Origin of the sequence: Bradyrhizobium sp. BR13661, assembly GCF_029892425.1 — a bacterium.
In the GTDB taxonomy this organism is placed as follows: Bacteria; Pseudomonadota; Alphaproteobacteria; order Rhizobiales; family Xanthobacteraceae; genus Bradyrhizobium.
Map to the genome: position 1 here is coordinate 110250 of NZ_JARXWB010000007.1, position 57671 is coordinate 167920.

Annotated in this window: 48 protein-coding genes and 1 pseudogene (2 of these 49 cut by a window edge); 21 read left to right on the forward strand and 28 right to left on the reverse strand. The window is 64.5% G+C overall.

The genetic code is table 11. The features are described 5' to 3' along the window. The 6 genes from accC to M2427_RS14025 form a co-directional block, all read right to left on the reverse strand. On the reverse strand, positions 1-351 hold the start of the coding sequence (gene accC / locus M2427_RS14000; RefSeq protein WP_280706932.1) for an acetyl-CoA carboxylase biotin carboxylase subunit. Its footprint begins 1008 nt before the window's first position; 351 of the gene's 1359 nt are visible here — the first part of the coding sequence; the start codon lies at positions 349-351; the stop codon falls past the left edge of the window. A gap of 78 nt (positions 352-429) precedes the next feature. After that, positions 430-921 (reverse strand): acetyl-CoA carboxylase biotin carboxyl carrier protein, encoded by a 492-nt coding sequence (gene accB, locus M2427_RS14005; RefSeq protein WP_280706933.1) that lies wholly within the window; start codon positions 919-921, stop codon positions 430-432. Positions 922-958: 37 nt separating this feature from the next. Further along, positions 959-1426, reverse strand: a complete 468-nt coding sequence (aroQ, locus tag M2427_RS14010) for a type II 3-dehydroquinate dehydratase (RefSeq protein ID WP_280706934.1) — start codon at positions 1424-1426, stop codon at positions 959-961. A 255-nt stretch (positions 1427-1681) separates the two neighbouring features. Next, positions 1682-2515, reverse strand: a complete 834-nt coding sequence (locus M2427_RS14015) for a DUF1236 domain-containing protein (protein ID WP_280706935.1) — start codon at positions 2513-2515, stop codon at positions 1682-1684. 209 nt (positions 2516-2724) lie between these two features. After that, positions 2725-3492, reverse strand: coding sequence for a DsbA family protein (locus tag M2427_RS14020; RefSeq protein ID WP_280706936.1), 768 nt, complete (start codon positions 3490-3492; stop codon positions 2725-2727). A gap of 88 nt (positions 3493-3580) precedes the next feature. Further along, the gene (locus tag M2427_RS14025) at positions 3581-4984 is read right to left on the reverse strand and encodes a M48 family metalloprotease (protein ID WP_280706937.1); all 1404 of its coding nucleotides are present in this window, start codon (positions 4982-4984) and stop codon (positions 3581-3583) included. A gap of 166 nt (positions 4985-5150) precedes the next feature. Here M2427_RS14025 and M2427_RS14030 point away from each other — a divergent pair, with 166 nt between their 5' ends. From M2427_RS14030 to M2427_RS14040, 3 genes are all read left to right on the forward strand, one after another. Continuing rightward, positions 5151-6338 (forward strand): aminotransferase class I/II-fold pyridoxal phosphate-dependent enzyme, encoded by a 1188-nt coding sequence (locus tag M2427_RS14030; protein ID WP_280706938.1) that lies wholly within the window; start codon positions 5151-5153, stop codon positions 6336-6338. Between the two features lie 87 nt (positions 6339-6425). Then, positions 6426-6983: a biotin transporter BioY gene (locus M2427_RS14035; RefSeq protein ID WP_280707164.1), complete on the forward strand. Its 558-nt coding sequence runs from the start codon at positions 6426-6428 to the stop codon at positions 6981-6983. Positions 6984-7070: 87 nt separating this feature from the next. Further along, on the forward strand, positions 7071-8405 hold the full coding sequence (locus M2427_RS14040) for a dicarboxylate/amino acid:cation symporter (protein ID WP_280706939.1): 1335 nt from the start codon (positions 7071-7073) through the stop codon (positions 8403-8405). Between the two features lie 26 nt (positions 8406-8431). On the opposite strand, the pseudogene M2427_RS14045 reads toward M2427_RS14040, so the two are convergent. Then, positions 8432-8671, reverse strand: a pseudogene (locus M2427_RS14045) (3-beta hydroxysteroid dehydrogenase); the annotation flags it as partial. 106 nt (positions 8672-8777) lie between these two features. On the opposite strand from M2427_RS14045, the gene M2427_RS14050 reads away from it, so the two are divergent. After that, on the forward strand, positions 8778-10841 hold the full coding sequence (locus M2427_RS14050; RefSeq protein ID WP_280706940.1) for a tetratricopeptide repeat protein: 2064 nt from the start codon (positions 8778-8780) through the stop codon (positions 10839-10841). Here M2427_RS14050 and M2427_RS14055 read toward each other — a convergent pair. From M2427_RS14055 to M2427_RS14065, 3 genes are read right to left on the reverse strand one after another with little or no spacing between them, the layout of a single operon-like run. After that, positions 10838-12070, reverse strand: a complete 1233-nt coding sequence (locus tag M2427_RS14055; protein ID WP_280706941.1) for an FAD-dependent oxidoreductase — start codon at positions 12068-12070, stop codon at positions 10838-10840. The two genes, M2427_RS14050 and M2427_RS14055, sit on opposite strands and share 4 nt — an antisense overlap. 14 nt (positions 12071-12084) lie before the next feature. After that, a complete protein-coding gene (locus M2427_RS14060) occupies positions 12085-13311 on the reverse strand; it encodes an MFS transporter (protein ID WP_280706942.1) in 1227 nt (408 codons plus the stop codon). Positions 13312-13357: 46 nt separating this feature from the next. Then, a complete protein-coding gene (locus tag M2427_RS14065) occupies positions 13358-14854 on the reverse strand; it encodes an amidase family protein (protein ID WP_280706943.1) in 1497 nt (498 codons plus the stop codon). A gap of 208 nt (positions 14855-15062) precedes the next feature. Between M2427_RS14065 and M2427_RS14070 the strand changes: the two genes are divergently transcribed. Then, the gene (locus tag M2427_RS14070) at positions 15063-15743 is read left to right on the forward strand and encodes an XRE family transcriptional regulator (RefSeq protein WP_280706944.1); all 681 of its coding nucleotides are present in this window, start codon (positions 15063-15065) and stop codon (positions 15741-15743) included. Positions 15744-15811: 68 nt separating this feature from the next. Here M2427_RS14070 and M2427_RS14075 read toward each other — a convergent pair whose 3' ends face one another. Next, positions 15812-18961 carry a ribonuclease E/G gene (locus M2427_RS14075; RefSeq protein ID WP_280706945.1) on the reverse strand — a complete coding sequence of 1050 codons (3150 nt, stop codon included), beginning with the start codon at positions 18959-18961 and terminating at the stop codon, positions 15812-15814. 702 nt (positions 18962-19663) lie between these two features. On the opposite strand from M2427_RS14075, the gene M2427_RS14080 reads away from it, so the two are divergent. The 7 genes from M2427_RS14080 (at position 19664) to M2427_RS14110 (ending at position 29044) form a co-directional block, all read left to right on the forward strand. Then, positions 19664-20962: an N-acetylmuramoyl-L-alanine amidase gene (locus M2427_RS14080; protein ID WP_280706946.1), complete on the forward strand. Its 1299-nt coding sequence runs from the start codon at positions 19664-19666 to the stop codon at positions 20960-20962. Between the two features lie 219 nt (positions 20963-21181). Next, positions 21182-23689, forward strand: a complete 2508-nt coding sequence (locus M2427_RS14085; RefSeq protein WP_280706948.1) for a penicillin-binding protein 1A — start codon at positions 21182-21184, stop codon at positions 23687-23689. Between the two features lie 113 nt (positions 23690-23802). Then, a protein-coding gene (gene prfB, locus M2427_RS14090; protein WP_280706949.1) for a peptide chain release factor 2 occupies positions 23803-24934 on the forward strand; the annotation gives its coding sequence in 2 pieces (ribosomal slippage) (positions 23803-23871 and positions 23873-24934; 1131 coding nt in all). Between the two features lie 2 nt (positions 24935-24936). After that, complete coding sequence (locus M2427_RS14095; RefSeq protein ID WP_280706950.1) at positions 24937-25818, forward strand: NAD(P)-dependent oxidoreductase; 882 nt, start codon at positions 24937-24939, stop codon at positions 25816-25818. Positions 25819-25833: 15 nt separating this feature from the next. Further along, entirely contained in the window at positions 25834-26709 is an 876-nt protein-coding gene (locus M2427_RS14100; protein WP_280706951.1) for a DMT family transporter, read from the forward strand. 80 nt (positions 26710-26789) lie between these two features. Beyond that, on the forward strand, positions 26790-27701 hold the full coding sequence (locus M2427_RS14105) for a DMT family transporter (RefSeq protein ID WP_280706952.1): 912 nt from the start codon (positions 26790-26792) through the stop codon (positions 27699-27701). Positions 27702-27808: 107 nt separating this feature from the next. Then, positions 27809-29044 carry an ABC transporter substrate-binding protein gene (locus M2427_RS14110; protein ID WP_280706954.1) on the forward strand — a complete coding sequence of 412 codons (1236 nt, stop codon included), beginning with the start codon at positions 27809-27811 and terminating at the stop codon, positions 29042-29044. Here the strand turns inward: M2427_RS14110 and M2427_RS14115 are convergent, their stop codons facing one another. Genes M2427_RS14115 through M2427_RS14130 form a run of 4 tightly spaced genes read right to left on the reverse strand, consistent with a single transcriptional unit; the run spans position 29045 to position 34352 of the window. Continuing rightward, a complete protein-coding gene (locus M2427_RS14115; RefSeq protein WP_280706955.1) occupies positions 29045-30301 on the reverse strand; it encodes an O-antigen ligase family protein in 1257 nt (418 codons plus the stop codon). Between the two features lie 2 nt (positions 30302-30303). Beyond that, entirely contained in the window at positions 30304-31683 is a 1380-nt protein-coding gene (locus M2427_RS14120) for a glycosyltransferase family 1 protein (RefSeq protein ID WP_280706956.1), read from the reverse strand. After that, a complete protein-coding gene (locus M2427_RS14125; protein ID WP_280706957.1) occupies positions 31680-32420 on the reverse strand; it encodes an ABC transporter ATP-binding protein in 741 nt (246 codons plus the stop codon). Before M2427_RS14125 ends, M2427_RS14120 begins: the two co-directional genes overlap by 4 nt. 3 nt (positions 32421-32423) lie before the next feature. Next, on the reverse strand, positions 32424-34352 hold the full coding sequence (locus M2427_RS14130) for a glycosyltransferase (RefSeq protein ID WP_280706958.1): 1929 nt from the start codon (positions 34350-34352) through the stop codon (positions 32424-32426). Positions 34353-34642: 290 nt separating this feature from the next. Between M2427_RS14130 and M2427_RS14135 the strand changes: the two genes are divergently transcribed. Together M2427_RS14135 and M2427_RS14140 are read left to right on the forward strand one after the other, a co-directional pair. After that, complete coding sequence (locus tag M2427_RS14135) at positions 34643-35527, forward strand: DUF6502 family protein (RefSeq protein ID WP_280707165.1); 885 nt, start codon at positions 34643-34645, stop codon at positions 35525-35527. Further along, on the forward strand, positions 35524-36735 hold the full coding sequence (locus M2427_RS14140; RefSeq protein ID WP_280706959.1) for a DUF5666 domain-containing protein: 1212 nt from the start codon (positions 35524-35526) through the stop codon (positions 36733-36735). The genes M2427_RS14135 and M2427_RS14140 overlap by 4 nt, the downstream gene beginning before the upstream one ends. A 15-nt stretch (positions 36736-36750) precedes the next feature. Here M2427_RS14140 and M2427_RS14145 read toward each other — a convergent pair whose 3' ends face one another. Genes M2427_RS14145 through M2427_RS14170 form a run of 6 tightly spaced genes read right to left on the reverse strand, consistent with a single transcriptional unit; the run spans position 36751 to position 41650 of the window. After that, positions 36751-37473 carry an amino acid ABC transporter ATP-binding protein gene (locus M2427_RS14145; RefSeq protein WP_280706960.1) on the reverse strand — a complete coding sequence of 241 codons (723 nt, stop codon included), beginning with the start codon at positions 37471-37473 and terminating at the stop codon, positions 36751-36753. 8 nt (positions 37474-37481) lie between these two features. Beyond that, on the reverse strand, positions 37482-38186 hold the full coding sequence (locus tag M2427_RS14150) for an amino acid ABC transporter permease (RefSeq protein WP_280706961.1): 705 nt from the start codon (positions 38184-38186) through the stop codon (positions 37482-37484). Next, on the reverse strand, positions 38186-38884 hold the full coding sequence (locus tag M2427_RS14155) for an amino acid ABC transporter permease (RefSeq protein WP_280706962.1): 699 nt from the start codon (positions 38882-38884) through the stop codon (positions 38186-38188). Before M2427_RS14155 ends, M2427_RS14150 begins: the two co-directional genes overlap by 1 nt. Before the next feature lie 48 nt (positions 38885-38932). Continuing rightward, the gene (locus tag M2427_RS14160) at positions 38933-39754 is read right to left on the reverse strand and encodes an ABC transporter substrate-binding protein (RefSeq protein ID WP_280706964.1); all 822 of its coding nucleotides are present in this window, start codon (positions 39752-39754) and stop codon (positions 38933-38935) included. Positions 39755-39776: 22 nt separating this feature from the next. After that, the gene (locus M2427_RS14165; RefSeq protein ID WP_280706965.1) at positions 39777-40994 is read right to left on the reverse strand and encodes an aspartate transaminase; all 1218 of its coding nucleotides are present in this window, start codon (positions 40992-40994) and stop codon (positions 39777-39779) included. After that, on the reverse strand, positions 40991-41650 hold the full coding sequence (locus M2427_RS14170) for an RraA family protein (protein WP_280706966.1): 660 nt from the start codon (positions 41648-41650) through the stop codon (positions 40991-40993). The genes M2427_RS14165 and M2427_RS14170 overlap by 4 nt, the downstream gene beginning before the upstream one ends. Before the next feature lie 129 nt (positions 41651-41779). On the opposite strand from M2427_RS14170, the gene M2427_RS14175 reads away from it, so the two are divergent. Then, a complete protein-coding gene (locus M2427_RS14175; protein ID WP_280706968.1) occupies positions 41780-42706 on the forward strand; it encodes a LysR family transcriptional regulator in 927 nt (308 codons plus the stop codon). On the opposite strand, the gene M2427_RS14180 is transcribed toward M2427_RS14175, so the two are convergent. Continuing rightward, positions 42703-44064 (reverse strand): M23 family metallopeptidase, encoded by a 1362-nt coding sequence (locus tag M2427_RS14180; protein WP_280706969.1) that lies wholly within the window; start codon positions 44062-44064, stop codon positions 42703-42705. The genes M2427_RS14175 and M2427_RS14180 overlap by 4 nt on opposite strands. A gap of 111 nt (positions 44065-44175) precedes the next feature. Next, complete coding sequence (locus M2427_RS14185) at positions 44176-44880, reverse strand: peroxiredoxin (RefSeq protein WP_280706970.1); 705 nt, start codon at positions 44878-44880, stop codon at positions 44176-44178. 204 nt (positions 44881-45084) lie between these two features. On the opposite strand from M2427_RS14185, the gene M2427_RS14190 reads away from it, so the two are divergent. Beyond that, positions 45085-48873, forward strand: a complete 3789-nt coding sequence (locus M2427_RS14190; RefSeq protein WP_280707166.1) for a DUF3971 domain-containing protein — start codon at positions 45085-45087, stop codon at positions 48871-48873. A gap of 6 nt (positions 48874-48879) precedes the next feature. Here M2427_RS14190 and M2427_RS14195 read toward each other — a convergent pair whose 3' ends face one another. From M2427_RS14195 to tyrS, 4 genes are all read right to left on the reverse strand, one after another. Beyond that, on the reverse strand, positions 48880-50574 hold the full coding sequence (locus M2427_RS14195; RefSeq protein WP_280706971.1) for a methyl-accepting chemotaxis protein: 1695 nt from the start codon (positions 50572-50574) through the stop codon (positions 48880-48882). 358 nt (positions 50575-50932) lie between these two features. Beyond that, positions 50933-51370: a DoxX family protein gene (locus M2427_RS14200; protein WP_280706972.1), complete on the reverse strand. Its 438-nt coding sequence runs from the start codon at positions 51368-51370 to the stop codon at positions 50933-50935. Between the two features lie 220 nt (positions 51371-51590). Beyond that, complete coding sequence (locus M2427_RS14205; RefSeq protein ID WP_280706973.1) at positions 51591-52850, reverse strand: MFS transporter; 1260 nt, start codon at positions 52848-52850, stop codon at positions 51591-51593. A 56-nt stretch (positions 52851-52906) separates the two neighbouring features. After that, on the reverse strand, positions 52907-54160 hold the full coding sequence (gene tyrS / locus M2427_RS14210; protein WP_280706974.1) for a tyrosine--tRNA ligase: 1254 nt from the start codon (positions 54158-54160) through the stop codon (positions 52907-52909). 165 nt (positions 54161-54325) lie between these two features. Here tyrS and M2427_RS14215 point away from each other — a divergent pair, with 165 nt between their 5' ends. The 3 genes from M2427_RS14215 to M2427_RS14225 all read left to right on the forward strand — a co-directional run bounded on the left by M2427_RS14215 (position 54326) and on the right by M2427_RS14225 (position 56539). After that, positions 54326-55429, forward strand: coding sequence for an anhydro-N-acetylmuramic acid kinase (locus M2427_RS14215; protein ID WP_280706975.1), 1104 nt, complete (start codon positions 54326-54328; stop codon positions 55427-55429). Between the two features lie 98 nt (positions 55430-55527). Further along, positions 55528-56205, forward strand: coding sequence for a glutathione S-transferase family protein (locus M2427_RS14220; protein ID WP_280706977.1), 678 nt, complete (start codon positions 55528-55530; stop codon positions 56203-56205). 10 nt (positions 56206-56215) lie between these two features. Then, positions 56216-56539, forward strand: coding sequence for a multidrug efflux SMR transporter (locus M2427_RS14225; protein ID WP_280706979.1), 324 nt, complete (start codon positions 56216-56218; stop codon positions 56537-56539). A gap of 10 nt (positions 56540-56549) precedes the next feature. Here M2427_RS14225 and M2427_RS14230 read toward each other — a convergent pair whose 3' ends face one another. Beyond that, positions 56550-57197: an alpha/beta hydrolase gene (locus tag M2427_RS14230; protein ID WP_014495555.1), complete on the reverse strand. Its 648-nt coding sequence runs from the start codon at positions 57195-57197 to the stop codon at positions 56550-56552. Here M2427_RS14230 and M2427_RS14235 point away from each other — a divergent pair. Both M2427_RS14235 and M2427_RS14240 read left to right on the forward strand, forming a co-directional pair. Beyond that, positions 57196-57366 carry a hypothetical protein gene (locus tag M2427_RS14235; protein ID WP_280706980.1) on the forward strand — a complete coding sequence of 57 codons (171 nt, stop codon included), beginning with the start codon at positions 57196-57198 and terminating at the stop codon, positions 57364-57366. The two genes, M2427_RS14230 and M2427_RS14235, sit on opposite strands and share 2 nt — an antisense overlap. A gap of 180 nt (positions 57367-57546) precedes the next feature. Then, positions 57547-57671: the 5' portion of a cysteine desulfurase family protein gene (locus tag M2427_RS14240; RefSeq protein WP_280706981.1), read on the forward strand. It continues 1015 nt past the right edge of the window; 125 of the gene's 1140 nt are visible here — the first part of the coding sequence; the start codon lies at positions 57547-57549; the stop codon falls past the right edge of the window.

Here is a 57671-nt window from a genome sequence, read left to right on the forward strand (position 1 = left end):
GATCTTGTCGCCCATCAGGCGGATATGCTCGGCCTTGGGGCCGATGAATTGCAGGTTGTGCTCGCCGAGGATCTCGGCGAAGCGCGCATTCTCCGACAGGAAGCCGTAACCGGGATGCACGGCATCCGCGCCGGTGATCTCGCAGGCCGCGAGCAGCGCCGGAATGTTGAGATAGCTGTCCTTCGACGGCGGCGGGCCGATGCAGACGCTCTCGTCCGACAGACGCACATGCATGGCGTCGGCATCGGCGGTGGAGTGCACGGCGACGGTCGCGATCCCGAGCTCCTTGCAGGCGCGCAGGATGCGAAGGGCGATCTCGCCGCGATTGGCTATGAGGATCTTGTCGAACATGGTGCCTCGGGGGCGAATGGGGAATAGCGAATGGCAAATGAACGAGTAGCTATTCGCTACGCGCTATTCGCCACTCCCTCACTCAATGATGACCAGCGCTTCGCCGAACTCGACCGGCTGGCCGTCCTCGACCAGGATCTGCGTCACGGTGCCTGCTCGGGTCGAGGGAATCTGGTTCATCGTTTTCATCGCCTCGATGATCAGCAGGGTCTGGCCGACCGACACCTTCGCGCCGACCTCGACGAACGGCTTGGCGCCGGGCTCCGGCGCCCAATAGGCGGTGCCGACCATCGGCGAGGTCACGGCGCCCGGATGCTTCGACATGTCTGTCCCGGAAGCGGCAGGGGCCGCGGCCGGTGCCGCGACCTGCGCGGGAGCCGCATGCGCCGCCGGAACGGGCATGGTCGCGGCGACGCTGATGTTGCGGGCGACGCGCAGGCGCAGGCCCGCGCGCTCGATCTCGATCTCGGTGAGGCTGGTCTCGTCGAGCAGCAGGGCGAGCTCACGGACGAGCGCGGAATCGTCGCTGGAAAACTTTGCGGCTGCTTTGTCGTCTGGCTGGCGCGCCATGTTCTTTGATCCGAATGTTCTGGGTGAAGAGGGAGCGTCAGGCTTTGGGCTTGATGCCGAGCTTGGCCGCAAGGCCTTGGATGGCGAGGCGGTAGCCCTCGATGCCGAAGCCGCAGAGCGAGGCGAAGGCCGCGCGCGCGGTGTAGGAATGGTGACGGAAACTCTCGCGGGCGTGGATGTTGGTCACGTGCACTTCGACGGTGGGAATCTGCACCGCGAGCAGCGCGTCGTGGAGCGCGATCGAGGTGTGCGAATAGCCGCCGGCGTTGACGATGATGCCCTTCATCTTGCGCCCATGCGCCTCGTGGATGAAGTCGATCAGCTCGCCTTCGCGGTTGGACTGCCGGCAATCGGCCTTGAGGCCGAAGGTTGCCGCCGTCTCCCGGCACAGCGCCTCGACGTCGGCCAGCGTGGCATGGCCGTACTTCTCGGGCTCGCGCGTCCCCAACATGTTGAGGTTCGGCCCGTTGAGAACGAGGATCGTGTCGGTAGCTGGTTCGGCCATTCCCGTCCTGGCAAGGTGTTTCGGCGTGGCGGGGGTTATAGGTAACAAAGCGCGTGAGGGGAAGCCTTGAAGGGCCTGCCGGACCGGTTCAGGCACCTCACCCAGTATGCAAAAACCTGTGTGGAAGCTACGGAAATTGCTTGTTAACCAGTTGTAATCATGGCTGTCGGCCTGGGCCGGCTGGGGAGGCCAGCCCAAAGGCCAAAAGCCCCTGCCGATCTCTCGGCAAGGGCTCATTCGGATCTCACGAGGCGGTTAGCCTTCGATGATGTAGACGATCTCGCGCGTCTGCGGACGGACGATGATGTACTGGCCGTGCACGAAGATCACGTCATAGCCACGCCATTCCGGGTAGATTTCGACAATCCGCTGCGGGAGCGGGTGGAAGTGGACGCTCGCCGGGATGGTTGCGCCGACCGAGACGTTGAAGTTGACGTTGGTCGTCTCCTCGATCTTCTCGGACTTGATCGCGGACACGATCTGGGTCCGCTTCTCCGCCGGCGGGGCGGCGGTCGCCGACGTCGCGGCATTGCCGGTCGTGGTTTGCGACTTGCTGTCGGTCGCAGCCGGAGGGTTCTCGGCATTGTTGCTCTTGGCCGCAGTGCCGGCCTTGTTGTCCTCGGCCTTCATGTCCTTGCTGTTGGACTTGGTCGAGCTGTCCGAGCTCATGCTCTTCGACTTGTCCTGGGTTGACTTGTCCTGGGTCGATTTGTCCTGCGCGCTCTGGGCGTGCTCACCCTTCGCTGTGCTGGCCTTCTCGTCAGCCGCGTTCTTGTTCATCGCTCCGGACTTTTCCATGCCGCCGGATTTCTCGGCCGTGCCTGACTTCTCCATCGCGCCGGACGATTTCTCTTCGCCTGATTTCAGAGTGCTGGAGCCGCTGGCCTGACCCACCGTGCCCTTCTCGGGCGCCGCTTCCTTGCCCATCGCGCCACCGCGTTCAGCGGCGCCGCCCGATGGCTGCGCGTGCTGCATCGGCTGCGCACCGGCGCCGCCGCTGTCGTTCTTCATGGTGCCTTGTGCGTTCGCCAGACCGGCGCCGGCGACGAGCGCGAGCGCGGCAACCGAGATCATAAAGCGGTTCGACATTGAATCTCTCCTCACGTGTTTATTCTGCGTCATTGCCCGCGCCGACAACGAGAGGAGGTGTCACTTGTTCCGGAACATCTGCTGTTCCCCGGCATTTGTTTCTTAAACGCGGGATGAACGGTCGCGCCGGATTCACGCCAATTTTCAGTCAACGAAAAAGGCCGGCTTTTCAGCCGGCCTCCTGGCATGCGTGAATTGTAAACGCGGGATCAGCAGGTCGCTTTGCCGCAGCGGGCGACGCCGATCTTTTCCTTGAGGCTGTCGAGGCCGACGGCGCCGACCACGATCTGCTTGCCGATCACGTAGCTCGGCGTGCCGTTCATGCCCATCGCCTCAGCCAGCTTGAAGTTCTCCTCGATGGTGGTGCGCACCTCGGAGCTCGCGATGTCCTTCTCGATCTTCGCGGTGTCGAGGCCGGCGTCCTTGGCGGCCTGCATCGCGTGGGCCTTGTCCGCCGGGCCACGGCCACCGAGCAGCTTCTGGTGGAAGTCGAGATATTTCTTGCCGGAGGGATCCTGCATGCGCACGGCGACCGCGACCTGCGCGGCCTCGACCGAGCCCTGGCTCAGCACCGGAAACTCCTTCAGCACGACCTTCAGCTTGGGATCGGACTTCATCAGGTCGAGCATGTCGGTCATCGCGCGCTTGCAGTAGCCGCAATTGTAATCGAAGAACTCGACGAAGGTGACGTCGCCGTCCTTGTTGCCGAGCACGACCTGGCGCGGCGAATTGAAGATCGCATCCGAGTTCTGCGCGATGCTGGCCTCGTGCTTCTCGGTTTCGGCAGCCGCCTGGCGCTTGGTGAGCTCGGTCATGGCCTCCTCGAGGACCTCAGGATGGCTGACCAGGTAGTTCTTGATGATCGCCTCGATGTCGGTGCGCTGGGCATCCGAGAAGCTTTCGGCCGAAGCCGGTCCCATTGCGCCAAACATGGCGAGCGCAAACAGCGCGGGAGCAAGCAGGCGCAGCGAAGGCATTGGCAAATCCTCTATCCAGAGCAGGTTTCGAAAAAAACGTCGCGGCGGACTAAATCGTGGTGTCGTGACGTCAAGATGGCGGTTCGGGCTAGTTGCGCGGCGGTTTCGACGCCACGATGTCGTCGGCCTTGACCCATCCGGGCGTGCCGACGGCGAAACGGGTTTTCGCGCGCGTGGCAAGCTCGCGAGCGGTCTTGTTGTCGCCGCGCAAGTAAGCGGCCTGGGCCGAAGCAAGGTCCGCCTCGGCATAGTCTCCCTTCCGGCCATAAGCCATCGCGAGCTGGGTAAAGCCGATCGGAGCTTCCGGCTCCCGTGCCACCGCGGCGCGGAGAATCTTGATGGCGTCGTCCGTGTAGGTCTTATTATCGGTTCCAACCAGAGCCTGCCCAAGTAACATCTCGATGAGGGCCGAATTGTTTGACAGCGCGACGGCCTTGCGCAGGGGGGCGATGGCGTCGGCCGGCTTGCCGCTCTCCAGCAGGGCCTGGCCGCGCACCTCGTAGAAATACGGGTTGTTCGGCTGCACCGCGATCAGGGCATCGATCTGGGTGAGGGCGCTGCGCAAATCGCCGTGCAGATAGGTGCTGATGGCGCGGGCATAGCGCGCCGGCAGGCTGTCATTGGTCTGGGGGTATCGTCGATAGACCACCTCCGGCCGCTCCATGAAGGCGGAGATCTTGGCGCGCACCATGTCATGGCGGAGCTGCAGCGCGGGGTCGTCCTTCTTGTCCCAATAGGGGCTGGTGCTGGCGAATTCCTGGAGCGCTGCGACGCGCTCGGCCGGCATCGGGTGCGACTGCAGATAGGGATCGGCGCCGCGGGCCGCGAACAGGCTTTCACTGGTGAAGCGCTTGAAGGTCTCGTACATGCCCTTCGGCGACTGCTGCGTCGCGGTCAGGAATTTCACGCCGGCGCGGTCGGCGTTCTCCTCCTGCTGGCGCTGGTAGGACAGCAGCGAACGGCGGATCATCTCCTGCGGTCCGGCAATCGCGGCCGCACCCGCATTGGCGAGGCCGTTATTGCCACTGTTGGAGCCGCGGCTGGCACCTGCGGCAAGCGCGCCGGCGCCGAGCAGCATGGCGATGATCATCTGTGTCTGGGCGCTGGCGAGCTGCTCGCGCATCTTGGCCAGATGGCCGCCGGCCAGGTGCCCGGTCTCGTGGGCAAGCACGCCGATCAGCTGGTTCGGCGTCTCCGACTGCAGGATCGCGCCCCAATTGACGAAGATGCGACGGCCATCGGCGACGAACGCGTTGAACGAGCTGTCGTTGATGATCACCATCTGGATGTTCTGCTTCTCCAGACCGGCGGCGCGCAGAATCGGGCGGGTATATTCGCGCAGCAATTGCTCGGTTTCGGAATCGCGCAGGACCGGCGGTCCACGGCCTTCCTGCGCCTGCGTCGCCGGGATCGGCAGCAGCGCGATCGCGGCCGCCGTGACGAGGGCGGTGAGGGCAGAGGCCTTCTTGCGCAATGCGATCTGGAGCAACATCAAACGGTCTGGGTCAAACGGGCTTGCAAGCGAAGCTGGATGCAGTTTCGTGATTGGTTTTGGTGATTGGCGGCGGACCGGATACGCGATATGCCCTTATGAGCCGTATAATGCGGCTAGTCTGGGGCGCAAGCGCCCTGTTTTGCCAGCGAAATAGCAGAAATCAATGCACGATGCGACACTAAGGAACCGGGTGGAGCCGTGGCTCGAACCCTCCCGCCGCAGCGATGTTCCCCCGTTCATGGTGATGGACGTGATGGCCGCGGCAGCCCGGATCGAGGCCGCCGGCGGCCATGTCATTCACATGGAGGTCGGCCAGCCCGCGGCGGGCGCGCCGAAGACCGCGATCGCAGCGGCGCAGACGGCCCTTACGACCGGCCGGATCGATTACACTTCGGCGCTCGGCATTCCCAGCTTGCGTGAACGCATCGCGCGGCATTATCGCGACGCCTATGGCTGCACCGTCAGCCCCGACAGGATCGTGGTGACCACGGGCTCCTCCGGCGGGTTCATCCTGGCCTTCCTGTCGATGTTCGAGCCGGGCGATCGCGTGGCGGTGACGGTGCCCGGCTATCCGCCGTATCGCCACATCCTCACCGCGCTCGGCTGCGAGCCGGTGCTGATCGAGACCACCAATGACACGCGCCACGCGCTGACCGGCGAGGCGCTGCTGGCCGCCCATCGCAAAGCGCCGCTGAAGGGCGTGCTGGTTGGAAGCCCCGCCAATCCGACGGGTACGATGATGTCCCGCGAGGCGCTCGCCGGCCTGATCGCCGCGGCGGAAGATGCCGGCATCCGCTTCATCTCCGACGAGATCTATCACGGGCTCGACTACGCGTTTCCGGCAGTGACGGCGGCGGAGCTGTCGCCGCACGCACTCGTGATCAACTCGTTCTCGAAGTATTTTTGCATGACGGGTTGGCGCGTCGGCTGGATGGTTGTGCCTGATGTGCTGGTGCGTCCGATCGAGCGGCTGCAGCAGAACCTCTCAATCTCGGTGCCGTCGCTGTCGCAGATCGCAGCCGAAGCTGCGTTCGACGGCACGGCCGAGATGGAGGAGATCAAGCACGGCTATCAGGAAAACCGCCGCATCCTGATCGAGGGATTGCCCAAGGCGGGGCTGGCCAAGTTCCTGCCAGCGGACGGCGCATTCTATCTCTATGCCGATGTTTCGGACTTCACCTCGGACAGTCTCGACTTTGCCAAGCAGATGCTGGAGAAGGCCCATGTTGCGGCAACACCGGGCGTCGATTTCGATCCGATCCATGGCCGCTCGTTCATACGATTCTCCTATGCGCGCTCGGCTGATGAGATGCGGGAGGCGGTTGACCGGATCGCTCACTGGCTTAAATAGCCGCCAGTTTTCGCGATACCTCCGGAGTGCATCTTGTCTGACCGAACCGTCCAATCTGCCGCCGCCCATTCCCCTCTCGCCGCAGTGATGTGGCCGACCCGGCCGGGTGAAGCCGTGGGCGCCGTGCGCGCGGTCGTGCTGATCGCGCTCGGCACCGCGCTGATGGCGCTGTCGGCCAAGGTGAGCCTGCCGCTGCCTTACGTGCCCATGACATTGCAGACCCTGGTCGTGCTGATGATTGGCGCTGGCTATGGCTGGCGCCTTGGCAGCGCAACCATGGTCGCCTACCTCGCCGAGGGCGCGATCGGGCTGCCGGTGTTTGCTGGTCCGGTCGGTGGAATCGCACCGCTGCTCGGCCCGACCGCCGGCTACCTCTACGGCTTCGTGGCGGCTGCGTTCATCACCGGCTGGCTGGCCGAGCGGGGCTGGGATCGCAACATCGCGCTGCTGTTCTTGGCGATGGCGGTCGGCCATGTCGTCATTTTCATCGCCGGTTTCGGCTGGCTGGCCTACGGCATCGGCCTTGGCTCGGACAAGGCATGGTTGGTCGGTGTCGTGCCGTTCATCGCGGCCTCGGTTGTCAAGAACGCGCTTGGGGCCGCGCTGATGCCGGCAGCGCGCCGGATGGTCGGCCGCCGCAGGTAGATTTCACCATGCGGAATGGTTCCGATTGACAGAGCCGGCCAAGTTGATCTTGGCTGGCTCTGAGTTTGAGGGGGGAGTAAAAAAACAATGACGACGACAACGATGGCCGGCGCGCCGGCCGCACCTGCTACGGCCAAGCCGTGGTATAAGGTTCTCTACGTCCAGGTGCTGATCGCGATCGTGCTCGGCGCCATCGTCGGCTGGCTGTGGCCGCAGATCGCCACCAATGACTGGATCAAGGCGCTCGGCGACGGCTTCATCAAGCTGATCAAGATGGTGATCGCCCCGATCATCTTCTGCACCGTGGTGTCGGGCATTGCCCACATCCAGGATGCCAAGAAGGTCGGCCGCATCGGCGTCAAGGCGCTGGTCTATTTCGAAGTCGTCTCCACCTTCGCGCTGATCATCGGGCTCATTATCGGCAACGTCGTGAAGCCGGGCGCAGGCTTCGGCAATGCCGCCGCCAACGCGCAGGCCGTCGCCGGTTTCGCCAAGCAGGCGGAGGCGCAGAAATCCGTCGACTTCATCCTGCACATCATTCCCGACACCGTGGTCGGCGCCTTCGCGCAGGGCGAGATCCTGCAGGTGCTACTGTTCTCGGTGCTGTTCGGTTTCGCCATCATGGGCCTCGGCGAGCGCGGCCATGTGATCCGCAGCTTCATCGACGACGCGGCGCACGCGGTGTTCGGGGTCATCTCCATCGTGATGCGTGCAGCGCCGCTCGGCGCTTTCGGCGCGATGGCCTACACCATCGGCAAGTTCGGCACCGGGGCGATCCTCAACCTCATGGGGCTGATCGCGACGTTCTATCTGACCGCCGCGCTGTTCGTCTTCGTCGTGCTCGGCATCATCGCGCGTCTGGCCGGCTTCTCGATCTTCAAGTTCCTGGCCTATATCAAGGACGAGTTGCTGATCGTGCTCGGCACTTCGTCCTCCGAGAGCGCGCTGCCGTCCCTGATGGAGAAGCTCGAACGTCTCGGCTGCTCGAAGTCGGTGGTCGGCCTCGTGGTGCCCACGGGCTATTCGTTCAACCTCGACGGCACCAACATCTACATGACGCTGGCGACACTGTTCATCGCGCAGGCGCTCGGCTACGACCTTACCTTCAGCCAGCAGCTCACGATCCTGGTCGTGGCGATGCTGACGTCCAAGGGCGCTTCCGGCATCACCGGTGCGGGTTTCATCACGCTGGCGGCGACACTCGCGGTGGTCGACCCGCGCCTCGTGCCGGGCATGGCGATCGTGCTCGGCATCGACAAGTTCATGAGCGAGTGCCGCGCGCTGACCAATCTCTGCGGCAACGGCGTGGCCTGCGTGATCGTCGCCTGGTGGGAGGGCGAGCTCGATCGCGACAAGCTCAACGCGCGGCTGAGCCAGCAGATCGATCCGACCGACATGGAGACCGCGGTCACGACGGACTGACCCGGATCTAACGGCGCGATGCGCCGTCAGACCTGGAAGTAATAGGGCTGGTCGAGATCCTCGATCAGCCCTTTTTCTTTCGGTTGCCAGCCAAGCAAGGCGCGGGTTTTCGCGCTCGACGTCGGGACGTCGACGGCCGCAAAGCGCGCGAACCAGCCGAAATGTGCCTCGGCTTCGTCGATCGATTTCGAGACCACCGGCACGCCAAGCCGTTTGCCGATCACCTCTGCAATCACCTTGAACGACACGCCTTCCTCGGCAATGGCGTGCCTTGCCACGCAGGTCGACTGACGGAATTTGCGGCCTCGCGCGTTCAACTGGCATCTCTGATGTCGAGGGACGGGCGGAATCGTGCGCAATGCGACTGTAAATATGATCATGCGGGAGGCGGCCGAGCATTTTTCGGCGGGACGGCACGATTATGCCGAACTCCTCTGCGCGAAGGTGCTGAAGGCCGAGCCGGATCATGTGCCGGCGCTGCATTTGTCTGCGATTGCCGCCTTCGTCACGGACCGCGCCGCTGACGGTGCGGCGTTGCTCGGCCGGGTCTTCAGCATCGACCCTGATCATGCGCCGGCGCTGGTCACGCTTGGCGATGCGCTCGCGGTGAAGGGTGAACAAGAGGGCGCGGTGGCCGCGTTCGAGCGCGCGCTGCGCAGACGGCCCGATGATGCCGGCCTGCACAACAAGCTTGGGGTGGCGCTGGGCGAGCTGTCTCGCTTCGCCGAGGCGGAGACCGCCTATCGCCGGGCGCTCGCGCTCGATGCACATCTGACGCGCGCCTGCTTCAACCTCGCCGTCGCGCTCGCGGAGCAGGGGAGGCCGATCGAGGCCGAAGACGCCTATCGCGCCGTGATCGCGCGCGAGCCTGCCTATCGCGGCGCCTGGCTCAATCTAGGCAACGTGCTTGCGGACCAGAACAGGTTTTGTGATGCCGCAGACGCCTATCGCAGTGCTTTGGAGCTCGCACCTGATGATGTCGGGTTGCTGTGCAATCTCGGTGCGGCGCTCTATCGCCAAGGGTTGCTGGAAGAGGCTATCGTCCAGTACCGCTGCGCCATCGCGCTCGCGCCTGATCATGTCGCGGCGCTGCGCCTGCTCGGCCTGGTGCTGCATGAAGCCCGCCATCTGAGTGAGGCCGCCGAGATCTACCGGCAGGCATTCGCGCGCGATCCTGCCGACCACGTGGTCGCGACCAATCTCGGCGCCTGCCTGTCCGATCTCGGCGAACTCGGCGCCGCCGTTGCGGCCTGCGAGCAGGCGCTGCTGCTGAAGCCCGATCACGCGCCGGCCTGGACCAATCTCGGCATCATCTTCGAGAAGCAGGAGCGCGTCGCCGATGCGGTCGCTGCGCATCGCTGTGCGGTTGCGGCCGATCCATCCTATGCCAAGGGCCACGCCAATCTCGCGGTGGCGCTGCGCAATGCCGGGGAGCTCGACGAGGCGCTCGCGGTCTCGGCCCGCGCCGTCGCACTTGATCCGGAGCAGCCGCTCGCGCAGTACAACCACGCGCATTTCCTGCTGATGAACGGCCATTTCGCCGAGGGGTTCGACGCCTACCGGTGGCGGCGCAAATGCAAGACGCTGTCGGACGGCGATCCCGTCTTCGGCGAGCCGGAATGGCAGGGCGAGCCGCTCGCCGGGCGCACCTTATTGGTTTTCGCCGAATACGGCCTCGGCGATGCCCTGCATTTCGTGCGCTATCTGCCGATGGTGACGGGGAAAGGCGGCAAGATCATCCTGCAGGTGCAGCCCGCGCTCGCCTCGCTGCTGCGGCAATTGCCAGATGTCACCGTGATCCCGCGTGGCGAGGCGCTGCCGCCATTCGATCTGCAGACGCCGCTGATGAGCCTGCCGCGCCTGTTCGGCACGACGCTGGACAATCTGCCCGCCGCCGTTCCGTATCTGCATCCGGATCCCGCGAGGCTGTCGCGCTGGCGAGCCGTGCTCGGTCGCGAGATCAGGCTGAAGGTCGGCGTGGTCTGGGCCGGCAATCCCAGGCACAAGGGCGACCGGCAGCGCTCGCTCACGGCCGAGGCGGTGTTGCCGCGCCTCATCATGCCGGGGGTGCAACTCTACAGCCTGCAAAAGGAGCCGCGCGATGAAGACGCTGCCGTCCTGACTGCACTGCGCGAGACCGTCATCGACCTCGCGCCTGCGCTGGGCGATTTCGCGGACACGGCAGCGGCTGTCGCGGCGCTCGATCTCGTCATCGCCGTCGACACCTCGGTCGCGCATCTTGCCGGTGCGCTCGGCCGTCCGGTGTGGATGCTGACGCCCTATGCGCTCGATTGGCGCTGGCTGCGCGATCGCGAGGATAGCCCGTGGTATCCGACCATGCGGCTGTTCCGTCAGCGCCGCCCCCGCGAATGGGACGATCCGTTGATGCGCCTGACCGCCGCGCTCGCGGTGCTTGCCGCGAAAACAGGGGGCTAAAACCGCTCGGGCCGGTACGGCGTCGGATCAATCGACGGCGTCTCGCCGTTCATCATCTCCGCGAGCAGGCGCCCGGTGGCGGGTCCGAGCGTGAAGCCCTGGTGGCCGTGGCCGAAGTTCATCCAAAGGCCGGGGTGGCGCGGGGCGCGGCCGAGCACGGGCACCATGTCCGGCGTGCAGGGCCGGGTGCCGAACCACGGATCCGGCTCGGCGCGCTTACCGAGGTCGATCAGCTCGCGGGCGGAGCTTTCCGCGCTGGCGAGCTGCACCGGCGTTGCCAGCGCATCCGAGCCCGTCAGCTCCGCGCCGGTGGTGATGCGGATGCCCTTGGCCATCGGCCCCATGGCGTAGCCCTGGCCCTTGTCGACCATCGGCAGATCGAGCGATGCGCCGCCAGTGTAGTGCATGTGGTAGCCGCGCTTGCGCACCAGCGGAATCCGGTAGCCGAATTTGTTCAGGAGATCCGGCGACCACGGCCCGAGCGTGACGACGGCGTTGGCTGCATCGATGCGGCCATTGTCGGTGTTCACAGACCATCCGGTCGCGGTCTGCTGCAGCGACTGCGCATCGCCGAGCACGATGGTGCCGCCCAGGCGCTCGAAGAGATCGGCATAGGCCGTCACCAGCGCGCCGGGATCCGACACTGTCCAGGTGTCGAGCCAGTGGATCGCGCCTGGAAGATCGTCGCGCAGGATCGGCTCTGCCTTGCTCAGCTCGCTGCCCGAGAGCACCCGAAAATTCACGCCGAACTCGCTGCGGTCTGCTTCCGCGTCCTTGATCGACTGATCCATCGCAGCCGCGTCGCGAAACACCGCGCGATATCCGGCGCGCCGGATCAGATTGTCGGCATGGGCCTCGCGAATGAGAATGTCGTGCTCGGGCGTCGCGTAGGCGATCAGGCGGGCCCAGGCAGCGATGGCTTCGCGGTGCCGCTTCGGTGCCGAATGCCACCAATAGCGCAGCAGGGGCTCGATGTGCTGATGCAGCGACGAAAAGCTGTAGCGCACGTCGTTGGTGCGACCGGTCGCGATCTTCAGCAGCGAGGAGAGGTCGCGCGGCATCGGATAGGGCCGCACGGCTTCGGCCTGGATCATGCCGGCGTTGCCATAGCTGGTTTCTCGGCCGGGCTCCCTGCGATCGACCAGCGTGACCATCCAGCCGCGCTGCCGCAGATGCAAGGCGGCACCGACGCCCACCATGCCGCCGCCGAGAATGATTGCGCTTTGCATCGGCAGAACTCCTGTCAGGCCGGTTTCGGCACGAGCCTGGGCTGCGCCGTATTGATGGTCGCGGCAACGACGACCGACATCGCGGTCATCGCGACCAGGAAGCCGAAGGCTGCATCGAACGATCCGGTTCCGGTCACGATGAAGCCAATGGCCGCGGGCGCGACGAAGCCCGCGCTCTGCCCGCCGAGATTGACCATGCCGACGCCGGATCCGATCTGGTCGTCGCGGAGCAATTTGGTCGGGAGCGCAATCACGGAAGCCAGCACGAAGGATTTGAAGAAGTAGACCAGCGACTGGTAGACGATCAACATCGTGATCGTCTCCGATTTGTACATGGCGTAGAGAAAGATACCGGTCAACGCGGAGCTCCCGATCAGCAGATATTTTTCGCGCTCGGCGAAGAATGTCGTCATCACCCAGCCGCCGATTGCGGTCGCGATCGTGGCCATCACGAACGGGATCGGAGCAACCACGCCGACGGTCTTGAGATCGAGCCCGCGCTGCTGCAGCAGATAGAGCGGCATCCAGGAGTCCAGGCCCTTGTTGACGCAGCTCAATCCGAACCACACCACCATCAGCTGCCACAGCAGCGGATTCTTCATGAGCTCGCGCATCGGCGCGCGGCTCTCGGCCTTCGCTGCCGCGTTCGCAGCGGTTTGGTCGGCGCTGCGCAAATGCGGGACAAAAACGAAATAGGCCACCGCAAACACAATGCCGGCAATGCCGATCGTGTTGAAGGCGTGACGCCAGCCGAGCCAGAGGATCAGCGGGGCCATGATGAGCGGTGCGGCCATGCTGCCGGCATAGTTCGAGGACACCAGCAGGGCCGCCATCTTCGGCCGGCTGTCCTTCTTGAACACTTCGGCGATGGCGCGGATGCTCGCCGCCGGAAAGCCGCCCTCGGCGATGCCGAAGACGAAGCGGATCGCGATCAGCGAGGTCAGCGACCAGGCGAGGCTGGTGAAGGCTGTGAACAGCGACCACATCACGATGGTGACAATGACCACATATTTCGAGCCGAAGCGGTCCGAGAGCCATCCGCCCGGTACCTGCATGGCCGCATAGCCCAGGAAGAACGCGCTGATGACGATGCCGAGATCGGCAGCCTGAAGATTGAAATCCTTGCCGATCTGCGCCAGCGCCAGCGAGATCGCCGCGCGGTCGATGTAGGAGATGCAATAGGCGATGTAGAGCAGGACGAAGGCGGTGATGCTGGTCTTGCGGTTCGACAATTCCGTCATGCGCGTCTCCGATGAGCCGGCGACCCGGCAAACTTGCTCGCTTGGCCTATTCCCAGGTGAGGAAGCCGGGCGCGGCCGATAGCGGTGGTGCGGCGGCAAGCCGCGCCAGGTCAGGCACCGGCCGGCACATCTGCGCGTCGTTTGCGAATGCAGCCTCGATACTCGCGGCGACCGCGAGCACGATGGCGTCACCACCGCGTGGGCCGACGATCTGGAGGCCGAACGGCAGGCCCGCTTCGTCGAGCCCGAGCGGAATGCTGATCGCGGGATGGCCGGGAAGCGTCACGGCATAGGCCAGCGCGAGCCAATGAAAATAGGATTTGGTCGGCTCGCCGTCGATCTCGGCGGGATAGAGCTCCGACCAGGGTCGCGGGCTGAGCGTGATGGTCGGGCTGATCAGCACGTCGCATCCGGCGAAGAAGCTCTGATAAGCGCGGTAGATCCGCGTCTGCGTCGTCGATGCGCGGGCTTGGTCTTCGAGCGAATAGCCGAGGCCTTCCTCGACATTGGCGCGCACGTTGGGGCCGAGCATCTCCGGCCGCTCCTTGTAGTTCTTGCCATGCGTCGCCAGGAACATGGCCGCGCGCAACACGGCGAAAGCGTCGTCGGCGCCAGTGCAGTCCGGCGTCGCCTCGCGGCTCTCGGCGAACAAATGCGCGAGCTTGCTGACGCGGTGGCGGAACACGCGGCGGATCGCCTGCTCGGTCGGTGCGAAGCCGAAATCTTCGGTGAAGGCGAGCCGCAGCTTGCCGAGATCTGCGGGACGCGGTGTGGCCCAGCGCTCGGCACGCGCCCGCACGGGTTCGCCGGGCAGGGTGTAGGCAAGCGGATCGCGGGCGTCGTCGCTCGCCATCACCGACAGCATCAATGCGGTGTCAGAGACATTGCGCGCCATCGGCCCGTCGGTCGACAGGTTCGACCAGCCGAAGATGCGCTTCTCGCTGGGCACGAGACCGTAAGACGGGCGCATGCCGACGATGCCGGAGAAGCCGGCCGGATTGCGCAAGGAGCCGCCGGTGTCGGAGCCCGAGGCGAGCGGGGCCATGCCGCAGGCGAGTGCCACGGCCGAGCCGCCGGAGGAGCCGGCCGCCGATCGCGCGGGATCGAAGGGATTACCGGTCGCGCCGAACACGGGATTGCGGGTGTTGCCGCCCGCCGCCCATTCCGGCGTGTTGGTCTTGCCGAAGATGATGGCGCCGGCCGCGCGCAGCCGCGCGACCGAGCCCTGGTCGGCGGCCGGCACGTTGTCGCGCAGCAGCGGACTGCCATAGGTCGAGCGCATCCCGGCGGTGTCCTGGGTGTCCTTGATCAGGACGGGCAGGCCGTGTAGCGCGCCACGATCCTCGCCGCGCAGGATGGCGGCCTCGGCCTGTTTTGCAGCAGTGCGGGCACCCGGCTCATCCAGCGTCACGACGGCATTGACGGCGTGATTGACGGCGGCGATGCGGGACAGGCAGGCATCGAGCACCTCGACGGGCGAGATCGCCTTGGTGGCTAGCAGGCGGCGCAGCTCAACGGCGCTGGAATCGCACAGGTCGGACACGGCCAATCCCTTTCAGAATATGAAAACGATTTAGCATATCGGAAAGTAAGGCAGGCGCACCAATATTTGTCAAATTCGGGTATTTCATGCACAAATCCTGGCATGAGTGCCCAGAGGGCCGCCAAACCGCGGTGCAGCGGGCTGTTTTGGCCGAAAGGATTAGATGGATCGACCAACAATTTTTCTGGTGCCGTGATAGGCTTGCTGCATGAGCGAGATCACGCCATCAGAAGGTGCCAATTCCCAGCTCGGCCAGTGCCTCAAGGCCGCCCGCCAGGCGCGAGGCCTGACGCTCAAGCAGGTCGCGGAGCGGACGGGCATGGCGCTATCGACCCTGTCGAAGGTCGAGAACGGCCTGATGTCGCTCACGTACGACAAGCTGCTTCAGCTCACCTCCGGCTTGAAGATGGAGATCGCGGAGCTGTTCAATCCGGCGGTGGCGGCGCCAGCAGCGGGCCGGCCGGTCACCGCGCGGCGAAGCATCAGCCGGGCCGGGCAGGGGCAGCTGATCAATACGAAGTTCTACACCTACACCTATCAATGCACCGATCTGATCGGCAAACGCATGGTGCCGATCGTCGCCGAGGTTCGCGCGCGCTCGCTGGACGAATTCGGCCCGATGCTGCGCCACGCGGGCGAAGAGTATTTTCTGGTGACGAGCGGACGTGTTGCCGTTCACACCGAGTTCTACGCGCCGGAGATCCTGAGTGAGGGCGACGGCATCTATCTCGACAGCACCATGGGCCACGCCTACCTCAACGCCGGCGAGGCGGCGTCCGCCAAGGGCGTCTGTCTCTGCACCAGCGAGGCGCCCGACCTTTACGACCAGCTGCGCGAGATCGCATCGCGTGACGTCGCGCCGCTCGGCGACGACGAACTGCCGTCGTAGCGATCGAGCGAGCCTCACAACGAAAAACGCCCGGCTCTTGACCGGGCGTTTTGCATTGGATGTTCGGCTTATTCGCCGCCGCCGAAACGGCGCGACCACCAGCCGGCGCGGCGCGGTGCGGCTGGCGTTTCGGTTGCCGCTTCCGGTGCGGGCTCGGGAGCCGGCTCGGATTGAGTTGCCGGCTCCGGCGCTGCCGCGACCGGAGTTGCCGGCTCGCTCGGACTGCTCGACAGGAAGCTCACCTTCTCGCGGACGGTCGAGCGGCGACGGGCCGCCTTCTCGTCGACGACGGGCTCATCCTCCGCCACGGCAGCCGCAGGGGCGGGCTGGACCGGCGTTTCAGCCGGTGCGTGGTGGAATTCAGGCTCGGGCCGAGACGTCGGCGGCTCAATCGGGGCGATGTACTCCGAATGCGCAATCGACGGGGCCGTCTCAGTGCCGGAGCCATCGAAATCGGCCACCGCGTCGGTCGCTTCCGACGGCGGATTACCGCCGAGCTCGTCGCTGATCGATCCGGCGAGACCGTCTTCGTTGCCGCCGCGACGGCGACGACCGCCCCTGCGACCACGCCGGCGCCGGCGCTCGCCGCTGCCCTGCTGCTCGCCACGGGCGGCCTGTTCCTCGCCTTCCTCGCCATCCTGCTCGGACTCGCTATCCTCTTCGCCTTCGCCGGCGACCATGGCTGGCTCGGGAAGCGTGGCTGGACTATCCTCGCGAAGCTCACCTTCACGCTGTCCGCCGCGACCGCGCCGACGGCGGCGGCGCTTGCGACGCTGGCTATCGCCTTCGGGTGTGGCTTCGCCTGCGGACTGCTCCTCGCTGAGACCTTCAGTCTCGTCGGTCTCGACCTCAGATTCGGTCTCAACGTCGAAACCGTCCTCGTCGTCATCGACCTCTTCGGCCTGGGGCGGCGGGCTTGCGGCGGCCTGTGCCGCCAGCAGCGCCTTGGCGGCTTCGAGCGTATGTACCTGCTCGCCGCGGTCGATGACATAGGCCTGCGGCCCGCTGACGCTGGGGTCGGCGATGACCGACAGCGTGACCTTGAAGCCGTTTTCGAGATCGCGCAGATGGCCGCGCTTGTGGTTCAGCACATAGAGTGCGACGTCAGTGCGGGTGCGGACCACGAGATTGTGGGTCGCGCCCTTCATCAGGATCTCTTCGAGGCCACGCAGCAGCTGCAGCGCCACCGAAGACACCGAGCGAACATGGCCGGTGCCGCCGCAATGCGGGCAGGGATCGGTCGAGGATTCCAGCACGCTGGCGCGGATGCGCTGGCGCGACATTTCCAGCAGGCCGAAATGCGAGATGCGGCCGACCTGGATGCGTGCGCGATCCTGACGCAGGCAATCGGACAGCTTGCGCTCGACTGCACGGTTGTTGCGCTTCTCGTCCATATCGATGAAGTCGATGACGATCAGGCCGGCGAGGTCGCGCAGGCGGAGCTGGCGGGCGACCTCTTCGGCCGCTTCCAGGTTGGTCTTGAGCGCGGTGTCCTCGATATGGTGCTCGCGGGTCGACCGTCCCGAGTTGACGTCGATCGAGACCAGCGCCTCTGTCTGGTTGATCACGATGTAGCCACCGGAGCGCAGCTGCACGGTCGGCGAGAACATTGCGTCCAATTGGCTTTCGACGCCCATGCGCGAGAACAGCGGCTGGCCGTCGCGATACTGCCTGACCGCGCTGACATTGGCGGGCATCAGCATCTTCATGAAGTCGCGCGCTTCGCGGTAGCCGGATTCACCGGCGACCTGAATCTCGTCGATCTCCTTGTTGTAGAGGTCGCGCAGCGAGCGCTTGATCAGCGAGCCTTCCTCGTAAACCAGGGTCGGGGCCTGCGACTTCAGCGTCAAATCGCGCACCGTCTCCCACATCCGGATCAGATACTCGAAGTCGCGCTTGATCTCGGGCTTGGTGCGGGCGGCACCTGCGGTGCGCAGGATGATGCCCATGCCCTCAGGCACGTCGAGATCCTGCACCACTTCCTTCAGGCGCGAACGGTCCTGGGCGCTGGTGATCTTGCGGCTGATGCCGCCGCCGCGCGCGGTGTTCGGCATCAACACGGCATAGCGGCCCGCGAGCGACAGATAGGTCGTCAGCGCCGCGCCCTTGTTGCCGCGCTCTTCCTTGACCACCTGCACCAGCATCACCTGGCGGCGCTTGATGACTTCCTGGATCTTGTACTGGCGGCGCGGACGGAAGGTGCGTTCCGGCACTTCCTCGAGCACGTCGTCACCGCCAACGGATTCGACGACCTCCTCTTCGGCTTCCTCGCCGTCCTCATCATCCTCGTCGTCGTCTTCTTCGGCAGCATCCGCGGCCTCGCCATGCGGCGCCTCGACCGTTTCGCCGGCGGCGTAAATGGCATCGGCCGGCTCGGTGAGCGAAGTCACGATTTCGGCAAACGCTTCGCCATGTGCTTCGGCGGCGGAGGCATCCTGAGGCGCTGCAACAGTCTCGGCCGCAACGACGGGTTCTGCACTGAACGTTGCGACGGGCGCTGGCGTCTCGTCGGCATGATGCTCATGGTCATGATGATCGTGCTCGTGGTCATGACCATGGTCGTCATGGTCGTGCGCGTGCTCGTCATCATGATGATCATCGTGGCTGTGCTCATCATCCTCATGATCGTCATGCCCGTGATCGGCATGATCATGGTCATGATGATCGTGGTCGTGATGCTCGTGACCTTCGTGCTCGCCGTGATGCTCGGCATCGGCGTGCAGGAACTCGCCCTCATGCGGCGCGCCTTCGGCGTACTCTTGATGGGGCTGGCCTTCGACCGGCCGGGCCGCGGGATCGCTACCTGCGTCGAGACCCTCGACGATGTCGCTGCGGACGCGCTCGCCATGGCCGCGGCGGCGGGCGTTGCGGTGGCGCGAGCGGCGGCGGCCGTGGGAGCGGTTCTCGCTCTCTTCCTCGGCTTCGCGATGCGCCTGTTCCTCGGCCTCGATCAGCGCCTGCCGGTCGGCGACAGGGATCTGGTAGTAGTCGGGATGGATTTCGCTGAAGGCGAGGAAGCCGTGGCGGTTGCCGCCATATTCAACGAAAGCGGCCTGAAGCGAGGGTTCGACCCTGGTGACCTTGGCGAGGTAGATATTTCCGCGCAGTTGCTTGCGTTGCGCGGTCTCGAAGTCAAACTCTTCGACGCGATTGCCGCGGACCACGACGACCCGGGTCTCTTCCGGGTGGGTGGCATCGATCAACATCTTGTTGGGCATGTCTTGGCTCTTGGAGGCGGCGGGCGCGATCGACCGTGGGCGCGAAGAGCGCTGCCGGGTGACGCGACGGTCCACCTGATTCGGGGGTGAGGGGAAGGCCGAAACGCCGTCTCTCGCGCCTTGCCGAATCGGAAGCTTCAGGACCGAAGCGGCGCGCGGGATTTTCACTCCGCAGCGTCGCGAAAGGTCCTTCAGAATTCGTCGGCACAGTCTGGCGCATCAAGCGTCGGCCCGTATGAAACATTGGGCGGCGGGGCCGCCCCTAATCGTTTGCTGCTGGCCAGGCATGGCGCGTGCGCGCTCGCCCTGATCAAGAACCGCGCCCTCAGGATTAAGGGAGCGGGTAACTGGCTGCGTCGCTGTCAAAACTGTTCCGGAAACAGCGTGGTAACCGGAAACCGTCCGCCGCCGGGGCTTGCCCCGTTCCGCCTCGCTGCCGCGCACCGCGCTGGTCTTTGAAGGGAACGGAAAAACGCTGGAATTCCCAAACCTTGAGAGTTCCGGCGCTGCACCGGGAGGCTGTATGCGACACAACCGGAAATTATTGGCCGTCAGCAATCCGTACATACGAGGAATGGGGCATCCGTGCAAGGGAGCGTCGCACGCCGGTCACAGTCGGAGAGTTTTGCGTTTCCGTCATTAAGGATCGATTAACCCTGTGGTTCTATTGCGTTAAAGAGGCTGCTCGGAGGCACGGAATCGGTGGCGAGCCGCACAAATCAACGAGTTTTGCTGGGATTTGCGCTTCTGTGCGCCGCAGCATCCCCATGTGCCGATTCCTCGCGCCTGAGCGCAGCGGAAAGCCCGCCGCAACCCTCTGTTGCAGCAGCGAATTTTCCTGTCGCCACGGCAGCGCGCCTGGCCGGTGACGGCAAGCAGACCCGCTTCATTCTCGACCTAGATCAGACTGTCTCCTTCCGCGCCACGACGCTCGCCGACCCTTACCGGGTCGTGGTCGACGTTCCCCAGGTCAATTTTCAGCTGGCTCCGGGCACCGGAGCCGGGCGGGGGCTGGTCAAGGCCTTCCGCTACGGGCTGGTGATGCCCGGTGGCTCCCGAATCGTGTTCGACCTCACCGGGCCCGCCAAGATCACCAATTCCTATGTGCTCGAGGCGGCCAACGGCCAGCCGGCCCGGCTGGTGCTGGAGCTTGAGGAGGTCGAGCGCGCAGCTTTCGTGCAGACACCCGCTCCGGAGAATCGGCCCGATCTGCGGCCGACGATCGCCGCCACCCCGCCCGCGACGGTTCCCGCCGCGCCTGAACCGGCGCTGCAGAAACCCGCAGCACCCTCGGACGGCCGCCCCGTCGTCGTGATCGATCCGGGCCACGGTGGCATCGACAACGGCACCCAGTCGAGCGGCGAGAGCGAGAAAAACCTGGTGCTGGCCTTTGGCCTCGCGTTGCGCGACCGGCTGGAAAAATCAGGCAAGTACCGCGTGGTGATGACGCGGGACGACGACACCTTCATTCCCCTCAACGACCGGCCCAAGGTCGCCCGCAATCTGAACGCGGCGCTCTTCGTCTCCATCCATGCCGATGCGCTGCCGAAGGCCGAGGGCGACGCCCAGGGCGCGACGATCTACACGCTCTCGGACAAGGCCTCCGACGCCGAGGCCCAGCGGCTGGCGGACGCCGAAAACCGAGCGGATGCGATCGCCGGCTTCAACCTGGCCGAAGAGCCGACCGACGTCGCCGACATCCTGATCGATCTGACCCAGCGGGAAACCCGCACCTTTTCAAACCGTTTTGCCCATTTGCTGATGGGTGAAATGAAGACGACCGTGCGGATGCACAAGCATCCCCTCAAGTCGGCCGGCTTCCGGGTGCTGAAGGCCCCTGATGTGCCCTCGGTGCTGGTCGAGATCGGCTATGTCTCCAACAAGGGCGACCTCGAGCACCTCGTGTCCGAGGGCTGGCGGTCCAAGGCGGTGGGCTCGATGGCCCAGGCGATCGACACGTTCCTGGCCAAACGGCTGGCGACGGCGGGGGCCAGCAATTGAGAAGGGCATGCCGGTTCCGCCGTTAAGCCCTAGTTTGGCCACAGCGGACGCTTTATAAAAACAACGCAGGGGGTTCCGGAATCGGCGAGAATCCCGTTCGGCAAGCGTCTTTCGGTCCGGCATTGAATTGTATTGAGTTGAGCCGGTGAATTCGCGACGTGAGGATAGCGCCTGTTTGGGCGCATTGGGCTGATCCTGGATTGAACGGATAAAGACATAATGCGCTTGCTTGTGCGGTTCATGGGCTTCCTGTTCGCTGCGGGTACGGTGGTGTTCCTTGTCGGTGTCGGTGCCGTGGCAGGCCTGATCTGGCATTTCTCCAAGGACTTGCCCGACTACTCTCAGCTTCAGGATTACGAGCCGCCGGTGATGACCCGCGTGCACGCGGTCGATGGCTCGCTGCTCGGCGAATACGCCAAGGAGCGGCGTCTGTACCTGCCGATCCAGGCGGTGCCGAAGCTGGTGATCAACGCGTTCCTCGCCGCCGAAGACAAGAACTTCTACGAGCACGGCGGTATCGACTACACCGGCATGGCGCGCGCGGGCGTGCTCTATCTGCAGAATTTCGGCTCCAACCGCCGTCCGCAGGGTGCGTCCACGATCACCCAGCAGGTCGCCAAGAACTTCCTTCTGACGAACGAGGTCTCGTTCGCGCGCAAGATCAAGGAAGCCTTGCTGGCGATGCGCATCGAGAAGACCTATTCGAAGGACAAGATCCTCGAGCTGTATCTGAACGAAATCTATCTCGGCCTCGGCGCGTACGGCATCGCCGCCGCCTCGCTGGTCTATTTCGACAAGTCGGTGAACGAGCTCACCGTGGCCGAAGCCTCCTATCTCGCGGCGCTGCCGAAGATGCCGGCGACGCTGCATCCGGTTCGCAACCGTGATCGCGCCATCGAGCGCCGCAATTACGTAATCGACCGTCTCCAGGAGAATGGGTGGATCAAGCAGGCCGACGCCGACAAGGCGCGCAAGGAGCCGCTGGCCGTCACCAGCCGTTCTAACGGCGCCCACACCTTCGCCGGCGAATATTTCGCCGAGGAGGTCCGCCGCGACATCTTCGAGCGCTACGGCGAGAAGAAGCTGTACGAGGGCGGTCTGTCGGTCCGCACCACGCTCGATCCGAAGATCCAGGTCATGGCGCGCAAGACCATGGTCTCAGGTCTCGTGAACTATGACGAGCAGCAAGGCTATCGCGGCGCGATGAGCAAGCTCGATATTTCGGGTGACTGGGGCGTGAAGCTCGCCGAGATCAAGTCGCTCTCCGACATCTCACCTTGGCGGATGGCGGTGGTGCTGGAGACCAGCGACCAGTCGGCGCGCATCGGCTTCCAGCCCAACCGCGAGCTTGGCGGTGCCGTCAGCAAGCAGCGCGAGACCGGTCTCATCACGCTCGACGGCGTGCGTTGGGCGCGGCCGACCCAGGGCAATTTCAAGGGCAAGACGCCGAATTCGGTGGCGCAGATCCTGCAGCCCGGCGACGTGATCTATGCCGATCCGCTCTACAGCAAGGAGGGCCAACCGGTCGAAGGCCAGTACCGGCTCCGCCAGATCCCGGAAGTATCGGGCGCGATGGTGGTGATGGACCCCTGGACCGGCCGCGTGCTCGCGATGGTCGGCGGCTTCTCGTTCGACCAGAGCCAGTTCAACCGCGCCACGCAGGCCTACCGACAGCCCGGCTCGTCGTTCAAGCCGATCGTCTATTCAGCCGCGCTCGACAACGGCTACACGCCGTCGACCGTCGTGCTCGACGCGCCGATCGAAATCGACCAGGGGCAGGGCGCCGGTGTGTGGCGGCCTGAAAACTTCTCTGTGAACAAATATCAGGGACCGGTGACGCTGCGGAACGCGCTGCGGCAGTCGCTGAATACGGTGACCGTGCGTCTCGCGCAGGACATCGGCATGCCCTTGATCGGCGAATATGCGCGCCGTTTCGGCGTCTATGACGAGCTGCCGAACTATCTCTCCTACGCACTCGGCGCCGGCGAGACCACGGCAATGCGCATGGTCACGGCCTATTCGATGCTCGCCAACGGCGGTCGCCGCGTGAAGCCGACCTTGATCGACCGAATCCAGGACCGCTACGGACACACCATCTTCAAGCACGACCAGCGCGAATGCCGCGGCTGCGACGCACCGGGCGGCTGGAAGAATCAGGCCGAGCCGCAGCTGATCGACCGCCGCGAGCAGGTGCTGGATTCCATGACCGCCTATCAGATCACCGAGTTGCTCGAAGGCGTGGTGCAGGCCGGTACGGCGACCGTCGTGAGGGAAGTCGGCAAGCCGATCGCGGGCAAGACCGGTACGACCAACGAGGCCAAGGACGCCTGGTTCGTCGGCTTCTCGCCTGACGTCGCTGTCGCGATCTACATGGGCTATGACAAGCCGCGTCCGCTCGGCAAAGGCAACGCCGCGACCGGTGGCCATCTGGCCGCGCCGATCGCGCGCGACTTCCTCAAGCTCGCGCTCGCCGACAAGCCCGCGGTTCCGTTCAAGGTGCCTGCCGGCATCAAGCTGATCCGTGTCGTCGCCAAGACCGGCATGCGCGCCGGCCCGGGCGAGACCGGCGGAACGATTTTGGAAGCCTTCAAGCCGGGCACGGCGCCGCCGGATAACTACTCCGTCATTGGTGTTGCTGATGCCGACGGCCGCGGCATGCCTGGACCGCCGCAGCAGGCGCCGGATTCCGGCTTCTTCATGCGGCCCGGCACCGGCGGGCTCTATTAAGGCCTTTCGGATAACGGCACTGACGTGAAGCTCCGGCGGTTGCGCTTTGCAGCCGCCGCCGCTACATCCCCATTCTCAATTGTACGCGGGATTCCGCGAGATCAGAGAACGATATGCGCGCCGAAATCGAACGGTTGGTAGAAGAGATCAAGCAGTCGGTCGGGCTGCTGAGGAGGCATCTTTGACGTCGAGAAATCGACGGCACGCCTCGCTGAGCTGAACAAGCTCGCTGAAGATCCCAACCTCTGGAACGATCCCCAGAAGGCCCAGAAGCTGATGCAGGAGCGGACCTCGCTTGAGGATTCGCTTTCGGGCATCGGCAAGGTCGAGCAGGAGCTCGAAGACGATATCGGCATGATCGAGCTCGGCGAGGCCGAGGGCGATGCCGGCGTCGTGGCCGAGGCCGAAGCGGCCCTCAAGACCCTCAAGAAGGAAGTGGCGCGGCGCGAGCTCGAGGCGCTGCTGTCGGGCGAGGCCGATCGCTTCGATTCCTATCTCGAAGTCCATGCCGGTGCCGGCGGCACTGAGAGCCAGGACTGGGCGCAGATGCTGCTGCGCATGTACACGCGCTGGGCCGAAACCCACGGCTTCAAGGTCGAATACCTCGAAGAGTCCGAGGGCGAAGAAGCCGGCATCAAATCCGCGACCATCCAAGTCTCCGGCCACAACGCCTATGGCTGGCTGAAGACCGAAGCCGGCGTGCACCGCCTGGTGCGCATCTCGCCGTTCGATTCCAACGCGCGGCGGCACACCTCGTTCTCGAGCGTGCAGGTGTTTCCCGTCATCGACGACAGCATCAAGATCGACATCAAGGAATCCGACGTCCGTACCGACACCATGCGGTCGGGCGGCGCCGGAGGCCAGCACGTCAACAAGACCGAATCCGCGGTGCGCCTGACGCACATCCCGACCGGCGTCGCGGTGGTCTGCCAGGCCGGCCGCTCCCAGCACAAGAACCGGGCGCAGGCCTGGGACATGCTGCGCGCGCGCCTTTACGAGATCGAGCTGAAGAAGCGCGAGGAGAAGGCCGCCGCCGACCAGGCCGCCAAGACCGATATCGGCTGGGGCCATCAGATCCGCTCCTACGTGCTGCAGCCCTATCAGATGGTGAAGGACCTGCGCACCGGCGTGCAGACCTCCGACACGTCAGGCGTGCTCGACGGCGAGCTCGACGACTTCATGGCCGCAACGCTGGCGCAGCGCGCCTTCGGCACCCCTGGTGCTGACATCGAGGACGTGGACTGACCATGACCCGCGTCGCCTTCATCGGATTGGGGCGGATGGGCCATGGCATGGCCGGCCGCTATCTCGCTGCCGGCTTTACGGTGACGCTATGGAATCGCAGCAAAGCCAAGGCGGAGGATCTGATCGCACGCGGCGCCCAGTGGGCGACGTCGCCCGAGCACGCCGCGATCGACGCCGACGCCGTTGTGACGATGGTTGCCGACGACGAAGCCTCGCGCGCGGTCTGGCTCGGGCCGAATGGCGCAGCCAAGACGGCGAAGGCGGGCGCCATCGCGATCGAATGCTCCACGGTTTCCTATGACCACGCCCGCGAGATGGGCCGCGAGCTCAAGGCGCGCGGCTTGATCTACATCGATTGCCCGGTGACGGGCTTGCCGGATGCGGCAGCTGCGGGAAAGTTGACGCTGCTCGCCGGCGCAGATAGCGCCGATCTCGAACGCGCGCGGCCGTTCCTGGAGCCGATCGGCACGACCATCCGTCATTTTGGCGCGGTCGGCTCCGGCACGGTCTACAAGCTCATCAACAATCTCATGGGCGCGATCCAGATCGCGGGTCTGGCCGAGGGCCTCGCGATCGCCGAGCAGGCCGGGCTCGACATGAATCTGGTGCTGGAATCGATCCAGGCGGGCGTCGCCGCGAGCCCGCAGGTTCAGCGCCATTCCAAGCGCATGGTCGCCCGCGACTTCAGCGGCGCGACATTCACGGCCGCGCTGCGGCACAAGGATGCCGCCTATGCCGTGAAGCTGGCGGAGAGCCTGCTGGCCGACAAGCCGCTGGTGTCGCGCGCCGCTGTCGAGGCCTATGCGCAGGCCAAAGCCGCGATGCCCGATGACGACGAAGGCAAGATGATCGAGCTGGTGTCGCGGCCGAAGAAGCCGTCTTAGCTGGGAATTCTTGATATGGGACAGCCTCGATCGGAGCGCGGTCTCGGCATTGCTCTCGTCGCCGCAGCCGCGATTGCCTGGAGCACGGCGCCGTTCTTCACGCGGCTGTTGCCGTTCGATCCCTGGACCATCCTGTTCTGGCGCGGCCTGTTCGGCGGGTGCCTCGTCACGCTGCTTCTCGTTCTGATGCAGGGACCGGGCGCGCTGCGGCAATTGGTGGTGCCGGGACGTGGCGGCCTGCTCGTCGCCTCGTTGTCTGCCATCGGCATGATCTCGTTCATCCCCGCGCTTCAGATGACCAATGTCATGAACGTCGCGGTACTGATCGCGACCCAGCCGTTCGTCGCGGCGGCACTTGCATGGCTCTGGCTCGGCGAGGCCGCGACATGGCGCACGCTGATTGCGAGCTTCGTTGCGTTTGCCGGCGTCGTCATCACCGTCGGCGGTATCAGGGCCGGCGCCGACTTCAGCGGCGTGGCGCTGAGCTGCCTGATGGTGCTCGCCATCTCGGCCATGACCGTCGTGGTCCGACGCCATCGCGAGACGTCGATGGTGGCGGCGGCAGCATTGTCGAATTTCATCGGCAGCCTCGTCAGCCTGCCGTTCGCTCACGACATTGCTCATGTCGGTGGCCACAGTCTCGCGATCCTCGCGATGTTCGGCTGTCTCCAGGTCGCGCTCGGCCTGACCTTCTACATGCTCGGCTCGCGCCTGCTGCCTTCAGGCCAGGCGTCGCTGATCGCGACGCTGGAGACGCCGCTGATGGCGTTCTGGATCTGGGTGGGGTTTGGCGAGGTGCCCGCCGTGCATGCGCTCATTGGCGGGGTACTGGTGATTGGGGCGGTGATCGCTGACATCGCGGGAGACGCCCGCTCGCGCCGATCCGCGTGAGCCGCGTCTTTGTCGGAAATCGGGTGGCGAGATTTGTCACGCTGGTCTAGGCGGCAGGTTCGGCCGCTGAGGTGAGACGGATGCCCCCGAACGATATCAGGATCGACGCGCGAGACTGGTCGCTGCTCGCATTGCTGTCGATCCTCTGGGGCGGCTCGTTCTTCTTCAATGGCGCGGCGTTGCGGGAGCTGCCGCCGTTGACGCTGGTGTTCTTGCGCGTTGTCGTCGGTGCGGCCATGCTGTTGCCGCTCCGGCGCATGTACGGGATCAGCTTTCCCAAGGGCATTGCAGGCTGGATACCGTTCGTCGTGATCGGGCTGCTCAACAATGTCATTCCGTTCTCGCTGATCGTGATCGGCCAGACCTTCGTTCCGAGCGGACTTGCGTCCATCCTCAATGCCACCACGCCATTGTTTACCGTCCTGGTGATGGCGGCGGCCCAGGAGGAGGCCTTGCAGATGCGTCGGGTGGCCGGCGTGGCGCTTGGGCTCGCCGGCGTCATCATCCTGCGCGGCTGGGGCATCGAGACACGAGCGGGGCAGGGCCTCGGCATTCTGCTCTGTCTCGGCGGCGCGCTCAGCTATGGTTTGGCGGCGCTCGCCGCGCGGCGGCTACTCAAGGACTCTCCGCCGCTCGGGACGGCGACGTTTCAACTGATGGCGTCGACAGTGATGATGGCGATTGTCGCCGGCACTGTGGAGCAGCCGTGGCGCTTGCCTATGCCGGGCATTGCGACCTGGCTTGCCGTGCTTGGTCTGGCTAGCCTCTCCACCGCGCTCGCCTACATCGTGTTCTTCCAGATCCTGCGGCGTTCTGGCGCAACCAATGTCATGCTGGTGACGCTGCTTATTCCTGTGACTGCGATCCTGCTGGGATGGTTGGTCTTGGGTGAGTCGATCTCGGCGCGCGAGATCGCCGGGGCTCTGGTGATCGGCAGCGCGTTGATCGTCATCGACGGACGGGCTCTTAGAATGTTGCAGCGCGTCGGGTAAGTTCCTGAGCCGCAGTTTCACCCAGCGGAAAATCCTTCCGCTTGCCAGCGGCCAGTCGCCTTGCGACACTCTCCTCAAAACAAGACTACAAAATTGGGGAGAGAACGATGCCGGGTCGTCGCAACAGCCTTGCTACCCTCGCCATGCTTGCTGCCGGCGTGCTCATCACGACACCGGCTTTTGCGCAGAAGCAGTACGATCCCGGCGCCAGCGATACCGAAATCAAGATCGGCAACATCATGCCTTATAGCGGGCCGGCGTCGTCCTATGGTGTGATCGGCAAGACCGAGGCCGCGTTCTTCAAGATGATCAACGATCTGGGTGGCATCAATGGCCGCAAGATCAATTTCATCAGCTATGACGACGCCTATTCGCCGCCAAAGGCGATCGAGCAGGCGCGCAAGCTGGTCGAGAGCGACGAGGTGCTGCTGATCTTCCAGGCGCTCGGCACGCCTTCGAATTCCGCGATCATGAAATACATGAACGCCAAGAAGGTGCCGCAGCTGTTCGTCGCCTCCGGCGGCACCAAGTTCGGCGACCCCAAGAACTTTCCGTGGACCATGGGTTTTCAGCCGAACTACCAGAGCGAGGGGCGGATCTATGCAAAGTACATCCTCGACAAATTCCCCAACGGCAAGATCGCGGTGTTCTGGCAGAACGACGATGCGGGCAAGGACCAGTTCAAGGGCCTGAAGGACGGCCTCGGCGAGAAGGCCAGCATGATCATCGCCGACAAATCCTATGAGGTCAGCGATCCCTCGATCGACTCGCAGATCGTGGCGCTGCATGATTCCGGCGCCGACATCTTCTTCTCATGGGCCGCGCCCAAGGGCTCCGCACAGGCGATCCGGAAGGTCGGCGAGCTCGGCTGGAAGCCGAAGTTCTTTCTGGCCAACACCGCGACCTCGGTCGCCTCGGTGCTCAAGCCCGCGGGGCTCGAATACGCCAAGGACATCATCTCAACGATCTATCTGAAGGAACCGACCGATCCGACCTGGGACAAGGATCCGGCGGTGGTGAAGTGGCGCGACTTCATGGACAAATATTATCCCGATGGCGACAAGACCAACGCCAACAATGTCTACGGCTATGTGCAGGCCGAGGCGATGGTGCAGGTATTGAAGCAGTGCGGCGACAACCTGACGCGCGACAACGTCATGAAGCAGGCGGCGAACCTGAAGAATTTCCACAGTGACCTGATGATGCCCGGCATCATGGTCAACACGTCGCCGGACGATTACTTCCCGATCGAGCAGATGCAGCTGATGCGCTTCAACGGGCAAGCCTGGGAGCCGTTCGGCGAGGTCATCACCGGCGAGGTCGGCCACGAGCGTAGCCAATAATCACGGTTGGAGGGCCACCTTCGTCTTCAGGACCATGCCGCCGGCGACACCGACGCCGAGCACATAGATCCAGCCCTCGTGGAAATCAGTGAGATGCGAGTTCACGAGCGAGCTCGTGATGTTCTGCACGACGACGACAAGTCCGATCCAGGCGGGAAGATCATTGCCCGTGAACAGGCGTAGGTGGGCGAACCACATCGCATAGAGCAGGACTACGCCCAGCAATCCCCATTGCACGGCGGCGTGGAGGGTCTGGTTATGCGGATTGCTGACGATCTCGGCGTCGAGGCCGCTCTCGTTCGAGGCGGCGCGTTCGAACTGCCGCTTGATCGACCCGGTGCCATGGCCGAGCAGGGGCGCCTCGGCGAAGGCGTCCACCGCCTTGCGCCAATAGGTCAGACGCTGCGCGGTCGAGGCGCGGCTGATGTCGTCGCGTCCGTGCTGGTATTCAACGGCGATATCGGCAATCCGCTGGCGCAGATAGGGTGATGCCGTCCAGGCCAGGGCGCTTGCGGCGACGGCACTCGCGAACAGCAGCGGCGCCGCGCGTCGGCTCAGATGCCGCCACGCAAACAGCACCAGCAGCACCGCGATGCAGAGTAGCGCCGTGCGGGCGGCGGCGACGAAGACCATGTTGGTCACGAACAGCAGCATCAGCGCAAGGCAGGCCGCCAGCGCGATCATGCCTCCGCCACGCCAGAAGCTCAGCGCAGGCAGTGCGAGCGCGAAGGCGCAGAGCGTGAACTCCTGGCTCTGGTCGATGTAGTTCTTGACCGGAACACCCGATGACGCCGTTGCGGTCAGCTTCAAGGCGGGGTCGAGCAGCACGATCCAGGAGAATGCCGCCAGCAGCGCACAGGAGCCGAGAAAGGCCGCGCAAACCAGGAAGCCGCGCTCCGACCGGCTGAAATGGTAGAGCAGTGGCGGGATCAGCACGAGCTTTGCGACCGGCTTGATTGCATGCAGCCGGTCGGCCCAGTTGCCGTCCGACCACAGCGAGCCCACAAGCGCGAGCAGCAGGATGACGAAGGGCAGGGCGTAAGCCGGCTGCGCGATTTGGCGCAGATAGTCCCGCCAGTCGATGGTCGGCGTCACCGCGAGCAGCCAAAGCCCGACAAAGATCGATGGCGCCGTGGTCGACCACGGCAGCGACGCCGCGATCAGTGCGGCGAGCACATCGGCTGCCCTGATCAGTGCCGCCGAACCTTGCGCGGTCCGGGCGGCGGGGCCCGCGCAGGCCGCGGATTCGACGACCATACCTATTGCGCCGCGACCTGGCGCTCCGGCGGCGCATGGCGTCCGAGGAAATCGCGGGCCTGGGTCTCGTAGCCAAAGCGCTCGGTAAGCTCGGAGCGGCGCGCCCGGATCCTGGCGCGGCATTCCTCCTGCCGCGCCAGCACGCGGGTGACAGAGGCCACGATCGACTCCGTCGCGAACGGATCGAAATAGTCGGCGAGCTCACCCGCGACCTCGCGGAACACCGCGATGTCCGAGCAGAGTACCGGCGTGTTCGCGGCCAGCGCCTCGATGATCGGCACGCCAAAGCCTTCGGCAAAGCTCGGCATGATCAGGCCGTGAGCCTCCGCGACGAGCGCCGCCTTCTCGTGCTCGCCGACGTAGCCGGCGAAGCGAACGTTCGGCGGCAGATTGCGCATCCGGCTGATCTCGCCGGCATAGCCGATCACGACGAGATCGGCCTGGGGAATGTTGCGGAAGGCGCGGATGACCGTGGCGACGTTCTTGCGTGGCTCGTTCGAAACGACGACGACGAAGCTCGGCCGCCCCGGACGCCCCGACGGGGCTGGCAGGTGTAGGACATCCGGGGCGTCGAACCGGGTGCGGGGATACACGACCCGCGCCGGCAGGTGCGCAAATTGCGGCAACAGCTCCCTGAACCGCATCATGCTATAGTTCGAAACGAAGGCGAGCTCGTCGGCTTGCTTGAGGCTGGTGAGAAGCCGTGACAGAAACAGCCGCGTTGCAACGTCGCTGAGCTTGAGATCGGTGAGCGGCAGGAGATCGTGCACGACGCAGATCACCTTGGCATCCGGCCTGCGCCTCACGACGACCCGCGTCGGCGTGTCGATGACGATGACGTCATAATCACTCGCATCGATCCGCGGCGGCGGCAGCAGCAGGAAGGCCGAGGAGTCCTGATAGCTGTAGAATCCGGGCTCGAGCTGGAAGTCGCGGAACAGTTCGAGGTGGCGCAGATCCGGCGGGATGTATTCCAGCGCTGCGGTCCGGTTCTCGATCAGCCGTGCGTGCAGGCCACGCAGGCCGATCGCCCGCAGGAAACAGACGACATAGTCCGGGGACACCGACATGGTGGCTTTGTGGCGGAGCCAGTCCAGCGTACGCCGCAGGCCGTTGCGTGCAAGCGGTTCGGCCATGTTGATCTCGTCGAGGAAACGATAGAGGGCGAGCAGCTCGATGTTGCGTGCCTGCGGCGGGAACAGCCTCGTGCGCCGCTCGCGTTGGCGGAGCTTGCGGTACCGCCTGTTGGTCTCGACCAGCAGCGTGAGCTCATGGCCTTCTGCGGCCAGCGAACGCATCAGCTCGCGGGTGAAATGGAAGATACCTCGCTTGTGGTTGGGCTCGCCCAAAGCCTCCGAGACAACAAGGATGTTTTGCTTCATGCGCTGATCTCGTTGGAGTCGAAGGGAAGAGCCGAGGGCTGCTCCACCGTGATGGTCGAGGCGATGCGGCCATGATCGAGATTGATGATGCTAGTGCAGGTGCGGCGCAGCAGCGGCTGGTCGTGCGAGGCGATAATTACGATCGCGGCCTGCGAGACCAGGCTCAGAAGCCGCTGCTGGGCCTTCTCGGCAAAATGCTCGTCGACCACGCTCAGCCATTCGTCGAGCAGAAGGATATCGGCCGGGAAGGCCGTCGCGGTCGCGAACAGCACGCGCATCAGCATGCCCGAGGAGAACATCCGCAGCGGCAGCCGCTGCATGCGCTCTTCGAGTTCAGTAAAAGCCCAGATATCGTCGATCACGGCGCGCGTCGGCTTGCGCCCGCTGATCCGCAGCAGCAGGGCGATATTGTCCTCGGCAATGAAGTCGAGGTTCACACCGGCATTGAGGCCGATCAGGGGCACGACGGTGCCCCTGATCGCAACACTGCCGCTGCTCGGCGGATAGACGCCGGCGATCAGCCGCAGCAGGGTCGATTTGCCGGAGCCGTTGGGGCCGGCAAGCCCGATGCGCGCGCCGGCCTCGGCCTCGATCGTGACATTGTCGACGGCGCGGATGATCCGCGTCTCGCCTTTCTCGCGGATGAGGCGGCCGAGCAGTCGCCGCTTCAGCGAGAAGTCGTAGGCGCCGTAGAGGGGATAGTCGAGACAGACATTGCGCAGGCTGATCGAGGCCATCGGTCAGATCCAGAAGGCCGCTTTGCGCAGATGAACAAGCGTCAGCACGCTCGCACAGAGCAGGAGCGCCAGTGCCACCAGGACATAGATGACGCTGGTCGCGTCGACATGGCCGCCCGAGAGCGGCTCGCGCCACACCGCGAACAGATGGGTCAGCGGATTGAGCCGCATCACGGTCGAGCGGTGATTGATGATGTCGGAAGACCAGATCACCGGCGAGGCGAGGAAGGCGAGCATCAGCGTGGACTCGATGATCGGCTTGAGGTCGCGATACCGCGTCGCCAGCGCGCCGAGCACGAGGCTGAGCGCGAAGGTGCAGATCACGAACAGCAGGAGACCCGGAAGCGCGGCGAGTGCGCCGGAGAGATCGTGCGGCGTGAGCAGCAGCCAGAGCGAGAGCGGGACGCAGGCATTGTGCAGGGCGAACAGTCCCTGGCGGAACGTGCATTGCAGGAGGAAGATCACTGGCGGCAGCGCACGGTCGCGGATCAGGCTCGCGGAGTTTTGAAGAGCCGTGGTCGCATCGAGCACGACGCTGTTGAGAAACGTCCAGGCCGTCATCGAAAGCGCAAGCATCGGCAAGCGTGCGAGCATACCGGCATTCGAGATCTGGCCGATCACCGAGCCGAGCACCGCGACCACGATCGCCATCTGGAGTGACATCCAGAACGGACCCAGCAGAGAGCGCACGTAGCGGTGGCGCATGTCGGACCAGGCCAGCGCTGCTGCGATCCGAATGCTCTCGAACCAGCCTGTCACCTGCGGCTGTTCGTGCGCGGGGACCTGCTGGTCGGAGGGCGCGGTAACAGCCGAGCGGTAGACGGTTTCCATGCCGTGCTTGAACGTCGTCGCGGAATAGCGGCTCACGGCGCGGGTCCGCGCGGAAAGCCCCATGCGGCGGCGGCGCTCGGGATCGCTGATCAGGGCGTCAATGGCTTCGGCGAGCTTTTCGGGATCGCCTGGCGGCACGGTGATCGCCTCCATGCCGTGACGGGCAACGCGTGGCACCGCTGTGTCGAGCGCCGTGTTCACCACGGGGCGGCCGGCGGCCATGGCCTCGAGCTGAACGAGGCCGAAGGTCTCGGCATTGGTGACGGACGGCATCACGAAGACGTCGGAAAGGCACATCAGCTTGATGCGCTCGCAATCATTGACGGAGCCGAGCAGCTTGACGCGTTCACCGAGGCCGAGCTCACGGATCAGTTGCTCGAGCCGGGCCCGCTCGACGCCTTCGCCGATGATCCAGACCTCGAAGTTGCCGATAGCGGCGGCGCGGATCAGCACGTCGAACCCCTTGTAGGGTACGAGCCGGCCACAGGCGAGCACGAGGCGGCCGCGATCGTTGACGTGGTGCGGATCGATCTTCGGCCAGTCATAGACGCTGGTGTCGATGCCGAACGGCACGACGTGGCATTTGTCCTCGAACTCGCGCAGCAGCGGCGTGGTCTCGATCAGGACGTGGTCCGAGACGATGATCGCCTTGGCCTGGCGCAATGTCCGCCGCATCAACGGCTCGATGAACCAGCGCAGGCCCGCATGGGTGACGATGTCGGCATGCCAGTGCACGACCAGCGGCCGCTTGCGCCCGAAGCCGAGGGCGAAAACGAGATCGGCTAGCGGGAAGGGGGCATGCAGCGCCAGCAGATCGTGCTCGGCGATCTTCTGCCACAGCCTCCAGGGATAGGTGGGCGCAGTTGGCAATGACAGCACGTTGCCGAACGAGCGGACGCGCTCGACCGGCACGTCGTTGACGACGATCTCGCGCTGCTCGGCCGATTGCGAGCAGACCAGCACGGCGGACGCAAAGGCGTCCTTCAGGCTGGCGCAGATGTCCCGGATCACCGTCAGCGTGCCGCCGAACAGGTCGGGATAATAGATCTTGAAGATGTGCAGCACCGACGGGCGGGGCGAGGTTTCGCTGGTGTGATGCATGGTGGCGTCAGCCCGCGAGCAGGGCTGCGATGAACGGTGCTGACAGCACCGAGACGAAGATCACGCCGCGCAGCAGCATCGGCATGGTCGCGCCGGCACGATTCCGGTGGGGAAACGGCACAGCACGCGGTGAACTGGAAATGCGGACCAAGCGGTCAGCCATGGGTGGTGTGTCCCTTTACGTCGCGCCCTCAGTGGTGTTTCGTATATGTGGGAAAATTTACCACGTCAATCGCGTTTTGGAAAAATGTGGGATTGTGTCCCACGTGTGTCACGCGTACAATTCAGACATGATTGCCAAGTCCGGGCCCAAAGCAGCGGCACCTGAGCCGAATGCCGCAGCGAAGTTGCATGCGCCGCTCGCGCGGCTGCTGCGCCCGCTCGTACGGCTCTGTATCCGCAGCGGCATGACGTTTCCGGCACTGGCGCAATTGCTTCGCGAGCTCTTCGTCAACGTCGCCGAGCATGATTTCGCACTCGACGGCAAGGACCAGACCGACAGCCGCGTCAGCCTGCTCACGGGCATCCACCGCAAGGAGGTGGCGCGGCTGCGTGGTGCCGGCGCGCCGGTGAACGAGACGCCGGCGGCGATATCGCTGACGAGCGCCGTGATTGCGCGCTGGCTCGCGTCGCCCGAATTCACCGATGCGAAAGGCGAGCCGATGGCCTTGCCGCGCACGGCCGAAGGCGATTCGCCGTCATTCGAGCAACTGGTCGCGTCCGTCACCAAGGATGTGCGTCCGCGCGCAGTGCTCGACGAGTGGGTCGACCGCAAGCTCGTCACCATCAACGCGGCCGATGAGATCGAACTGGTTGAGGCGGCGTTCGTTCCGAGCGGTGCGGACGACAGCAAATGGCACTATCTCGGCCGCAATCTGCACGACCATATCGCCGCTGCCGCCGAAAACGTGTCGGGGCCGGCGCCGCGCTTCCTCGAACGCGCGGTCCACTACAACAACATCTCGCCGAAGCTGGCGAAGCGCCTCGAGGCGCGCTCGCGCGAACTCGCCATGGATGCGCTCAAGACGGCCAACCGGGAGGCCCATCGCGCGCTCGCCAAGGACAAGGGGGGCGATGCCCGCTGGAATTTCGGCATCTACATCTACAGCGAAGACGCCGATGAGGACGCCGAGGCGGTCAGCAAGGACGGCGGCAAGGAGGGCAGCTCCTCATGAGCCGGCCGCCGCTGATTTCCCGCCGATTGCTACTCACCGGATTCTGGCTTGCCGGCACCGCGCTCGCGCGTGCGCAGGTCAAGCGTGGCGATGATCATGGCATCGGCGGCACCGGAATCACGCGTGGCGACGATCACGGCATCGGCGGCACCGGCATTGTCGGCGTGATCCAGCGTTTCGGCAGCATCTACGTCAACGGCGAGCGCGTCACCTATGCGAGCGACGTGCCGGTGCGGATCGACGGCGAGGCGGCGAGCCCGAAGGCGCTGCGCATCGGCCAGCTGGCGCGCGTGGTCGCGATGCGGCAAGCCGACGGCACACTGGTCACCCGCAACATCGCGATCGCGAGCGAAGTCTCGGGGCCGATCGAGCAGGTCAAGGGCAACGAGCTGACGGTCCTCGGCCAGAAGATCGTGGCTGGCAAGGACAGCAAGCTCCGCCCAGGCACGGAGGTGGCCGTGTATGGTCTGCGCCGGACCGACGGCGTGATCGTCGCAAGTCTGGTCGAGCCGCGCCATATCACCACCGAACGTGTGACGGGTCTGGTCGAGCGCGGGCCCGATGGTTTGCGTATCGGCGGGTTGAAGCTTGCTGGCGTCGACCCGCTGCTGGTCGGCCAGCGCGTCCAGATCGAGGGCAGCACCAGCCAGGGCGCGATGCAGGCCGCGCACACCCGCATCGACGATTTTTCGGATCTCGTCGGTGCGAGCCGCCTGTCGATCGAGGCCTATGTGCAGCGCGCAGGCTCGGGCCTGCAATTCGGCTCGGGGCTCGTCGCGCGTGACAGCTCGCGCTTTGGTCCGGCAGCGGGTGAAGCACGCATGGTGGTCAACGGCGTGTTCGATCGTTCGCGCGGTCTGCAGGTGGATTCGACCAAGACGATTGGCTCGGGACCAGGTGCGCCTCAGCCCGGCGGCAGCACGCCCACGCGGTCGCCCGGCGGTTCGATCATGCATCCGGATCGCGGCCCGACGGCGCCAGGCAATAGCCAGCCCGGCGCACCAGGCTCGCCGTCCTCGCCGGGATCGAATCCCGGTGGCCATCCCGGCTCAGCGCCGTCAGGACCAAGCGGTCCGTCAGGCCCCGGCGGTCCGTCAGGTCCCGGCGGTCTTGGCGCGCCCGGTGGAAACCCGATGGGCCCCGGCGGCGGCATGGGTGGTGGTGGCTTCGGTGGTCCCGGAGGCGGGATGGGCGGTGGTCGGCGCTGAGGGAGCGAGGGTGCTCTAACGCGCTCTCGCGAGAAAGGCGCGCAGCCGGTCGTGACTGGGATCATCGAGGACCTTGGCCGGTGGACCGCTCTCGACGATCTGGCCCTTGTCCAGAAACCAGACGGTGTCGGCGACCTCGCGGGCAAATCCGATTTCGTGTGTGACGACAACCATCGTCATGCCGTTCTGCGCGAGCGTCTTCATCACCCGCAGCACCTCGCCGACCATTTCCGGATCGAGCGCGCTGGTCGGTTCGTCGAACAGCATGACATCGGGATCCATTGCCAGCGCACGTGCGATGGCGACACGTTGCCGCTGTCCGCCTGATAGCCGCGATGGCGTGGCGTCGGCCTTATCGGCCAACCCCACGCGGTCGAGCTCGGTCATCGCGCGCTCCCTCGCCGCAGGCTTGCGCATCCTTCGCAGGCGCGTCAGCCCCAGCGTGATGTTGTCGAGTGCCGACAGATGAGGAAACAGGTTGAAGGCCTGGAACACGAATCCGACGCGCTGACGCAAGCGGTTGATGTTGACGCCGCGTCCGGCGACGTCAACACCCTCAAACAGAACTTTGCCGCCTTGAATGCCTTCCAGACGCGTCACGGTTCGAATGAGCGTGGATTTGCCAGAGCCGGATGAGCCCAGCAGCGTGACGACCTCGCCGTGTTTTACCTCGCCCGACACGCCAGCGAGCACCTGGTGTTGGCCAAACCATTTTTCTACGGCTTCGAAGCGAATCATGGCTGCCCTCACGCCGGCTGAACGCCGAGCTCACCGCGCTCGGCGGCCAGCCGTCGTTCCAGCCAACGCGCCGCCGATGTCAGGGTGAAGCACAGCGTGAAATAGGTCAGCGCGAGCAGACCATAAACCTCAAACGGCTGCGTCATGAGCTGGTTGTTGACCTGGCTCGCCGCAAAGGTGACTTCGTTGGCGCTGATCACGTAGCCGAGCGACGTCTCCTTGATGGTGGAGACGAATTGGCTGACCAGGCTCGGCATCATGTTGTGCAGGACTTGCGGTAGGATCACCCTGAAAGTGGTCGGAAAATAGCCGAGGCCAAGGGCCTTTGCCGCCTCCGTCTGGCCTTTTGGCAGGCCTTCAATTCCAGCGCGAATGATCTCCGAAAGATAGCTCGCTTCATAGACGACGAGCGCGAACAGCAGCGTCTCGACGCCTCCGACCGTATGTCCGATCAAAAGCGGCAGCGCGAAATAAGTCCAGAAGATGAACATGATCAGCGGGAGGCCGCGCACGGTGTAGACCACAGCAGTCGCCGGTGCCTGCAGCCAACGATGCGAGCTGAGCCGCGCCAGCGCGAGGCCAACCGCCAGCGGAAAGCTGAGCGATAGACCGAGCACCGCCAGGAACAGCGTCATGGCAAGGCCGCCGACGGGGCCGTGCGGATATTGCCCGATCAGGAACAGAAGCCAGTTGTCCTTCAGGATCTCCAGCATCAGCGCAACTCGAGCTTCAGCCGCCGGTCGGCGAAGGCGCCGAGCGCCATGATTCCGAAGGAGATCGCAAGGTAGATGATGGTTGCAACCGCAAACGCTTCGAACGTCTTGAACGTGTAGCTGTCGACCTCGCGCGTCCGATAGGTCAGCTCGCCGACGCCGATCGCCATGGCGAGGCTGGTGTTCTTGAACAGGAGCAGGGTTTGGTTGATCAGCGGCGGAATCACGATGCGCAGCGCCTGTGGCAGGATCACGTAGCTCATCGCCTGAAGATAGTTGAAGCCGATCGAGCGGGCGGCCTCATATTGCGTCTTCGGGATCGAACGAATTCCGCTGCGCAGATCCTCGGTGATATAGGCCGCGCTGGCGAGGCCCAGAGCCACCGTGGCGAACAGAAATTCGCCGTGGTGGTTGTTGATCCACATGCGGATGGCGCGAGGCAGGATCTCCGGGACGCCGAAATACCAGACCATGATCTGGACCAGCAGCGGAACGTTGCGATGATATTCGACGTAACCCGCGACCAGCCATTCGACTGGTCTGAACGGGAGCATGCGGACCAATGTCAGGATGATCCCGACAGTCATTCCGAGCAGCCAGGCCACCAGGGTCAGCGCGATGGTCGTCGCTATCCCCCAGATGAACCAGTCCAGATATTGGCCGGTCAGGACTGCGGCCGGGTCGAAGACGTAGCCCATTGGTTGGTCATGCGCTCCCGAAGGTCGGTGTCACGCGGCGCCGAGGCATCAGCCCTTGATCTCCTCGATCTTGAAATCGACCTTCATGCCATAGGCGGTATCGGGACCGAACCATTTGGCAAAAATTTTGCCTGCTTCGCCGGATGCGTCCAGCTCGGTCAGCACCTTGTTGACCTGGTCCTTGAAGGCTGTCTCACCCTTGCGGATGCCTAGGCCCCACGGTTCGACGAAGACCGACTTCTCGACAATCGACATGGGGGATGAGGCCGGCGCCTGCTTGCGGAGCTTGACCAGGATGAGCTCCGAAGCGCAGAGCCCGTCGACCTTTCCCTGAACAACCGCAAGGAACGCCGAGGCCGAATCCTGAAAGGTCACAATCTCTGCCGTCGGAATGACGCGCCTGACGCCTTGTTCCGAAGATGATCCCTTGAGCGCGCTGACCCGCTTGCCGGATAGCTGCTCGAGAGTGGCGATACCGGAATCGGCGGATACGAGCATCTTCTGCTGGCTGACAAAGTACGAATAGCTGTAGTCGATCTGTTGCGCGCGCTCCTTGGTCCAGCCGAGATTGGCGGCGAGGACGTCGACGCGGCCTTGTGTCAGCTCGGGGATACGGGCCTCGACGGCCATTGGCTTGAGCTCGAGCGTGACACCGAGCGACTCCGCGACCTTGCGGCACATGTCGACGTCGTATCCGACGATCTCCCGCGTCTTCGGATCTTGGAAGCTGAACGGCTCGGCCGTGCCGAGCGTTCCGCAGACCAATTTGCCGCGAGCCTTCACGTCAGCGAGCTCGTCGGCCTTGGCCACGTTGACGCCGCCGGTGAGGATCAGAAGCCCGGCGGCGACGGCAACTTGCGATAGTCTCATGGCTCTCTCCTTCATCCAGCCGTTAGCGTAGGGCCGCGCAGGCTCGCGCGAGCCGCGTGCAGGCTTCCTCGATCTTGGGCAACGAGGTCGCGATCGACATGCGCAGATAGGATGGCATGCCGTAGGCCGTTCCATCGATCACGGCGACGCCGGCGGCATCGAGGAAGTGCATGACGATGTCCAGATCCGTCTTCAGGATCTTGCCCTCGGGCGTGGTCTTGCCGATGAGGCCAGCGCAAGACGGAAACACGTAGAAGGCGCCGTCCGGCGGCAGGCAGGAGAGGCCGGGGATGTCGTTGAGCATCGCTACTGCCCGGTCGCGGCGGTGGCGGTACATCTCGCGGGCCTCTGCGACAAAGCCCTGATCGCCTTCGAGTGCTGCGGTCGCTGCCGCCTGGCTGATCGATGATGTACAGGACGTCGACTGCGACTGGATCGTGTTCATGGCGGCGATTAGCTGTGCGGGCCCTGCACCATAGCCGAGGCGGAAGCCGGTCATGGCGTAGGTCTTGGAGACGCCGTTGACCAGCAAGGTCCGTTCCTTCAGCCGCGGCTCAATGCCGACGACGCACGGCGTTGCGCCGCCATCGAAACGGATGTGCTCGTAGATGTCGTCGGTCATGACCGCGACATGGGGGTGCCGCAGCAGCACCTCGGTCAGTGCAGCCAGCTCGGTCGCGGAATAGAATGCGCCGGTGGGATTGCACGGGGAGTTCAGGATGAGCCAGCGTGTTTTGGGCGTGATCGCTTGCGCGAGGGCCTCGGCTGACAGCTTGAAGCCTGCGTTCTCGCCGCAGCTCACGATGACGGGCGTGCCGTCGCAGGCTTCGACCATGTCGGGATAGGAGACCCAATAGGGCGCCGGGATGATGACCTCGTCGCCAGCTCCGAGCGTGGCGGCAAGCGCATTGTAAATGACCTGCTTGGCGCCGCCGCCAACCGAGATCTCGTTCATGGCGTAGCAAACGCCGTTCTCGCGCGCGAACTTTTCGATGATGGCCTTACGGAGCGCCGGCGTTCCATTGACCGGCGTATAGCGCGTCTCGCCCGCTTCGAGCGCGGCGGCGGCTGCTGCGCGGATGTGCTTCGGCGTGTCCAGATCAGGTTCGCCGGCGGTGAGATCGATGACGTCACGTCCCTCGGCCTGGAGCTGGCGGACCCGCTCCCGCGCGACCATGCTCGGCGACGGCTTGATCCGCTGAACCCTCGGGGCGAGGGCGATGGCGCCAACCCCGCTCATGACGTGATCCCTTGCGTGCCGATGTAGGAATTGTCGAAACGGCCTTCGCGGATGGCGGCGAGCGCGCCGGCTTCGCGGGTCTCCTGCTGTTTGACCCGCGCGAGCAGTTCTGCAGCAACGGATCGGTCGAAGGCGACGACGCCATCCGCGTCGCCGAGTATGACGTCACCCGGCATCACCACCATGCCATCGATCGAGACGGGCACGTTGATCTCGCCGGGACCCGACTTGTAGGGGCCGCGATGCGTGACACCGCGTGCGAAGCAGGGAAAGCTGGCCTCGGCGAACGCGCCGACGTCGCGGACAGCGCCATCGATGACGAACCCGGCAACCCCCATGGCTTTGGCGCGCGTCATCATGATCTCGCCAACGAGCGCTTGGTTGAGATCACCATTGCCATCGACCACGAGGACATCGACCGGCCGCAGCAGTTCATAGGTCTTGTGCAACACGAAATTGTCTCCCGGCCGCGTCTTGACGGTGACGGCAGTGCCGATCATGCGCGCGCTGCCGTGAAACGGGCGGAGCGCGCGTGTGCCGTGCAGCCGGTTCATGTTGTCCGAGACGATCGCGACCTGCGCGGCGGCAAAGTCGGCGATGATGCCGGGTGGAACGGCGGCTGACGAGGGGAGCAGTCGATGGCCGGGCAGGAGCATGGGCAAGACCGAGGGGTTGTGCGCCGGAGCGCAGATGTCCCAGGAAACCTGCCTCGCTGTAGACTTGAAGAAAAGTGAATATTTTTCTATCTATCGGATCGCTTTTTTCGATGGATGGGGGCCGCGAGCATGGTGAGCCTGACGCTGAAGCAGGTTGAAGCCTTCTACTGGATTGCCGAATTGGGTGGGGTGGTTGACGCCGCGGACCGGCTGAACCTGGCGCAATCGACCATCTCCAAGCGCATCGCCGAGCTCGAAGCCGCGATCGGGAGCACGCTGTTCGATCGCAACAGCCGAACGATCAGCCTGACGCGCAGCGGCGAAAACCTGATTGAGCTCGCAGCAGAGCTGTTGGAGCTCGAGGCGCGCATGCGTCAGATCGCGGCAGGCCCGTTGGCGTTCAGCGGTGCATTCCGGTTCGGCGTTACCGAGCTCGTGGCGCTGACCTGGCTGCCGAAACTGATCGTTGCGATGAAGGAAGCCTATCCGGCGGTCATTCCAGAACCTGAAGTTGAATCCAGCGTCGTGCTGCTCGACAAGCTCGCGGATCGTCGTCTGGATCTTGTCATTGGTCTTGATCCGCCGGCCAGTGCTGACTTCAATGCATTGCCGCTCGACAGCGTCAGGTTGCAATGGATGTCGGCGCCCGGCGTTGGCCCCAAGGCCAACGAAGCCGGGCTGGATGAGATCGCGCGATACCCGATCCTCACCCAGGGGGAAGGATCAGGCTTGCAGAAGCTCGTTCTCGATTGGCTGGGTGCGAGCGGGATCAAGCTCAATCGCGTCGTCAAGTGCAACAGTCTCAGCGTCCTTTCGGCGCTGGCCGTGGCCGGGCTCGGCATCACCTTTCTGACGGAGCAGTATTTCCGGCATGAGATCGAAATCGGTCTCCTGCGCACGATCAGGACGTCGCCGCCGATTCCGCCGATCAAATACTTTGCCGTGACGCGTGCCGATGCTGTCGATCCGCTGGCCGGGCAGATCGCGCGGATCGCCCGTGAATGCTGTGATTTCTCGCTTCGCGGCTTGTCGGCGCCGCGCGTCCGACAAACCTAGCCCGCGCTCAGTTTCACGCCGGCGCGCAAGAATTTCTGCGGATCGACGGCTTCGCCATCGATGCGGGTTTCGTAGTGCAGATGCGGGCCGGTCGAACGGCCGGTCGAGCCGACGAGCCCGATGACCTGGCCGATCCTCACGATCTCGCCGACCTTGACGTTGATCTCGGAGAGATGGCCGTAGCGGGTCGACAATCCGTTGCCATGATCGATTTCGACCATGCGGCCGTAACCGCCGGACCAACCGGCCGAGACGACCTTGCCGTTGGCGGTGACGCGCGCGGGATCGCCGGTTGCGGCGCGGAAGTCGAGACCGGTGTGCATCGCCGGCCGGCCGAGGAAGGGATCGCTGCGCACGCCGAAGCCGGAGGTGAATTCGACTTCGCCGACGACGGGCTTGCGATAGGGCACCTGCGCCAACGTGCGATTGAGCCGGTCCATCTCGGCGCGCGTGGTGTTGATGCGATAGAGCTGCTTCTCGAAGGGACCTGCATTGGCAGCGAGCTTCACCGGCACGAACGGTCCGCCCATCGGCGCGCGCGGCGCGGCAGCCTCGAGGCTCGCGAGGTTCAGGCCGAGGTCGCTGACGACGCCGCGCATCCGGCGCATGCGCGAATCCATGCCTTCCTCAACGGCGCTGAGCGCCGCGACCTGGCGGCGCTCGACCTGATCAAGCGAGTTGGTGAGCCGGACCAGGACATTGTCAAAGCCCTGGTTCTTGGCGAATTGATTGGCTGGCGGAGCGATGACGGCCGGAGCGCGCGATTCGAGCCGGGCTTCGCGGTCTGGCGGCGCCACGAAGATCACGGTGTCGCTGATCGGCGACGGTTTTGGCGTACCCTGCATCGTCTGGTTCGTGTCGCCCCGCTGCGGCGTCGCGCGGGGGATCGATCCGGTGACGTCGGGCATGGCGCCAAGCGCGGTAGCCCGGGACTCCAGCGCCGTCTGGCGCTTCATGATCTGGTCGAGCTTCTGATCGAACTGTTCCTGGTCGAGCAGCTGGCGGCTTGTGGTGCGATCGACCTTGGCGCGCAGCTCGGCGATGCGGTCCTCATAAGCGTATTGCATCTCGGCCTGACGGGCGATCAGCCGGGTCAGGACGTCGTCGCGGAAGGCGAAATAGGTGGCGGTTGCGGCCGACCACAGGCCGAGCAGGACGACGGTGCCGACCACGATCCAGAACACCACGGGCCCAAGACGGACCTGCTTGCCGTGATGGACGATGGTGTAGGCGTCGTCGGCCGCGGGCAGGGGTATCGCCGCAGCTACCGCGGCAGCAGGCCGGCGGTGGAGGGGCCGTCCGTGATCGTGGGGATGATGCTGGGGGTACTGCGAATATTGGGCAGAACTTTTCGACATCGGCACTCCCGCGCCGGTCGGAACGGTTCCTTGCGGCTTAACTGCCGCAGCAATCTGGGCTGGTCATGGTTAATTTTCCGGAAACGGGATCTCTCGATTTTAACGGGCTGGTTAAAGACTTCTTGCCGCCTCCAACACCTCGTCGGCGTGGCCATCGACCCTGACATTGCGCCAGATCTTCGCCACCTTGCCGTCGGCCCCGATCAGCACCGTTGTGCGAAGAATTCCGAGGAAGCTTCTGCCGTACATGGATTTTTCGCCCCAGGCGCCATAGGCCTCCAGCATCTCGTGCTGCTCGTCCGAGATCAGGGGGATGCCGAGGCGGTGTTTGTCGCGGAACTTCTCCTGGGCCTTTAACGGATCGGCCGAAATGCCCAGCACGGAGGTCGCGGCCGCCGCGAAGTCGCCCTTGAGTCGCGTGAAGTCGATCGCCTCGCGGGTGCAGCCCGGCGTGTCGGCGCGGGGGTAGAAGAACAGGACGAGCTTCTGGCCAGCATAATCCGACAGGCTGACGAAATTGCCGCCGTCGCGAGGCAGGCGGAAGGACGGGGCCTTCTGGCCCTCGGTCAGGGACGTCGCTGAAGCGGCCGACGACGACACAGCGGGCTTGGAGGCCTTTTCGGAAGATTTTAACCGTTTCGATGCGGCCTTATGCGATGCTGACTTTGCGCCTGTCTTGCTTGATTTGCTCGCCGATGCCGGCAGTGTTTTCGCGCTGCGTGTTTGACCAGATGCCCCTGCTTTTGGGGTCTTCTTTTTAGCCGTCGGGCTGGCGGAGGGCGTTTTGGACGTTTTCTTTCGGGATTTCTTGGACATACGCCTTCCTTTCGTCGCTTTCGGCGGGTCAACCAAAGCGGTATTGCAGCTCTCGTCCGGTGTGCCGGATTCGCGCCCTCGGCTGGGCAATTTTGGCGGCGACGGAGTATGGTTACAAGGAATTCCACGCACCACCCCACTGCTCGTTGAACGCGCTCCCGGGGCGAAATGACGAACAGCAGGAACATCAGAGGTATGGCGGCAATGCCGGGGCGGGGAGCGTCGATTCCCGTCGATGGCGGCGGTCCCGGCGGCGCCCAATCCTACGACGGGCGCCTGTATCGAGAGGCAATGGCAAGGAATACGTCGCCCCAGGATCACAATCGGCACGGCGGCCATCACGAGCAGCCGGAATGGGACGAGGCCGACTGGGATCAGGACCAGGAAGAAGAGGCGGGGCATCGCGCTCGCCGCCTGCTGTCGCGTTCCGGCTCGCACTTTCGCGTCGGTGACAGTTTCTCCGCGTTCCGGCGGGTGCTGCCGAGCGGCCGCTGGTTGCGGCGGATGTCCATCGTCCTCGTCAGCCTGATCGTCATCTTCGTCGGCTGCTTTGGCGCATTGTGGTGGCGACTTGGCGCCGGTCCCATCAATCTCGACATGGCAACGCCGTGGCTTGCCGCCGCCATCGAGGACAATATCGGTCACGGCAATACCGTGGAGGTCGGCGGCACCCAGATCGAGCGTACCGGCCGGATCAGGATCGCCGTGCGTATCCGTGACATCATCGTTCGCGACCATGACCATGCCATCGTCGCCAGTGCGCCCAAGGCCGAGGTAAGGCTGTCGGGCGCCGCGCTTCTCACCGGTCGCTTGCGCGCCGAAAGCCTCAACCTGGTCGATGCCGAGCTCGCGATCCGGATTGCACCCGACGGCACCGTCACGGTCTCCGCCGGCGACACGGCGAAACCGCTCGCCACCGGCGTCGCGTCCAAGAAGGAAGCGGGCCTGCCGCCGACATTCCCGCGCAACGGTGTCCCGCCGCCGCCGTTCGGGATGGCCCCCGCAACGCCGGACGCGTCTCAGGCTGCGCCTCAAGCCGCCGCGCAGAGCGGAATTCTTCAGGGCCTCGACTGGCTCGACAGTCTGAGCATGACCGGTCTCGACGGCCAGAACCTCAACGAGATCGGTTTGAAGAACGGCAATCTGATCGTCGACGATCAGCAGCGCGGCAGCAAATGGGCGTTTGAGAACATCACGCTCAGCCTGCGCCGGCCGAGCCATGGTGGCGTGACGCTCAGCCTCGGCGAGGAGGGCGCGCACCCGTGGTCGCTGCGCGCCACGATCGGACCAAGCGAGAATGGGGTGCGCTCGGTCGATATCCGCGCCGACAAGGTCTCGACCTCCAACATCCTGCTGGCGCTGCGCGTCAAGGACCTGACCTATACGGCCGATCTTCCGCTGACAGGCGAGCTGAAGGGCGAACTCGGCCGCGACGGCGTGCCGACGTTCTTCCGCGGCAAGGTCACGATCGGCGCGGGTAACATCATCGACACCGACACGCCCGATTATCCGATGGCGATCGACCAGGCCGAGATCAACATCGAATGGGATGCCAATCGGCGGGTGCTGGTCGCGCCATTCAAGATCCTCTCGGGCGCAAATCGTTTGACGCTGCTCGCCCATCTTGAGCCGCCCAACGGCACCGTGAACGACTGGCAGCTCGGCTTCAGCGGCGGCTCGATCCTGCTCGGCGGCATCGACAACGAGCCGCCGCTCGTCTTCAACCGGATCGCGATCGGCTTCCGCTTCGACACCGACCACAAGCGCATGCTGCTGACGCAGGCCGATATCAGCAACGGCGAGATAGGTGTCGCCGGCACCGGTGCAATCGACTATTCCGGCGAGCCGCGCCTGACGCTCGGCTTTGCAGGAACGCCGATGACGGCCTCTGCGCTGAAGCGGATGTGGCCGACGCTCGTGGTGCCGGAACTGCGCCAATGGGTGATCGAGCGGATCGAGCGCGGCACGCTCCAGCGCATCGAGGTCGGCATCAACTCGCCGACGCGTAACCTTCCGCGCAAGGGGCCGCCGATTCCCGATGATGGGCTGTCGGTCAACATCGTGGCGAGCGGCGTCGCGGTTCGTCCCGTCGACGGCATGCCTGTCGTGCACGATGCCGACCTCAAGGCGCACGTGACCGGACGCACGGCCACGGTGAATATCGCCCAAGGCATTGCCGACACGCCCGCGGGCCGCAAGATCACGATCTCCGACTTTACCTTCGAGGTGCCTGACATGGCGCCAAAGCCGTCGCCGTCGCGGACGCGCTTCCGCGTCGATGGTCCGGTGCCCGCGGCAGCCGAAATGCTGTCCAATGATCGCTTGAGCGATCTGTCGTCGACCGTTGTCGATCCAAACACCAGCAAGGGCACGTTCACGGCGAACATCCAGCTCGGCCTGCCGGTCAAGGGCGAGCTGACCAAGGCGGACACCGTCTACGCCGTCACCGCCGACCTCAACGGTTTCAGCGCCGAAAAGCTGGTGATGAACCAGAAGCTCGAGGCCAACAATCTCAAGGTCGTCGCCAACAACCAGGGCTATCAAGTCAAGGGCGACGTCAAGATCAACGGGCAGGCGGCCTCGCTGGACTATCGCAAGGCGACCGACGGCGATGCCGACGTCAAGCTGCAGACGACGCTGGATGACGCCAGCCGCGCTCGCCTGGGCTTCGACCTCAGCCCGGCCGTCAGCGGCTCGGTGCCCGTCAAGGTGTCGGGCAAGATTGCAGGCGGCCCTGACCAGACCACCAAGCTCGGCATCGAGGCCGACCTGACCTCGGTCAAGCTCGACAACATCCTTCCCGGCTGGGTCAAGCTGCCGGGCAAGGCCGGCAAGGCAACATTCAAGGTGGTGCCGACGGCGCAATCGACGCGGCTCGAGGACATCGTCATCGAAGGCGGCGGTGCCTCGATCAAGGGCTCGCTGGAAGTCGACCCGAACGGCGACCTGATGAACGCGAACTTCCCGGTCTACTCGCCGTCAGACGGCGACAAGACGTCGCTGAAGGTCGAGCGCGGCCAGGACGGCGTCGTGCGCGGCACGATGCGTGGTGACGTGTTCGATGGCCGCGGGTTCCTGAAGTCGGCGATCTCAGGCAATTCCAAGGACGACAGCAAGAGCAAGCTGAAGAACGTCGATTTCGACATCGACGTGAAGCTCGGCACGGTCGCAGGCTTCAACGGCGAGGCGATGCGCAGCGTTGATGCCAAGATGTCGAAGCGCAGCGGTACCATCAAGGCGTTCTCGCTGAGTGGCAGGATCGGCCAGAACACGCCGGTCGCGGCAGATCTGCGCGGCGGGCGCGCGCAGGGCAGCCGCGAAGTGATCTATCTCCAGACCAATGACGCGGGGGCGCTGCTGAAGTTCACCGACACCTACACCAAGGCGGTGGGCGGCCAGATAGTGGTGGCGATGGAGCCGCCCGCGGCCGATGCTTCGGTGCCGCGGGAAGGCCTCATCAACGTGCGCGACTTCACGGTGAAGGGCGAGGCACAGCTCGAGCGCGTGGCGGCCGGCGCGCCGAACGGGACCGGGAATGGTGTCTCCTTCAGCGCGCTCCGCGCCGAGTTCATCCGTCAGAACGGCGCGCTCACGGTCCGCGATGGCGTGGTCAAGGGCCCAATGATCGGCGCCACCATCGAGGGCTCGATCGACTATCCCGGCAACCAGGTGTGCATGAGCGGTACCTTCGTGCCGATGTACGGGTTGAACAACATGTTCGGACAGATTCCGGTGCTCGGGTTGTTCTTGGGTGCTGGCGACAAAGAGGGACTGATCGGCGTGACCTACGAGGTCATCGGTACGCCGGCCGCGCCTGTGATGCGCGTCAATCCGATCTCGGCGATGTTTCCCGGCGTGACCCGCAAGATCATGGAGTTCAACACGGGCAAGCAGAACACGCCGTTCGATGATCAGTTGCCGTCGTCGCAGTCTGGCGACAGCCCGACGGGATCGGCGAGACCGCTGTCGAGCGGTTGCAGCGCGCGACGTTAGAGCCGCTTATGCCGCGCGCACGCCGGCCAGGAACGTCCCGACTTCGCCCGAGAGCTGCTCGGCCTGCTTCGAGAGGTTCGAGGCCGCCGCGAGCACCATGCCGGCGGCGTTGCCGGTTTCGTTGGCCGCCGTGCTGACGCCACCGATATTGGTGGTGACCTCCTTGGTGGCCTCGGCGGTCTGCGAGACGCTGCGCGCGATCTCGGCGGTGGCCGCGCCTTGTTCCTCGATGGCGGCTCCGATCGAGGTGGCGATCCGGCTGACCTCCTCGATGGTGGCGGTGATCCCACCGATGGCGTCGACTGCTTCTTTCGTCGCGCCCTGGATCTGGGCGATCTTGTCGCCGATCTCGCGGGTGGCCTCCGCGGTCTGACTGGCCAGCGACTTCACCTCGGAGGCGACAACCGCAAAGCCGCGACCGGCCTCACCGGCGCGCGCGGCCTCGATGGTGGCATTGAGCGCGAGCAGGTTGGTCTGGGCGGCGATGTTGGAGATCAGCTCGGCGACATGCTCGATCTGCTGAGCGCCGTCGGACAGGGCGCGAACGATGGTGTCGGTGCGGCGTGCGCTCTCGACCGCGCGGCCGGTGACGTCGGCCGATTGCGCGACCTGGCGGCTGATCTCGGTGATGGAGGAGGAGAGCTCTTCGGCGGCGGCCGCGACGGTCTGAACGCGCTGGCTGGCCTCGGTTGCAGCCGACCCGACCACGGCGGCGCGCTGGTTGGTGCCCTCCGCGGTCGAGGACATCGACTTGGCGGTGGCCTCCAGCTCGCCGGAGCCCGAAGCCATCATGCCGACGAGCTGACCGACGGACGCATCGAAGCGGTCGGCAAGCGAGATCAGAGCATCGCGCTTCTCCTGCTCGCTGCGGGCCTTGTTGGCGGCCTGCTCGGTCTCCAGCGTGCGCGCTGTCATGGCGGTCTGCCGCAACACTTCAAGCGTCTCGGCCATGCGCCCGATCTCGTCGCCGCGACCGGTCTCCTCGACCGGCTTGTCGATGGCGCCCTCGGCGATGTCCTGCATGCGGGTCTTCTGGCGGTCGAGTGCGCCGAGCACGTCGCGGGCGATCAACCAGGACAGCGTCGCCATCAGCAGCATCAAGCCGATGCCGATCGCACCAAGCTCCAGCGTCAGTGCGCGGACGTCGGCGTCGATGTCGTCGACATAGAGGCCGTAACTGATCGTCGCGTTCCACGGCGTGAACTCACGGACGAACACCGTCTTGCGAACAGGCTCGGTCTGCCCTGGGCGCGGATAGAGATAGGAGGTGACGCCACCCTGCGGCGCCTGCTTTGCAGCGTTCAGCTGGGCATCGGCGATCAAGACGCCATTCGAGTCCTTGGCGCCCGTGATCTTGCCTTCGAGCTGCGGATTGGCGCCATTCACCAGGATCGACGTGTCGGGGTTGTAGATCACGGGATAGCCCTGGCCGCCGCCGAACTTCATGTTGCGAGCCCGCTGGCGAAACTGGAGCTTGGCATCATCAGCCGTCAACTTGCCGGCGGCAACGTCATCCTGGAAGGTCTGGGCGAGGCCGTGGAGCAGATCGACCGCAGTCTTCATCTGCTGGACCCGGTCCTCCATCATGCGGCTCTTGCTGAGGACCGCCGATACCGCGATGATGGCCGTGACTGTGAGAGCCGCAAGGCAGACCATGCTGGCAAGCTTGGTGCGGATCTTCAGGTGACTCAACAGATTCATCACAGCCCCTATGACATGTTTGTTATTATTCCCATCGCTAGCACTAAGTTCTTACCATTCATGAAGATAGGCCCGTCGGCGCCTGTCGCGCGCGGGCGGCTTCGCAGCTCTATGCGAAAGCGTGCAGGCAAAACGCCATGCGACGGCGGGCCCCCGTATTTCTGCGGGAGAAATACGATCTCTGAGTTCAGTGGTGATCGAGCTTGGCTGGACGGGCAATGAACCGATTCGTTCATCGCATCATCATGTCCGTGCTGCTTGTCGCGGCCCTCGTCCTGATCTGGAACGTGCTTGGCCCGCGCTGAAACCGGCACCGGCGAAACGCCAGTGCCGGCCTTGCTTTTCGGTTGCGCGCGCGTCAGCGCCGCGCGAAGGCGCCGCCCGGCGCGTCGCTTTCCTTGCCGATCAGCGCATCGACGCTGATCGCACCGCCGCCCGCCGCGGAAATGTAGAGACAGGCAAAGCAGAACAGGATCGCCGCGGTGCCGCCGTTGAGCAACGGCAGGACCACGGGCGTACCGGTCTTCATCATGTGGCCCATGAAGTAGGCGAACGCCATTTCACCGGAGAGGATGAACGCTGTGAGGCGGGTAAACAGGCCGAGCATCAACGTTGCGCCAAGCACGAGCTCAAGCGCGCCGGCCACATAGATCAGCGGTGGGATGTCAGCGAAGTAGGGGAGCACCGGGAACTTGAACAGCTTGGCGACACCGTACTGGAACAACAGCAGTCCGGTGACGAAGCGAAACAGGCTCAAGAGAACCGGTTGAAAGCGGGTGAGATAGGGAAAGTTCATTGGTTTGTGCCCTCCATCCAATGCTGCGACTAGGATCGCATTCGGTTTCGTCCTGCAAGCTGCGCCAGGTCAATTCGCGCTGACATTTTTGTCATGTCGGACAAAACACCGCAGGCTGTGGTTTCAGCCGCACACAATTCGCAATTTTTGAGCGTAAACTCGGTGCGTCTGTCCGTAGTTTCCCGGTAACACCAGCGAAGTCAGGTTACCTCCGGGAGACCTAGCGCCGCAAGGCCGGAACAACCAGAAATGGAATCATCCCGAGGACAACGCTCGCAAGTGCGAAGGCCAGCAGCGCGTTGTAGCCGTGGGTGGCGTCGTGGATCAGGCCGCCGCTCCAGGAGCCGAAGGCCGAGCCCAGCCCGCTGCCGATCGAGATCGTGCCGTAGATGGTGCCGACCCGCTTGCCCTGAAAGATCCGCATCGCGGTCGCGCTGATCAGCGGACCGCGCGAGCCCATCATGCTGCCGAAGCAGACGACAAAGCCGGTCAGCAGAGGGATGTTCGGCGAGTACTGCAATAACCAGAGCAGGACGATGCCGATGATCGAGATCGCGTAGCTCAAGAGTACCGACGGCCGGCGCCCGATCAGGCCGTCGAGCGCGGATACACCCAGCATGCCGAACACCAGCACGACGCCGGAGAAGCCCCAGGCGGTCGCGGCCTGCAGCGGCGGGAATCCGGCATCGATCAGATAGGCCACGATCTGCGCGGCAATCGAATACATGCCGACGGCGGTGAAGAAGAAAGTCGAGAACAGCGCCCAGAAGGCGTGGTGACGCATCGCGCGCAGAAGCGTCCAGCCATTGTCGACGAAATCAGGGTCGGTCTTTTTCACGACATAAGGTGAGCCCCCAGCGAACAATCGCCACGGCAGCAGCGCCAGCGGCATCAGCAGGCCCAATACGGCAAAGCCGAACAGCTGGTAGGTGTCGCGCCAGCCGATGTGGTCGATCAGGAGCTGCGAGGCCGGCAGCAGCGCCAGCACGCCGCCGCCCATCGCCGAATACACCACCGACATTGCCGTCGGCAGGCGCGGCCCGAACCAGCGGCCGAGCAGGATCGAGTTCGGCACGATGCCGATGAAGGCAACGCCGATGCCGACGCAGAGGCCGATCGAGAGCTGGAACTGCCACAGATGCTGCGCGTGGGCCGCGATCAGGAACGCCGCGCCGAGCAGCAGCATGCCAAACGCATAGACGATGCGGGGTCCGGAATGATCGAAAAGGCGGCCGACAAAGGGGGCGGTGAGGCCGCTCGCGAGCCAGGTGAGCGAATACACCGAGACGATCTGCGCGCGGTCCCAGCCAAAGCTTTCCGAAATCGGCTTAAGGAAGACCGTAAAGCTGTCGCCGAGCCCGCGGCCGAGAACGGCCAGCGTGAAGCAGAGCGCGAGCACCGTGAGCGCGATGCGCACGGCGCCTTGTGGCGTAGCCGCCACGCCTTCCTTGCTCGCTTCCCTGATTGTTTTCTGATCCATTGCCCGTCAGGGAGCGCGCTTCGGCGCGCCCTGACAAGCATCAAAAGCTCATACGCCTATGCAGGCTTGAGCAGGACGTGCTTCTTCTTGCCGAAGGACAGCTTGATCACGCCTTCCGGCGTCAGATTGGCCGCCGATAGAACCATCTTCTCGTCGGTGACGGACTCGTCGTTGACGCGCAGGCCGCCGCCCTTGATCTGGCGGCGCGCTTCACCGTTGGAGGCGACGAGACCAGCCTTGACGAAAGCGTTCAGCACGCCGAGACCTGCCTCCAACTCGCCACGCGGAGTTTCCACCGTCGGCAGGCTTTCGGCGAGTGCGCCTTCCTCGAAGGTGCGGCGCGCCGTCTCGGCTGCTCCGTTCGCGGCGTCGCGGCCGTGCAGCAGCGCGGTCGCTTCCGTCGCGAGCACCTTCTTGGCTTCGTTGATCTCGGAGCCGCCGAGCGCTTCGAGCTTCCTGATTTCGCTCATCGGCAGCGTCGTGAACAGCTTCAGGAATTTGCCGACGTCGGCGTCCTCGGTGTTGCGCCAGTATTGCCAGAAATCGTAGGGGCTGAACTGGTCGGCGTTGAGCCACACCGCGCCTTGCGCGGTCTTGCCCATCTTGGCGCCGGAGGCGGTTGTCAGCAGCGGTGTCGTCAGCGCGAACAATTGGTGGGTGCCCATGCGGCGGCCGAGATCGACGCCCATGATGATGTTGCCCCACTGGTCCGATCCGCCCATCTGCAAATGGCAGCCGGTACGCTTGGCGAGTTCGACGAAGTCGTAGGCCTGGCAGACCATGTAGTTGAACTCGATGAAGCTCATCTCGTGCTCGCGCTCGAGGCGCAGACGCACGGAGTCCATGGTCAGCATGCGGTTGACCGAGAAGTGGCGGCCGACATCGCGCAGCATCTCGATCCAGTTCAGCTTGGTGAGCCACTCGGCATTGTCGAGCATGATGGCATCGCTCTTGCCATCGCCGTAAGTCAGCACCTTGGCGAACACGCCGCGGATCGATTCCTTGTTGGCCTCGATCTCGGCAATGGTGCGGATCGCGCGCGTCTCGTCCTTGCCGGAGGGATCGCCGACCATGGTGGTGCCGCCGCCCATCAGCGTGATCGGCTTGTTGCCGGACTGCTGCAGCCAGTGCAGCATCATCATGGTCAGGTAGTTGCCGATGTGCAGCGAGCGGGCGGTGCAATCGTAGCCGACATAGGCGGTCGCCTCGCCCTTGGCGGCGAGCGCGTCCAGCCCCTCGAAATCGGAGCACTGGTGGATGAATCCACGTTCCTGAAGCGTGTTGAGGAAATCCGATTTAAATGCAGTCATCTGTCGGCATGCCTGACAATTCTTGGTTTACTGTTTTGGGAGCAATTTAAGGGTCTTACCTGGGAACTCGATTGCTGCCCGCCATTTGGCGCTGTGGCATTATAAGATGTGTCCCTCTGGCACAAGATCGGCATGCCGGAGGGGGTGTTTGAGGACGCTGATCCCATGATGTTGACGGCACTCGGTTTGATGAGCGGCACCTCGCTGGACGGGGTGGATGTCGCGCTGATCGAAACCGACGGAAAACAGGTCAAGGCATTCGGACCATCAGGCTACCGGCCCTACAGCCCGGCCGAGCGCAATCTGCTGCGCCAGGCGCTGTCCGAGGCCGTGCATTTGTCACAGCGCGATGCCCGGCCGGGGATCCTGGCCGAGGCCGAGCGCGCGGTCACGCTGGCGCATGCCGAGGCGGTCGCCGCCTTCGTCGCCCAGAACCGGATGAAGCCGGAGGAAATCGACATCGTCGGGTTCCATGGCCAGACCGTATTGCACCGGCCTGAACGGCGGCTGACGGTGCAGATCGGCGATGCGCCCGCGCTGGCCAAGGCGATCCATATTCCTGTCATGCACGACTTCCGTGCCGCCGACGTCGAGGCCGGCGGGCAGGGCGCGCCGTTCGTGCCGGTTTACCACCGGGCGCTCGCCAATTTGCTGGCGCGCGAAGGGCCGATCGTCGTGGTCAATATCGGCGGCGTCTCCAACATCACCTATATCGATGGCAACGACACGCTGATCGCCTGCGACACCGGGCCCGGCAACGCGCTGCTCGACGATTTCATGTACCGCACCATGAACCAGGCGTTCGATACGGAAGGAAAGTTCGCTGCCCTCGGCAAGGTGGATGAAGCCTGGATCGCAAGAGCGCTGGAGCTGCCGTTCTTCGCAAGCCCACCGCCGAAATCGCTCGATCGGAACGACTTTGCCGCCTTGAAGCTCGGCGACGTGCTGCCAGCCGATGGCGCTGCGACGCTGACTGCCTTCACCACGGCCGCAATCGCCCGCATCGTTCCCTTGCTGCCGAGGCGGCCGCGCAGCTGGATCGTCTGCGGCGGCGGTGCCCGCAACCTCACCATGCTGCGCATGCTGCGGGAGCGGGTGGGAGCGGCCACTGTCGAAGCCGCCGAAGCGCTCGGCTGGGCCTCTGATGCCATCGAGGCCCAGGCGTTCGGCTTCCTCGCCGCCCGCGGCCTGAAGGGCCTGCCGCTATCCTATCCGGCCACCACGGGCGTACCGATGCCGATGACCGGCGGGGTGATCGCGCGGCCCTGATCGTATGGGTAGTTAATGCAATTGCATGGATCTTGACTAGTTCATGCAAATGCATCTATCTTGGCGGCAGTTTGCAACCAACCGCCGGGATCGTCGCCATGACCACTTCGCTCAAGCTCATCAGCCACAAGCTCTGTCCCTACGTGCAGCGCGCCGTGATCGCTCTGAAAGAGAAGGGCGTGCCGTTCGAGCGGATCGATATCGATCTCGCCAACAAGCCCGACTGGTTCCTGAAGCTCTCTCCGCTCGGCAAGGTGCCGGTGCTGGTCGTGACGACCGACGAGGGCGAGGTCGCGCTGTTCGAGAGCAATGTGATCTGCGAGTACATCGAGGAGACGCAAGGCGGCGCCAAGCTGCATCCCGCCGATCCGCTCAAGCGCGCCGAGCACCGGGCCTGGATGGAGTTCGGCTCGGCGATTCTTGGCGATCTCTGGGGACTCGAGACCACAACGGATCCCGCCACGTTCGAGAGCAAGCGGCAGGCGCTAGCGGCGAAATTCGCGCGCGTGGAAGCTGCGCTCGGTGCGGGCCCGTTCTTCGCAGGCGAGGCGTTCAGCCTGGTCGACGCCGTGTTCGCGCCGGTCTTCCGGTATTTCGATTTGTTCGACGAATTGACCGAGCACGGCATCTTCCGCGATGTGCCGAAGGTGCGAGCGTGGCGAGCGGAGCTTGCAAAACGTCCAAGCGTGCGTACCGCCGTCGGCGAGGACTATACGCAATTGCTGCGCGCCTTCCTGGTTCGCCACGACGCGCATCTGCTCAAGCTCGCGGCCTGAGCGCATCCCGGTGTCGCAATCTGTGGCCTGGCTGATGCTGGTTGTCGCCGGCGCGCTCGATGTCGGTTGGGCGATCTCGATGAAATATGCGGAAGGCTACACGCGCGTGGGTTGGAGCATCGTCTCGCTGCTGCTGCTCGCGGCGTTTGTCTTTCTGCTCGGGCGTGCCTTGAAGGTGCTCGAAGTCGGCGTCGCCTACTCGGTGTGGACCGGCATCGGCGCTGCCGGCACCTTCGTGATGGGCGTCGTGCTGTTCGGCGAGACCTTGAGCGCGATGAAGCTTGCGGGCATCGCGCTCGTCTTGATGGGGATCGTCGCGCTCAAGCTGGCTTGAGCGCGCGTCCTCAGCGCACGTTCGCCAGGCGCATGTCGAGATAGGCCGTGATGGTTTCCATCAGCGGCTCGAGCTTGGCGTCGAAGAAATGGTTGGCGCCGGGGATGACCTGCTGGTCGATCACGATGCCCTTCTGCGTCTTCAGCTTCTCGACCAGCGTGTTGACGTCCTTCGGCGGCACCACCGCATCCTTTTCACCGTGGACAATAAGTCCCGAGGACGGGCAGGGCGCGAGGAACGAGAAGTCGTAGAGGTTGGCCGGCGGCGCGATCGAGATGAACCCTTCGACCTCGGGGCGGCGCATCAGGAGCTGCATGCCGATCCAGGCGCCGAAGGAGAAGCCGGCGACCCAGCAGGCGCGCGCTTCGGGATTGATGGTCTGCGCCCAGTCGAGCGCTGCCGCCGCATCCGACAATTCGCCGGTGCCGTGGTCGAACGAGCCCTGGCTGCGGCCGACACCGCGGAAGTTGAAGCGCAGCACCGAGAAGCCGCGATGCGCAAAGGCGTAGTAGCACTGATACACGATCTGATGATTCATCGTGCCGTGAAACTGAGGATGCGGATGCAGGATCATCGCGATCGGCGCGTTCTTCTGCTTGGCCGGGTGATAGCGGCCTTCGAGACGGCCGGCGGGGCCAGTGAAAATAACTTCAGGCATGGATGATCTCTTGATTGATCTCTGGAAGACGGTCTTCAGCAATCAACCGATTGTGGCCTTCATCGACGGCGACACCGACGAAAGCACGAATGGAAGGATGAGAAGGCGTGCGCCTCGCGGTGATGCGCAGACGGCGCGCGGTGACTTGACGGTGCGCGTTCTAACATAGGCTGCGGGGCAAAAAGCAAGCATCTTCGACATCTGGCAATGCACTCAAGATGTTAGCTGCTCGTCGAGGCGTCATTGCAAAGCCCGGGTCCGGAATCACGGTTGCCAAGCACGCGGACGTGGCCCATCTCGGGCTGGAGGCGGTCTGAACAGGCTGCAGAGGTAGGTAATATATTACTCGATGCCAAGCCGCGTTTATCTCGACTGGAATGCCACAACCCCCCTGCGCCCCGAGGCGCGTGCGGCGATGCTGGCCGCTTACGAGCTGATCGGCAATCCGTCCTCGGTCCATGCCGAGGGGCGGGA

Bases quoted from the DNA above. Each gene is read 5' to 3' on its own strand.
- M2427_RS14060 (WP_280706942.1), bottom strand. From the start codon at position 13,311: ATGACGGAATTGTCGAACCGCAAGACCAGCATCACCGCCTTCGTCCTG.
- M2427_RS14125 (WP_280706957.1), bottom strand. From the start codon at position 32,420: ATGGCCTCGATCAGCCTGCGCAATGTCTGTCTCGACTATCCCCTCTAC.
- M2427_RS14105 (WP_280706952.1), top strand. From the start codon at position 26,790: ATGCCCCCGAACGATATCAGGATCGACGCGCGAGACTGGTCGCTGCTC.
- accB (WP_280706933.1), bottom strand. From the start codon at position 921: ATGGCGCGCCAGCCAGACGACAAAGCAGCCGCAAAGTTTTCCAGCGAC.
- M2427_RS14050 (WP_280706940.1), top strand. From the start codon at position 8,778: ATGATCATGCGGGAGGCGGCCGAGCATTTTTCGGCGGGACGGCACGAT.
- M2427_RS14015 (WP_280706935.1), bottom strand. From the start codon at position 2,515: ATGTCGAACCGCTTTATGATCTCGGTTGCCGCGCTCGCGCTCGTCGCC.
- M2427_RS14020 (WP_280706936.1), bottom strand. From the start codon at position 3,492: ATGCCTTCGCTGCGCCTGCTTGCTCCCGCGCTGTTTGCGCTCGCCATG.
- M2427_RS14215 (WP_280706975.1), top strand. From the start codon at position 54,326: ATGATGTTGACGGCACTCGGTTTGATGAGCGGCACCTCGCTGGACGGG.
- M2427_RS14195 (WP_280706971.1), bottom strand. From the start codon at position 50,574: ATGAATCTGTTGAGTCACCTGAAGATCCGCACCAAGCTTGCCAGCATG.
- M2427_RS14200 (WP_280706972.1), bottom strand. From the start codon at position 51,370: ATGAACTTTCCCTATCTCACCCGCTTTCAACCGGTTCTCTTGAGCCTG.
- M2427_RS14165 (WP_280706965.1), bottom strand. From the start codon at position 40,994: ATGAGCGGGGTTGGCGCCATCGCCCTCGCCCCGAGGGTTCAGCGGATC.
- M2427_RS14185 (WP_280706970.1), bottom strand. From the start codon at position 44,880: ATGTCCAAGAAATCCCGAAAGAAAACGTCCAAAACGCCCTCCGCCAGC.
- M2427_RS14175 (WP_280706968.1), top strand. From the start codon at position 41,780: ATGGTGAGCCTGACGCTGAAGCAGGTTGAAGCCTTCTACTGGATTGCC.
- M2427_RS14055 (WP_280706941.1), bottom strand. From the start codon at position 12,070: ATGCAAAGCGCAATCATTCTCGGCGGCGGCATGGTGGGCGTCGGTGCC.
- M2427_RS14130 (WP_280706958.1), bottom strand. From the start codon at position 34,352: ATGCATCACACCAGCGAAACCTCGCCCCGCCCGTCGGTGCTGCACATC.
- M2427_RS14135 (WP_280707165.1), top strand. From the start codon at position 34,643: ATGATTGCCAAGTCCGGGCCCAAAGCAGCGGCACCTGAGCCGAATGCC.
- M2427_RS14235 (WP_280706980.1), top strand. From the start codon at position 57,196: ATGGATGATCTCTTGATTGATCTCTGGAAGACGGTCTTCAGCAATCAA.
- M2427_RS14155 (WP_280706962.1), bottom strand. From the start codon at position 38,884: ATGGGCTACGTCTTCGACCCGGCCGCAGTCCTGACCGGCCAATATCTG.
- M2427_RS14070 (WP_280706944.1), top strand. From the start codon at position 15,063: ATGAGCGAGATCACGCCATCAGAAGGTGCCAATTCCCAGCTCGGCCAG.
- M2427_RS14170 (WP_280706966.1), bottom strand. From the start codon at position 41,650: ATGCTCCTGCCCGGCCATCGACTGCTCCCCTCGTCAGCCGCCGTTCCA.
- M2427_RS14145 (WP_280706960.1), bottom strand. From the start codon at position 37,473: ATGATTCGCTTCGAAGCCGTAGAAAAATGGTTTGGCCAACACCAGGTG.
- M2427_RS14110 (WP_280706954.1), top strand. From the start codon at position 27,809: ATGCCGGGTCGTCGCAACAGCCTTGCTACCCTCGCCATGCTTGCTGCC.
- M2427_RS14190 (WP_280707166.1), top strand. From the start codon at position 45,085: ATGCCGGGGCGGGGAGCGTCGATTCCCGTCGATGGCGGCGGTCCCGGC.
- M2427_RS14150 (WP_280706961.1), bottom strand. From the start codon at position 38,186: ATGCTGGAGATCCTGAAGGACAACTGGCTTCTGTTCCTGATCGGGCAA.
- M2427_RS14025 (WP_280706937.1), bottom strand. From the start codon at position 4,984: ATGTTGCTCCAGATCGCATTGCGCAAGAAGGCCTCTGCCCTCACCGCC.
- M2427_RS14115 (WP_280706955.1), bottom strand. From the start codon at position 30,301: ATGGTCGTCGAATCCGCGGCCTGCGCGGGCCCCGCCGCCCGGACCGCG.
- M2427_RS14120 (WP_280706956.1), bottom strand. From the start codon at position 31,683: ATGAAGCAAAACATCCTTGTTGTCTCGGAGGCTTTGGGCGAGCCCAAC.
- M2427_RS14140 (WP_280706959.1), top strand. From the start codon at position 35,524: ATGAGCCGGCCGCCGCTGATTTCCCGCCGATTGCTACTCACCGGATTC.
- M2427_RS14100 (WP_280706951.1), top strand. From the start codon at position 25,834: ATGGGACAGCCTCGATCGGAGCGCGGTCTCGGCATTGCTCTCGTCGCC.
- M2427_RS14040 (WP_280706939.1), top strand. From the start codon at position 7,071: ATGACGACGACAACGATGGCCGGCGCGCCGGCCGCACCTGCTACGGCC.
- M2427_RS14230 (WP_014495555.1), bottom strand. From the start codon at position 57,197: ATGCCTGAAGTTATTTTCACTGGCCCCGCCGGCCGTCTCGAAGGCCGC.
- M2427_RS14205 (WP_280706973.1), bottom strand. From the start codon at position 52,850: ATGGATCAGAAAACAATCAGGGAAGCGAGCAAGGAAGGCGTGGCGGCT.
- M2427_RS14220 (WP_280706977.1), top strand. From the start codon at position 55,528: ATGACCACTTCGCTCAAGCTCATCAGCCACAAGCTCTGTCCCTACGTG.
- M2427_RS14085 (WP_280706948.1), top strand. From the start codon at position 21,182: ATGCGCTTGCTTGTGCGGTTCATGGGCTTCCTGTTCGCTGCGGGTACG.
- M2427_RS14035 (WP_280707164.1), top strand. From the start codon at position 6,426: ATGTGGCCGACCCGGCCGGGTGAAGCCGTGGGCGCCGTGCGCGCGGTC.
- M2427_RS14095 (WP_280706950.1), top strand. From the start codon at position 24,937: ATGACCCGCGTCGCCTTCATCGGATTGGGGCGGATGGGCCATGGCATG.
- aroQ (WP_280706934.1), bottom strand. From the start codon at position 1,426: ATGGCCGAACCAGCTACCGACACGATCCTCGTTCTCAACGGGCCGAAC.
- M2427_RS14075 (WP_280706945.1), bottom strand. From the start codon at position 18,961: ATGCCCAACAAGATGTTGATCGATGCCACCCACCCGGAAGAGACCCGG.
- tyrS (WP_280706974.1), bottom strand. From the start codon at position 54,160: ATGACTGCATTTAAATCGGATTTCCTCAACACGCTTCAGGAACGTGGA.
- M2427_RS14180 (WP_280706969.1), bottom strand. From the start codon at position 44,064: ATGTCGAAAAGTTCTGCCCAATATTCGCAGTACCCCCAGCATCATCCC.
- M2427_RS14030 (WP_280706938.1), top strand. From the start codon at position 5,151: ATGCACGATGCGACACTAAGGAACCGGGTGGAGCCGTGGCTCGAACCC.
- M2427_RS14160 (WP_280706964.1), bottom strand. From the start codon at position 39,754: ATGAGACTATCGCAAGTTGCCGTCGCCGCCGGGCTTCTGATCCTCACC.